The following is a 57494-nucleotide window of genomic DNA, read 5'->3' on the forward strand; positions in this document are numbered from 1 at the left end:
GCTTAGTTCAGGTAGCCCTCGACGGTGGAGGCGGGGCGGGCTTCGGCGGTCTCGGGGTCCTCGCCGAACTCGCGCTTGGCGCGGCGCTGGCGGAGCAGGTCCCAGCACTGGTCCAGCTCGACCTCGAGGGCCTTCAGGCGGTCGCGCTCCTCGCCGTCGCCGATCTCGCCGGCCGCGCGCTTGTTGCGGAGCTCGTGCTCCTCGGCCACGAGGGCGTCGATCTTGGTGAAGATGTTGTTGTCATCGGTCATGAGGAAACGGTACGCCCGTCCGGTAGGCGGGAGCGGGAGAGCAGTTCGGTGATGGTGAGGATGGCGATTGTTTCTGCTGCCATCAGGCCGATCAGTACGACGAGTTGCAGCGCGGCCGCGGCTGCGGGGGAGGCGCCGCCGAGGACCATGCCGACGAAGGCACCGGGCAGGGAGACCAGGCCGACGGTTCGGGTCTGGTCGAGGGCGGGGAGCAGCGCGTCGCCGGCGACCGGGCCGACGACGAGTTTGAAGGCCTCGCGGGGGAGCAGTCCGATCGACAGACCGGCCTCGAACTCGCCGAATCGGGTGCCGTACTCGCTCAGCACCCGGCGTCCCGCGAGCGTGGTGGCGGTCATGGCTCCGCCGACGATGATGCCGCCCATCGGCAGGATCGTGGCCGGGTTCCGCGGGACGACGCCGGGCAGGATGAGGATCAGCAGGACGCTGAACGCACCCGCCCCGATCGCGGCACCGCAGTACAGCCACTGATGGCGGATCTCCGCGGTTTGGTGCAACCGCCGCATGCTCGTGAACGTCGCGACACCGAACATCAGCAGCACGAAGGCGATCGCCCCGAGCGTGTGCTGCAGTGCGAACCCGACGACCAGTCCAACCGCCGCCAACTGCACAACCGCCCGCAGCGCCGCGGTGACAACCCCCTTGTCGTGCCGCAGCCCGGCGTACCGGGATCCCGCCACAGCGATCGCGATCAGCAGCGGCAGCACGATCAACGCAGCGGGCCCGAGCCCGGTGTCGAACGACATCCGCCCATTTCAGCACGCGGCGTACAGAAGAACTGGTAGTACGCGGCTCCCGAGCGCGTCGCCAGGCGTGCACCGGGCGGAACGGCGGCATGTCTGGTGCACCACTAACAGTCCTTGTGTACGCCTACTCGGTCTTGAAGTCCGCCTCGTCGTAGGAATGCTCGGTGCTTTCGCCGGCGGAGACCTTCGCGGCCTCGTCGGTGCGGAGTTCGACGCGGCGGATCTTGCCGGAGATCGTCTTCGGCAGCTCGGCGAACTCGATCCGCCGGATCCGCTTGTACGGCGCCAAGTGGTCGCGGCAGAACTGCAGAATCTCAGCGGCGAGTTCGCGGGACGGTTCGTGGCCGGCGGCCAGTACGACGTACGCCTTCGGAACGGCGAGTCGGACCGGATCCGGTGACGGCACCACGGCGGCCTCGGCGACGGCGGGGTGCTCGATCAGCACCGACTCCAGTTCGAAGGGCGAGATGCGGTAGTCGCTCGCCTTGAAGACGTCGTCCGAGCGGCCGACGTACGTGATGTAGCCGTCCTCGTCCCGGCTCGCGACGTCGCCGGTGTGGTAGAAACCGCCGCGGGTCGCCTCGGCGGTCAGCTCCTCGGCATCGCGGTAGCCGCGCATCAGCGGGACCGGCGGGGGAGCGAGCTCGATGCAGATCTCGCCGTCGTCACCGATCTCGTCGGTACTCGGGTCGATCAGCGCGATCGCGTACCCGGGCAGCGGCCGGCCCATCGAGCCGAGTTTGACCGGCTGACCAGGCGGGTTGCCGATCTGCGCGGTTGTCTCGGTCTGCCCGTAGCCGTCGCGGATCGTGATGCCCCACGCGTTGCGGACCTGGTCGATCACCTCGGGGTTGAGCGGCTCCCCGGCCGAGATGCACTCGCGGATCGCGACCTCGACCGCGGACAGATCCGCCTGAATCAGCATCCGCCAGACCGTCGGCGGTGCGCAGAACGTCGTCACGCCGTACGTCTGGAGGACCCGCAGCATCTTCTCCGCGTCGAAGCGGGAGTAGTTGTAGAGGAAGACGGTCGCGCCGGCGTTCCAGGGGGCGAAGACATTGCTCCACGAGTGCTTGGCCCAGCCGGGCGAGGAGACGTTCAGGTGGACGTCGCCGGGCTGGAGGCCGATCCAGTACATGGTCGACAGGTGGCCGACCGGGTAGCTGACCTGCGTGTGCTCGACCAGCTTCGGCTGACTCGTCGTACCGGACGTGAAGTACAGCAGCAACGAGTCGTCAGCCGCGGTGTCCACGTCCGGCACGGGACCGTCGTACTGCGCGAAGTCGTCGTAGTGCAGCCACCCCTCGACCGGCTCACCGACCGCCACCCGCAGACAATCGTCCGCGATCCCGTCGTACCGGCCGGTCTCGTCGCTCGCGGTCACCACCGCACGAACGTTGCCGCGGGCAATCCGGTCGGCCAGGTCGGCGTCTGTGAGCAGGGTCGTTGCCGGGATCATCACCGCGCCGGCCCGGATACAGCCGAGCATCGTCTCCCACAGCGGTACGACGTTGCCGAGCACGATCAGCACCCTGTCTCCCGGCTTCAGCCCGGCCTCGGTGAGCCAGCCGGCGATCTTGCGTGAACGCTCGCCCAGCTCGGCGTACGTGCGCGAGTTGACCTCGCCGTCCTCCTCGACGATCGTCAGCGCCGCGACCTCGCCCTGCTCGACCGCCAGCGCGTCGAACCAGTCCCGCGCCCAGTTGAACCGCTCGAACACCGGCCACTTGAAGTCCCGGTACGCCGTCCTGTAGTCCTCCCGGTGCGCGACCAGGAAGTCCCGCGCCGCCCGGAACTCCCGCGTCACATCCGCCGTGCTCTGCTCGGTGCTGTCGGCTTCGCTCATGCCCGCATGATTGCCCACCCACTACCGATCGGTAAACGTCCGCCGGGTGTGTCAGATCGCGAGTACGGCGCCGGTCACCACGAGCGGCGTCAGGATCAGGCCGCGCCAGAGGAAGGACCACCAGGTGATGGTGACGCTGGCGGCTTTGCAGCGGGCTCGCCACAGGAGGGTCGCCAGAGAGCCCCAGAGGGTGAGGAGGCAGCCGGTGTTGACGCCGATCAGGAGAGCGGTCATCCGGTGCGGGTCGGAGGCGGCGACCGGTTCTATCGCGAGGTAGGCGGGCAGGTTGTCGAAGAGGTTCGCGCCGAGGGCTGCGGTGGCGCTCAGGCGCAGGTCGGAGGTGGTTCCGGCGACCTGCTTGAGGAGGCCCTCCAGGCCGTGGTCGGTGAGGAACGCGACGATGGCGAAGAGGACAACGACCCCGACGACCAGTTTGGCCGGGATGAGCGACCAGCGGAGTTCGCTGCGGCGGCGGATCGCGAACAGAACGACCAGCATGAGCGCTCCGATACTCGCCGGCCAGGCGACCTCGATACCCGAGACGAAGGCGGGCCCGAGCAGTACGCAGACCGCGGTCGCGCTCCAGAACAGCACCTTGTCCTCGACCGCGGGAGTCGCCGGTACGTCGTACGTCCGGCCGAGGTCGCGATGGAACAACACCGCCAGCACGACGACCGTGATCACGATCGCGGCGATCGCCGGCCGCCAACTGACGCTCAGGTACGGCGTGTCCAGCTGGCGGAAATGGTGCAGCGCGAGCAGGTTGGTGAGATTCGACACCGGCAGCAGGAGGGACGCCGTACCTGCCAGCCAGACGGTCGTGAACGCGAACAGCTTCGGCGGGATGTCGAGCTGGCGAGCCATCGCGAGGACGACCGGGGTGAGTAGCACCGCGCAGGTGTCCAGCGAGAGCACAATCGTCAGCCCGGTGGCGAGAACGACCACGAGCAACCAGAGCCGCCAGACCCGGCCGCGCGCCAGGTGGGCGGCCTCCCGGGCAGCCACGTCGAAGACCTTGGCCTTGTCGGCCAGCTCGGCGATCACGGTCACTGCGATCAGAAACACCAGTACCGGTGCGATCCGCGCGACCAAATTCCCCGTCTCCTATCGGTTGCGTTGAGTACGCTGGCGGGGTGACCTCGCCGGATGACACGTCTGCTGGACAGCTTGCACAGTATGCCGTGCAGGCCCCGGCCGATTACCCGGTGGACTTCGAGGCCGATGTGGTGCTGCGGGACGGCGCCACCGCCCGCCTGCGCCCGATCACCCCGAGCGACGCCGACCTGCTGGTCCAGTTCTACGCACGGGTGTCGGAGCAGTCGAAGTACTACCGCTTCTTCGCGCCGTACCCGCAACTTTCGGACCGCGATGTGGCGCGCTTCACCCAGGTCGACTACCACGACCGGCTCGCGCTGATCGTGACCGTGGGCAACGAGATGATCGGCGTCGGCCGGTACGAACGGACAGGCCGCCGTACGGCGGAAGTCGCGTTCCTGATCGAGGACGCGCATCAGGGCCGGGGCCTCGGGCAACTGCTGCTCGAGCACCTGGCCCAGGCTGCCCGGGAGAACGGGATCGCCCACTTCGTCGCCGAGGTGCTGCCGGACAACCGCAAGATGATCACCGTCTTCACTGAGGCCGGGTACAAGGTCGCGCGTGAGTTCGAGGACGGCGTGATCATGGTCGAGTTCGACATCGCGCCGACCGATACGTCGTTCGGGGTGATGCAGGCGCGTGAGCAGCGTTCGGAGGCGCTGTCGATCGCGCGGCTGCTGACGCCGTCGAGCGTCGCGGTCATCGGTGCATCGCGGCGCGATGGCACGATCGGGAACGCGCTGCTGCGGAACCTGCGCGACAGTGGATTCTCGGGTCGCATGTACGCCGTCAACGCGGACACCTCGGCGGCCGAGATCGAGGGAGTTCCGGCGTACCCGACCATTCGCGATGTGCCGGACACGGTCGACCTCGTGATCGTCGCGGTCAAGGCCGAGATGGTGTCGGACGTCGTGTTGGACTGTGCCGCCAAGGGCGTGCGGGGTCTGGTCGTGGTGTCGAGTGGGTTCGCCGAGATCGGTGATGAGGGCCGTCGGCGGCAACGACAGTTGGTCGGGCTGGCCCGCTCGTACGGGATGCGGGTGATCGGGCCGAACGCGCTCGGGCTGATCAACACTGCGGCTGGGGTTTCGCTGAACGCGACGTTGTCGCCGGTGATGCCGAGCCGTGGGCGGGTCGCGTTCTTCTGCCAGTCGGGTGCGCTCGGTGTGCCGATCCTGGCCGATATGGCCGCGCGTGGGGTGGGGTTGTCGTCCTTTGTCTCCGCGGGGAACCGGGCCGATGTCTCGGGCAACGACTTGATGCAGTTCTGGTACTCCGACGAGGCGACCGAGGTCGTGCTGCTGTACTTGGAGTCGCTGGGCAACCCGCGCAAGTTCAGCCGGGTCGCACGGCGGCTCGCGGGGCGGAAGCCGGTGATCGCGCTGAAGTCGGGCCGCGCCACGCAAGGTGTGCCGGTCGGTCAGCTGGTCCGGCGAAGCAAGTTGCCGGCCGCAACGATCGACTCGATGTTCCGGCAGAGCGGTCTGATCGGGGTCGACACGACCGGCGAGCTGTTCGATGTCGCGCAGTTGCTCGCCCACCAGCCGCTGCCGAAGGGCCGCCGGGTCTCGATCGTCAGCAACTCCGACGCGCTAACCCTGCTGGCCCTGGACACGATGGCGGGCGTCGGGCTCAAGGTCGCCGGCGATCCGCGCAACCTCAGCCCCGACGCGTCCGCCGCCGACTTCGGTACCGCGCTGGCCGAGGTGTTCGCCGACGATCGGGTGCACTCGGTCGTGGTCATCTACACCCCGCCGGTGCAATCCAGCGGCGCCGAGGTGGCCGCCGTACTGGCTGCTGCCGCGGCTGGCTCGGACAAGCCGGTCGTCTCGACGTTCCTCGCGTCGCGGAGCGTGCCGAAGGAGTTGCAGGTTCCGGATGATGAGGGTGGTGCGGCGCGTGGGTCGATCCCGTCGTTCCTGAACCCGCAGTACGCCGTGGGTGCGCTGGCCAAGGCGACCCAGTACGCCGAATGGCGCCGGCGGTCGGACAGCGGCGTACCGGAGTTGCCGGACGTGGATACCGCCGGCGCCGAGGCCTTCGTCACGGAGTATCTGCAGCGGCACCCTCAGGGCGCGGACCTCGACGACTCGGACCGCCAGATGCTGCTGAGCTTCTATGGCATCTCCGTCCTGCCCGCGTTCCCAGTGCTGAGCGCGGACGAGGCGGTCGCCCGGGCCGAGGATCTCGGCTTCGAGGTGATCCTGAAGGCGACCGCCGAGCAGTGGCGGATGCGGCCCGACCTCGCCGACATCTGGCGACACATCCACGACGAGGACGACATGCGTGCGGCCTGGGCCGAGATGACCACGACCTTCGGGGTCGCGGCGGATCCGGCGCGTGCCCAGTTCGTCGTACAGAAGATGGCACCGCCCGGCGTACCGGTGGTGATCTCGGCCGAGGAGGACGTCTCCTTCGGCCCGGTCGTCACCTTCGGCCTCTCCGGCGTCGCCACTGACCTACTGGGCGACCGCTCCTACCGCATGCCGCCGCTCACGACCCGCGACGCCGCCGAGATGGTCCGCGAAGTCCGCGCCGCGCCGTTGCTTTACGGCTACCGAGGCACCGACCCCGCCGACATAGCCGCCATCGAAAACCTCCTCCACCGAGTCTCCCGCCTCACCCTCGACCTGGAAGAGGTCGTCAAGCTAGACCTCCGCTCAGTCCTGGTAGCCATCCAAGGCGCCACCGTCCTGGACGCCGCCATCCGCATCGCCCCGAACGAAAAACCCCGCCAGGACACCGCCGTACGACGCCTCACCTGACCCGGCTTGATCGGCGCACGGTAGCTAAGGACACGTAGTAGTGGGTCTACCGCAACCTCGCGGCGCGCGGCTGAGCGTGGGGACCGCTCGGCGGGAGGACTACTACGTGTCGTTAGCGACAGACCGGGGGTCAGGGAGTGCGGCGGTAGATGCTGTTGGTTCGGGTGAGGAGGCGGGCGTCTACCAGTTCGCGGCGGAGGGCTGCGTGGTCGGGGTGCCAGTGGTTGAGTAGCTCGTTGACCTCGGGCTCGGGATAGGAGCGGCCCGGTTCGAACGATTTCACCACGTGCTCGAGGACGACGCGGAGTTTGTCCGGGTACGTCGGGAAGTGGGTCAGCCGGCCGTCGCGGATGAAGGCCTTGAGTACGGAGTCGCGTTCGGGGTCGGCGTCGAGGGGTGTCCGGGTAGGGCGCTCGGCGCGGACTGCGTTCTTGAACGCGTCCTGGTCGGCCTGTAGCGAGGGGGACGCCGTGACGAGGCCGGCCTTGATCAGCTTCTGCAGGGCTTTGCCGACCGCGGCTCCGGAGAGGCCGGTCGAGCCGGCTACCTGGTCGGGGGTGGTGGCACCGAGGACGACGGCGGAGTAGGTGCGCAACCGGGACGGTTCGGCCAGCAGACCACAGAGCTGATCGGTGTTCATACCTACCAAGCTAATGTCGGTGGCAACCAGATTTTCTGCCTGAGGAGCGCGCATGCAGCCGGGTCCGTACAACGCGATCACCGACGTACCCGGGCTCCTGGTCGGACAGGTCGAGCGCGTCGACGCTCCCTACCTGACCGGTACGACGGTCGTCTACGTACCGGCCACTGCCGTCGCCGGTGTGGACGTGCGCGGCGGTGCACCCGGCACCCGCGAGACCGACCTGCTCGACCCGGTGAACTCGAACCCAGGCGTGAACGCGGTCGTCCTGACCGGCGGCAGCGCCTACGGCCTCGACGCGGCCGGGGGAGTGATGCGCTGGCTCGAAGAGCGTGGTGAAGGAATCCGGGTCGGCCAAGGCGAGAAGGACGTCGTCCCGATCGTGCCGTCGGCGGTGATCTTCGACCTCGGCCGTGGCGGTGGCTTCCAGGCGCGCCCGGACGCGTCGTGGGGGACCGACGCGATCTCTCGAGCCTCCGACGGACCGGTTGCCCTAGGCAATCATGGTGCCGGGGCCGGTGCGCGGGCCCGGTCGCTGAAGGGCGGCGTCGGCTCGGCGAGCGTCCGGCTGGACGACGGGACCACCGTCGGTGCACTGGTGATCGTCAACGCGGCCGGTTCGGCGGTCGATGCGGACGGCGTGCTGCACGGCGCGCGCTACGGGCTTGGTGACGAGTTCGCCCACCTCAAGACCCCGACCGAGCCGCCGCCACCCGCAGCTCCGGGCCGCAACCTGATCCCGGGGCCGGCCATGAACACCGTGATCGCCGTCGTCGCGACCGACGTACCGCTGGACAAGGCCGCCACCAAACGGATGGCGATGATCGCGCACGACGGACTGGCCCGGGGCATCGACCCGATCCACACCCTCGTCGACGGCGACAGCATCTTCGCGCTGTCCACGCTAGGAGACGACGGCCCACGGCTGAGCGTCACCGACCCGACCGCACTCGCGCAACTCGAGGCGGTCTACGCGGGAGCGGCCCGCACACTGACCCGCGCGATCGTGCACGCGATGCTCAATGCCGAGACGGTCGAGACCCCGACCGGCCCGATCCCGAGCTACCGCGACGCCTACCCGTCGGCCTTCCGAAGCTCGTAGCGCAGTCGAAACTCGTAGGCGCCAGCCTGGCCGCCCGTGCCAGAATCCGGCTCATGTCAGTGAGATACCCACGTCCGCTACGCCCCGGTGACCGCGTAGGCGTCACCTCTCCTTCGAGTGGAGTCGCGAAGGATCTGCTCGCACGCCTCGACGCAGGGATCCGCACAGTGGAGGCCCGGGGCTACAAGGTCGTCGTCGGTGACTGCATGGACGGCACCGGCCACGTGAGCGCACCGGCCGAGGATCGCGCCGCCGAGCTGATGGCGATGCTGACCGATCCCACCATCCGCGCGGTGATCCCGCCGTGGGGCGGTGAGACCGCGATCGACCTGCTCCCGCTGCTCGATTGGGACCGGCTCCGCAAAGCTGAGCCGACCTGGGTCGTCGGATATTCCGACATGTCCACGATCATGACGCCGCTGACGCTCCGCACGGGCGTGGCGACGATCCACGGCAACAATCTGATGGATACGCCGTACCGGACGCCCGAAGGCCTCCTGTCGTGGCTCGACATCGCCGCCGCGCAGCCGGGGCACCAGTTCACCCAGACGCCGCCCAACCGCTATCGATCCACCGGTTGGGACGAGTGGCAAACCCAACCTGACGTCAGCGAGTTCACGCTCGACACACCGGGCAGGTGGACGCGACTCGACGCCGACGGTGACGTGGAGGTCGAAGGACGCCTGATCGGCGGCTGCATCGAAACCCTCTGCAACCTCGCCGGTACGCCGTACCTCGACGTCTCGAATCTCGGCGACCTGATCGTGTACGTCGAAGCGGCCGGGGACGAGGCCTTCACGATCTGCCGGAATCTGCACGGGATGCGGCTGGCCGGCCTCTTCGACGACGCGAACGCGGTCCTGGTCGGCCGGACCAGAGCACCGGATGCCGCCTCGCTCACCCAGCACGAGGCGGTTCTCGACGCTCTCGGGTCCCTGAACGTCCCGATCATCGCCGACGTCGAGTGCGGCCACGTGCCGCCGTACCTGCCGATCGTCAACGGGGCCCACGGCCGCGTCGTACACACGTCGACCCGCAGTGAACTGACCCAAACGCTGACCTAGGCGTACGACTCCAGTACTACGCCGGGTCGCCGAAGGACACCGGAAGGCGATGCGAAGACCGGTCCACGGACCGACGAATCGAGGCTTGGTTCGCGGAAAGCTCGTCATCATGAGCTTCCAGAGTCCCCAACTCGCCCCGCAGGTCGTCCTCAGTGGACACGGCCTGATCAAGTACTACGGAGATGTCGTCGGACTGGCCGGCGTCGATGTCGGCGTCCGGTCCGGCGAGGCGCTGGCCGTGATGGGCCCCAGTGGCAACGGCAAGTCCACGCTGCTGCATGTGCTGGCCGGCATCCTCACTCCGGACCAGGGGGAGGTGTGGCTGGGCGGCGAGCGCGTCGACCAGTTGAACGACGCCGCCCGGACCGTACTGCGGCGCCGCCGGCTCGGGTTCGTCTTCCAGGACAACCAACTGCTGGCCGAACTGCCGGCCGACGAGAACGTTGCGCTACCCCTGATGGTTGACGGCCTTAGCCGCCGCGACGCGATCGGCCGGGCGCGGAACATGCTGGCCCAGGTCGGCCTGGCCAACGAGGCCGGCCGCCGGCCCGGTGAACTGTCCGGCGGCCAAGCGCAACGCGTCGCGATCGCCCGCGCACTCGTCGGCGAACCACAGGTGGTGTTCGCCGATGAGCCGACCGGTGCGCTCGACGCGACCACGGGCTCGCAGGTCATCGACCTGCTGATCGGCGCGGCCACCCATCGCGGTGCCGCAGTCGTCGTGGTGACCCACGACAACTCGGTCGCCGCCCGCTGCCACCGCATCATGACGATCGTCGACGGCCGCGTCCACGAAAACGTGGGGGCGACCCGATGAATCCCATGACAGATCTAGGGCTGCGTTTTGTACGGCGCCCTGGCCCGGGCGGCCGTGCCGCCAACCTGGCGGCGCTGGGGGCGACCGCGATCGTCGCGCTGCTCGTGACGTTCCTGATCGCAGGCTCGCTGGGGATCTCGCATCGCTCGGACCGGATCGGCTGGCGGGGTGCCGATTCGGCCGACGCGGCCACGGCCATCGGTGCTCTGCACACTGTCGACGGCAAGAAGGTCGACGGGAAGCCGCTGCTGCAGGTCGACCTCGCCATCCTGAAGCCGACCAACCAGCCGCCTCCGCCGGGACTCGATCATCTGCCGAAGCCGGGCGAGGTGTTCGTCTCGCCGGAGGTGGCCAAGCACTGGGCCAGCCTCAAGGGTGAGTTCGGCCTGGACAAGCCGACCGGAGTGATCACCGACAAAGGTCTGTCCTCACCTGAAGAACTCGTTCTGATCCACGGCGTGGACAAGATCGACAGCAAGTACCCGGACTACGTCGCCAGCTGGCAGACCACCGCGATGGACGGCCGGTTGGGCGGTCTGCTGATCGCAGTGGCGTTCGGCATCATCCTGGTGCTGTTCCCGCTCCTCAGCCTGGTCGGCCAGGCAGCCGGGGTCGCAGCGAAGCGCCGCGAGCACAGACTGGCCGCTCTGCGACTCGCTGGCTCCACCCGCTCCCAGGTGCTCTGGCTGAGCGCTGTCGAACAGGCAGTACTGGGTCTGGCGGGCGCAGTGGTCGGTCTGGTCGGGTACGTCGTTCTGACGCCACTGATCGCGCAGATCCCGCTAGGTGGCGGCCGCTGGTTCGTTTCCGACATCGCACCGCCGTGGTGGGCCGTGCTGATCGTGCTGACCGCCGTACCGGTGTTGTCGGTGCTCAGCGCACTGATCGGGCTCGGCCGGGTCAGCATCACCCCGCTGGGCGTCGTACGGGGTCAGACACGCAAGTCGACCACTGCGCTGCGGCTGCTGCCACTGCTCGTGGGACCGATCGCACTGGCCAGCCTGGGTATGGGGGCTGCGATCGTGCCGCTGCTCATCGCGATCGGGTTCGCAGCACTCGCCGTACGGATCCTTGGGCCGTTCGCGGTTCAGATCATCGGCAAGATGATGGCCAACCTGGCCAACGGGCCCATCGCGTTGCTGGCCGGTCGCCGGCTCGCGGACGACCCGAAGGCCGCATTCCGGCCGGTCGCCGCGCTGGTACTGAGCGGATTCGTCACCGGGTTCATCTCGGTCTTCATGCCGGGCGGGGACGACGACCCGATCTGGCAGGACATGCGGATCGGCGTCGCGCTGCTGATGGGGCTGGTGTTCCTGACCGCGGCCGCCTCCACGGCTGCCGGAGCAGTCGGTACGGCGCTCGACCAGGCCGGACCGGCCAAGGCGCTGCGCCGATCCGGCGTACCGCTCAGCGTGATCGAACGGTCGGCGCGTCTCGCCGCGCTGGTTCCGGTGGTCGGAGTCGGTCTGCCGGTGGTCGGGTTCGGTGCGTTGTGTGCGCTGGCACTGAGCGGCGGGCAGATCGCCACGGAGGGAAATTCCGGCATCCTGCTGCTGATCGGGCAGGTCGTGGTCGGGCTCGTCCTGGTCGCCGCGGCCGGGATGGCGGGCGCACCGGTCCTGCGGAAGGCAAGTGCGAACTGATCGCGCTTGGCCGAAGGCCAACAGTGTCATTGTCCACAAGGCGCAGCGTCATTGTCCACAAGGCGGAATCGCCGCGGGCGCGGGTCGTGCAAGGATGAGGGTATGCGTGACCTGAATACACCGGAGCTCGTGGACGCCTCACCGGAGCTGCGCGCCGCGATCGACCACTGCGGTTACTACCCCGACGTCGTGACGGACTCGCTCGCGATTGCGATCGCGAGCGAGCCGATCCGGGCCTTCGTGCTGCAGCACGAGCCGACGTTCGACCGCGACGAGGTCCGGCGGCACATCACCATCCTGGCGCTCACCCCGACCCGGCTGATCGTCGGGCACACCGACGAGCACGCGGCCGACGATCTGATCCGGGCGCCGTACGCGTCGACCTCGACCGAGGCCATCCCGCTGTCCCGGGTGAACGCAGTGGTGGTGAACCGGGTGGTTCCGAACCCCGCGGGCTACGCGTCCGGCAAGTCCGACCCGGCGGTGGCCGGCGGTGGCGAGGTCGTGCTGACGATCGGCTGGGGCATGGTGAACCGGATCGACCTCGAGCCCGCCGTCTGCGCCGACCCGAACTGCGAAGCCGACCACGGCTACACCGGCTCGGTCGCCGCCGACGACATCTCGCTGCGGATCAGCGCCGCCGCCGACGGCCCGGCCGGTATCCAGCAGGTGCTGGACTTCGCGCGAGCGCTGTCGTTCGCGACCACGAAGTAGTCGTCCCATGATCGCTTCGGTGAGCCCGCAGTACGGCGGGGGTGCGCTCGCCGACGTACTGCCGTCGGTGGCCGGCGCCTTGTCGGTCCCTGACTTCACGAACACCCTGCGACTGCCACTGGCCTCCCGGTACGCCGTCCTGCTGTTCGACGGCCTCGGGTGGAATAACCTGCAACGCTATGCGGAGTCCGCGCCGTACCTGTCGTCGCTGTTGGCGACCGGGCGCAGCCTGACCGCCGGGGTGCCGTCGACGACCGCGGTCAGTTTGACCAGTCTTGGGACCGGGCTGCCGCCGGGTGCGCACGGGATGATCGGCTACACGTCGATCGTCCCGGAGACGGGTGCACTGCTGAATGCACTGCAGTGGGATGCGCCGGTCGATCCGTGGAAGTGGCAGCCGCACACCACGGTCTTCGATCGGGTGGCTGCGGCCGGCGTGGTGACGCGGAATGTGAGCAAGGCGCGGTTCGAGAAGTCCGGGCTGACCCGGGCGGCGTTCCGGGGGAGTATCCATCGGGGTGCGGACACGGTCGAGGACCGGCTGGACGCGACCCGGTTCGCCAGTCGGGAGGGCCGGTCGTCGCTGACCTACGTGTACGACTCCCAGCTCGACTACACCGGTCACGGGCAGGGTTGCGACTCGTGGCAGTGGCGGAAGGAACTGGTGGCTGCGGATGCGTTCGCGTTCCAGGTCCGCGCGGCGTTGCCACGGTACGCCGTACTGGTGGTGATCGCCGATCACGGAATGATCGATGTCGCCCCGGAGAACCGGGTTGATCTCGATGCCGAGCCGGCGCTCACCGACGGGTTGCGGCTGATCGGTGGCGAGTCGCGGTTCCGGCATCTGTACTGCGTGGATGGCGCGCAGGACGACGTACTGGCGACGTACCGGGAGCGGCTCGGCGACCGGGCGCTCGTGCTCAGTCGGGACGAGGCGATCGGGCGGGGATGGTTCGGAGCTGTCGAGGATCGGGTGGCGCCGCGGCTGGGTGATGTCGTGGTGGCCGCGCTCGGACCGCTGTCACTGGTGGCGAGCCGGCGGTTCCCGCAAGAGGCTGGGCTGATCGGGCTGCACGGCTCGCTGACGGCCGACGAGATGGAGATTCCGCTCCTCGTCGACCCCGGTCACTAGAAGCTCCAGACGTTCCAGAAGAAACTCTCGCTGGCGGTCTTCGCCTCGCCGTCGCGGGCGATGACCGTCACCTTGTAGCGCCCGGCGCCCGGAGTCAGTACGCCGGTGATCCAGCCGCGCTGCGGGTCGATCTCCAGGCCCGGGGGCAGACCGTTCGCGGAGTAGCTGATCACGCCGCTGCCGCCCATGCCCTTGATGAGCAGCGGCAGGGCCGGTGCGCCGCCGAAGCCGAGCTGCTCGGCCGGCTTCGTCACCGAGATCGCACCCTTCGGCTGACCGGCAGCCGCGCCGACGGCCTCGGCTGCGTCGACCAGACCTTCACCGAAGTACGAGTTGTTGGTCGCACTGCCCTTACAACTCGCCGACATCCCGGTTGGGCAGGCGATGTCGTTGGCCTGCTGAGCAAGTTTGGCGCGCACCTGCTGCGGAGTGAGCTTCGGGTTCGCACTGCGCAGCAACGCGGCCACTCCGGCCACATGCGGCGAGGCCATCGACGTACCGCTCATTGCCTGGTAGCCGCCACCGGGGACGGTCGAGTACACGTTCTCACCCGGGGCGGCGAGGTTGATCTTGCCTTCACCGAAGTTCGAGAAGCGCGACTTGGCGCTGCTGGCGTCGACGGAGGACACCACGACGACATTCGGCAGCTCGGTCGGCAGACTCAGGCAGTCGTTGGTGACCTGGCGCGGGGCCGGGGTGGTGTCGTTCGGGCTGGAGTCGTCGGAACCCTTGCTGGCCAGGTCGTAGGTCTCGTTACCGGCTGCGGCGATGTTCACGACGCCCTTGGAGTCGGCGTACGCGACCGAGCGCTTGACCGCCTCCGAGATCGCGTCCTGGTCCTGGTTCGACGGGCACAGGAACATCCACGGGTCGACGTAGTAGCTGTTGTTGGTGACCGAGACGCCCTTGTCGGCGGCGAACATGAACGAGCAGACCGTGTTCTCCGGGAAGAACAGGTCGCTACCGCTCTCAGCAACCCGGATGGACGAGACCTTCACACCAGGTGCCACCCCGATCATGCCGGTCCCGTTCTTGGCGGCGGCGATCGTGCCGGCCACGTGAGTGCCGTGATCGGCGATCGGTCGCCAGGCGCCGGGCCGGGTGTCAGCCTTGCCGTAGGCACAGGACGCCGACTTGCCGGCGTCGAAGTTCGCCTTGAGATCGGAGTGCTGGTCGTCCACGCCGGTGTCCAGGACTGCGACGGTGACCGTCTTCGCGCCGAGGGTCTTGGTCCAGGCCCGGTCCGCGCCGATCTGGGTCATGTCAGCGCGGTCGATCTCGGGAGTCGTGGTGGCCGTCTCGGTCTCGGCCGGGGGGAGCGGCGGGTTCGCCACGTCTGCGGGCAGGTCGCCGGTGCGGGTCGCGCCGACCTTCTGGACGCCCTCGGTCGTGCGCACCTTCGAGGCGAAATCGACGTTGCTCGAGTGCGCGACGATCACCCCGATCGCGTCGTACGCGGCATAGACCGTGCCACCGTTCTGCGTGATCGCGGCGGCGGCCTGGACGGTCTTCGCCGGCTCGGTGATCACGAAGTACGCACGCAGCCCGGCCGTGGACCGCACCGGAACAGCGACGGCCGCCGGAGCGACGGAGGCGGTCGTGAAACAGACCGCGACGAACAGCAGCAGGGCTTTGCGCACACCCCATTCAATCCGTCCCGAGGTGCAGAACCAAGCCGGGGTCCACCAAACCCACAACGTCCGAACCTCCGGAGGGCGTGGTCGGCGTGTTTTCGGACGTTGCGACATACCCCGACGTGCGGGGCGGGCGGTTGACTTGGCAGGATGATCGCCCGTGGCTGAGCTGCTCTACTTCACCGGGACCATGGACTGCGGAAAGTCCACGCTGGCGCTGCAGATGGATCACAACCACAAGGCGCGCGGGCGCCGGGGGCGGATCTTCACCAGCCACGACCGGGCGGGTGAGTCGGTGCTGTCGTCCCGGCTCGGCCTGGTCGCCGAGGCGATCGAGGTGCGGCCCGAATTCGACTTCTGGGATCACGTGGTCAACGAGCTCACGCAGGGTGGGCGGGTCGACTACGTGGTCTGTGACGAGGCGCAGTTCTACTCCGCGCTGCAGATCGAGCAGCTCGCCCGGCTGGTCGACGAGCTGCAGATCGACGTCTTCTGCTTCGGGATCCTGACCGACTTCCGGGCAACCCTGTTCCCCGGATCCGCGCGGCTGGTCGAGCTCGCCGACCGGATGGAACTGCTCCAGGTCGAGGCGCTCTGCTGGTGCGGCGAGAGGGCCACTCACAACGCCCGTACGATCGGTGGAGAGATGGTGACCGAGGGCGAGCAGCTGGCAGTGGGCGACATCGAGAGCAACGCGGCCCAAATGGCCTACGAGGTGCTCTGCCGTCGCCACCACCGCCGTCGCCTCACCCAGGCCCGAGCCCGCGCGACCTTGTCACCCGAAGTCCTACCGTTCGGAGGAGCCCACTCGTGACCAGCCCCCTGATCACCGTCGACGAACTGCGCACCCTGAACCCCGTGCTCATCGACGCCACCTGGAACCTGGCCGGCCCGCCCGGCCGCGAGGCGTACGACGCCGGCCACATCCCCGGCGCCTACTTCGTGGACCTCGACACCGAGCTCGCCGGACCACCCGGCCCCGGCCGCCACCCGTTGCCCGACGCAACCACAGTCACCGCCCTGGTACGCCGTACTGGGGCGTCGGCGGACACCCCGGTGGTCGTGTACGACGCGGCGAACTCACTGGCGGCCGCACGTGCCTGGTGGATCCTCCGCTACTTCGGCCTCACCAACGTCCGCGTGCTGGACGGCGGCCTGGCCGCCTGGCGTGCGGCCGGGGGAGAGGTGACCACCGTCGTACCGGCCGACGGCGACAGCGACTTCACCGCAACGCCCGGCCATCTACCCTTCGTCGACGCCGAAGGTGCCGCCAAGGTCGCCGCGTCCGGTGTACTCCTCGACGCCCGGGCCCCCGAACGCTTCGCCGGCGAGGTCGAGCCGATGGACAAGGTCGCCGGCCACATCCCCGGCGCAGTCAACACCCCCATGGCCGACCTCCTCACCCCCGACGGCCACTTCAAGCCAACGGAGGACCTGGCCGCCTACTTCGCCGACCACGGAGCCACAGCCGACACCGACCTGGCCACCTACTGCGGCTCCGGCGTAACCGCCACCCACACCGCCCTGGCCCTGGAAGCAGTAGGCATCCAATCCCCCGTCTACATCGGCTCCTGGTCCGACTGGATCACCAACCCCACCCGCCCCATAGCCACCGGCCGCGACTGAGCTTCGGCGTACACAAGAACTGTTAGTACGCTGCCTTCGTGGCGTCGTTTCCGCCCGACACGCTGTGAACAAGGCCGGTTGCGGTGCCTACTACCAGTCCTTCTGTACAGCACCACGCTGAGCCAGGGCGGCCCGCACCGTGGCGATGACCCAGTCCGGGTCGTCGAGAACCTGGCGATAGGTGAAGCGAAGCACCAGCCAGCCCGCGGCGACGAGGTCGTCGTACCGTCGGCAGTCCTCCGCGAACTTGGGCGAGGAGCCGTGCCACTCGTAGCCCTCTGCCTCGATCGCGATCCGCGCTCGCCGGTGACCCAGATCGACCCGGGCCAGGCGTCCTGCTGTCGTCACCAGCACCTGCGGTTCGAAGTCGTAGATGCCGGCGGACAGCAGCAGGCTGCGCATGATCGACTCCAGGAAACTGGCTGAGCGGGCGTCCGCTGCGGCTGCGACGGCCAGCGCATTGGCCCGGCCTCGGCCGCGTACCCCGTCGGCCGCAGCCTGAAGTTCCTCCGAGCTCAAGTGGCCGGAAGCCAAGGCGGCATCTCCCACTGCGAGCGCTTCGCCGAACGGAAGGATCCGGGCGCAGTCGACGACGGTTCGCTCCAACGAGGTGAGTCCCCGCCGCAGGTCGGTCGCGGCCAGGTCGGCCCAATGGAGTACGGCCGGTGGACCGACCTTGACCTTGCGGTGCACCGGCAGCGTGACATGCGGTTTGGGCGGCGATACCAGGAGTGGCAACCGCCAAGCCTGTGCCGCGCTGGTGTGCGACAGCGCACCGGCATAGGCGAGCGCGGTGGACCGGCGGGCGCTGAGCTGCGGATGGCCGTACACACCGCGGGTCAGCCGGACGATCTCCCCGCTCTTGACCGCCCGCGCCAGGGCGCGCCGCGAGGTCATTGCCGCCAGTTCGGCGAACGTGGCACTACCACCCAACTGAGCCAGCACCTCGGCAACGGATCTCATCCCAATATCGTGCCGACTTTCCGCGAACCGCCGCAGAAGTTATCCACAGGCGTACAGACGGACTGTTCATAGGTCTACCGCAGCCGATGGGAGCAGCCGTGGACCGGGGCTGGAGCAGACTGCAGGCGCCGCGTACTGACAGTTCTTGTGTACGCCGTAAGGGTTGACTTCAGTCGGCGAGTCTTGGATGGTAGCCGGAGAAATCGATTTCCCGTCCGCCCCTTCAAGCTGGGAGTCAGTCGATGGAGCTTTCTCGGAGAACGTTTTTGAGTGCGACGGCAGGTGCTGGTGCCGCGGTCGCGTTGCCTGGCACGGCGTTGGCCGGGGTGCAGGCGGTGACGACGAACAAGGTGAAGGATCTGACCGGGCCCGGGTTGACCGATCGGTTCCGGATGGCGGGTACCGACCTGGGGATTCCGGCGCGGGCGCCGGACGGGCGGATGGTGTTCGTGTTCGGCGACACGTTCGAGGAGGCTCGGGTCGGGGGTGGCTGGTGGCGGTCGCCGGTGGCTTTGTGGTCGAACACGACGAACCTGGCCGGAGGAGTGGAGTGGTCGGGGGCCGTGGGTGGTGCGGCGGCTCAGCAGTTGTGGGACTACCCGCATGACAACCCGACGTTCTCGACCGTGCTGCCGTCGGACGTGATCACGATCGGCGGGTCGATGTACCTGCACGTGATGGTGAACAAGGGTCTCGGGAACGTGGTGTGGACCGAGATCTGGCGCAGCGACAACTCGGGCGCGAACTGGTACCACACCGGCGCGAAGTTCGATCCGAACATCGACGGCGGTCTGTTCCAGTGCATCACCTGGGGCGAGGGCAACGACGGCTACGTCTACGTGTACTCGACCGGCTTCCAGCGCAACAAGCCGATCATCCTGAAGCGGGTCCGCAGCAACCAGATCGCGAACCCGGCGGCGTACGAGCCCTGGGGTTTCCGCAACAACGCCTGGGGCTGGGGCAACCCGGCCACCCCGATCCTGAACGGCAGCTTCGGCGAACTCTGCCTGCGCCCGCTCGGCGGCAAGTGGATCCTGACCTGGTTCAACGCCGGCGACTACCGCATCGACGGCATGATCATGGACACCCCCACCTCGAACCTCTACACCGCCTACCGCCAGACCCTCATCTACGGCGGAGCCTGGGGCCAGGAGAACGACAACCACGTCGCCCAACTGTACGGCGGCTACATCATCCCCGGCTCCACCCTGAGCGACCTCCACCTCTCAGTCAGCCAATGGAACACCGACGCCGGCTGGCCCTACCGCTCCATGCAATTCCGCGTCCGAGGCTTCGGCTAAAGAACGCAGTGGTTAAAGACCGCAGTGGCTAAGACCGGCACACCCCACCCGGCTCCTGGGAGAACCGGCTCTCCCACAGGTGTGGATCGCCGGAGATGCCTTTCCACACCACACGGCCGGTGCCTAGGGCCGGCTTGCGGCTGGTACCGCCGGCGCCACAAACAACCGCTTGCGGCTGCCAGGCGCCCGGCCCGGTACGACGGGTGTACCAGAGATGGTTGTCGTTACCGATCCCTCGCCAGATCACTATTCCGTCGTCGATCTCGGGAGCAAAGCTCGTTCCCCCACCGCCGCCGATCTCGCGCGGGGTGCTCCATTCCCCTGGGACGGTGTGGAAGCTGTAGAACATCTGCGTTGTCCCGAGCTTGCGCCAGACAACGGCCGTCGATCCGTCGCGATCCCAGTCGAGGTCCCCGACACTGACGCCGTCCGAGGACAGAGTGTCGCGGGTGGGAGGAATCTTGTCCCGGCCTCCCCAGCTTCCGGAGACGGTTCCATCGCCGTACATCACGGCATCGTTCGTCACCGGTGAAGAGTCGTCGTGCCAGGCGACACTGACGCCGTACCGTCCGTCCCAATAGCGATTCGCGCTGATCGAGGGCCCAGAGACGGAGCGGTCGTCGGTGCCGGTGAGGCGGTGCGGAGCCGACCAGTCCAGCATCGGTCCCCGGCCGACCGTGATGTACACGTGGTTGTCCAGCCCGGTCCACGCCACGATCCGTACGCCGCCGTCCAGACACTCGACATCGGGAGCGAACCGCGTACGGACGGTTGTGTCGGGCAGCGTCCAGTTCCTCCCATCGATGTTGATGTAGACACGGTCCGGGTCGCTCTCGCCCTTCCAGACGGTGGTTCCGGTGCCACAGGCCCCCGGACCAGCCGATGTCAGCCCACTGATCTGCACCTGTTCGGTCCAGTACAGCGGGTCGTACGCCTGGGCTTGGGAGGCGGTGAGCAGGCTGATGGCCAGGATCGTTGCGCACGCGGCGGTCTTGATGAGTCGCATGGGGCAACGGTCGGCGGACCGCATGTCATGCGCATTACACCGGGCTGTCAGAGGTTCAGGACCAGTGTTTCCGAGGTTCCGTTGATCTCGACGAACTTGAAGCCGGCGGACCTGTAGAGGGCTGCGGCTGGGTTGTTCGGGTCGACGCTCAATGACAAGCGCCGGTACGGCGCCGCTCGCGCGGTGTCGGCGAGGGTGGTGAGCAGTGCTCGGGCGATTCCGCGTCTGCGGTACGCGGGAGCCACGCCGAGAGTCAGCTCGGGTACGTCGTCGGCGACATACCCGTAGCCGCCCGGGACGAGGCGTGCCCACGTCGCCCCGGCCGGTGTGCCGTCGATCTCTGCGATGACCCCGAAGTCATCGGCCTGGGGCCAGCCGTCGAGGTAGCGCCACACCTTGTCGTCGGCGCGGGCCTTCTCGAGGGTGAACCAGTTCTCGCCGGTCCAGTTGCAGGCCTCCAGCAGCATCGCGGCCAGGAAGTCGAGGTCGTCGGCGGTCGCCGGTCGGAGCAGCATGCGGTCATCATCGGCGACCGCTCAAACTCTGGCGAGCCTATTTCGGGCCGGGCGTTGGTGGTTCGGCATGTTTCTCCTCGGTCGGGGGCTGACGTCGGAGGCCGGTCGGTGAGATCGACACCGGCTAGGCATTGAATTAGTAACACGCTTGGTTTAACTTACTCGAAATTCGGAAACCTGAGGAGTTCCGCATGACGAGAGTGAACAGGTTGGGCGCCGGACTGGGCGTGGCGGGACTGGCGCTCGGCCTGGTGGCGTGCGCCGACGGATCGACGCCCGCGGACAGTACCGGCGCGATCGACGAGAAGGCGCCGGTCACGATCACGATCGGGGACCGCCCGACCCCGGACAAGCCGAACGACATCAAGGCGTTCGAGCAGAAGATCAAGGACTTCACGGCCAAGTACCCGAACATCACCGTGAAGTCGACCGAAACCGCCTGGCAGGCGCAGACGTTCCAGGCGCAGGTGGCCGGTGGGACGCTGCCGACGGTGATGAACATCAGCTTCACCGAGCCGGCCAACATGATCCCGAACAAGCAGCTGCCGGACATCACCGACGAGCTGAAACTGGTCGACCTGACCAAGGACCTGAACCCGAACGTGCTGAAGATCGTCCAGGACGACCAGGGGCGGATCTACGGCGTACCGATCGATGTCTTCTCGGTCGGGCTGGCCTACAACCGGGCGCTGTTCACGCAGGCCGGGCTCGACCCGGACAAGCCGCCGACGACCTGGGACGAGGTCCGCCAGTACGCCAAGCAGATCGCGGACAAGACCGGCAAGGCCGGTTACGCGCAGCTGACCACGAACAACACCGGTGGCTGGATGCTGACCACGATGACCTACAGCATGGGTGGGACGGTCCAGAGCCAGGACGGCAAGAAGAGCACGTTCAACGACGCGCCGACCAAGAAGGGGCTGCAGCTTCTCAAGGACATGCGCTGGACCGACAACTCGATGGGCAGCCGCTTCCTCTACAACCAGGAGGAGGTTCGCCAGGACTTCGCGGCCGGCAAGATCGGCATGGTCATGCAGGCGCCGGACGCCTTCGACATGAGCGTGAAGAACTTCGGCATGAAGCCGGCTGACTACGGGCACGCCGCGCTGCCCCAGGACGGCGGTCCGCACGGGACGCTGACCGGTGGTTCGCTGAAGATGATCAGCCCGAAGGCGACCAAGAACGAGATCGTCGCCGCGCTGAAGTGGATCAAGTTCGACCAGTTCGACAAGTTCACCGACGAGGCCGTCGCGGTGGCCGACGCCAAGACCACGATCGCGGACAAGGGCTTCGTCGGCCGTCCGGGGATCACGCCGCTGAGCCAGTCGACGTACGACCAGTACAACAAGTGGCGCGAGCCGTACGTAAACGTGCCGGTGAAGCAGTTCCAGGGCTACATCGACTCGACCACCTCGCTGAAGCTGCTGCCCGAGCCGGGCAACAAGGGCCAGGAGGTCTACTCGCTGCTCGACCCGGTCGTCCAGCAGGTGCTCACGAAGAAGGATGCGGATATCGACAAGCTACTGAGCGAGACCGCCTCGAAGATCGACGCACGCCTCGCGCGGTAACCCATGTTCCAGACAACCAACCAGACCCGCAGCGGTACCAGGTCCCTCCTGACCTGGTACCGCTCCGGCGGGCTCAGCGCCGTCCTGTTCGCCGTACCGCTGGTGCTGACCTTCCTGTACTTCTCCTGGGGCCCGATCCTCCGCGGCCTGGTCCTCAGCTTCCAGAAGAACAACCTGGTCGCCGCCCCGGAGTGGGTCGGGATGGCGAACTTCAGCTACGTACTGACCGACCCGCAACTCCCACAGGCCGCGCTCAACACCCTGTACTTCGCTGCGCTGGCACTGCTGTTCGGATTCCCGGTGCCGTTGTTCCTGGCCGTGTTCGTCAGCGAACTGCGGACCACCGGCTGGCTCTACAACGTGCTGTCCTACCTGCCGGCCGTCGTACCGCCGGTGGCCGCGATCCTGCTCTGGACGTTCTTCTACGACCCGAGCGCGTCCGGCGTGTTCAACTCGATCCTGGGCTGGTTCGGGATCGGCCCGTTCGCCTGGCTGAACTCGCAGAGTCTGGCGATGCCGGCGATCGTGCTCGAGGCGACCTGGGCCGGCGCGGGCGCCACGTCGATCATCTACCTGGCCGCGCTGACCGGCGTACGGACGGAGTTGTACGAGGCGGCCGAGCTCGACGGGGCCGGGATCTGGAGCCGGATCTGGCACGTCACGCTGCCGCAGATCCGCGGAATCATCTTCATCATGATGCTCCTGCAGCTGATCGGGACGTTCCAGGTCTTCACCGAACCGTTCCTGTTCACCGGCGGCGGACCGAACAACGCCACCACGACGATCCTGCTGCTGATCTACCGCTACGCGTTCGTCAACGGCGACTTCGGCGCCGCGACCGCACTCAGCGTCCTGCTCGCCGGGGTGCTCTGCCTGCTGTCGGTCGTCTACCACTTCGTCACCCGCCGCTGGAGCACGACATGACCCATGAGCGCGGAATCATCTCGACCCAGGACCGACGCCGTACGGCGGTCCGCTACGGCCTGCCCGCGATCCAGGTGCTGATCTTCATCGCGGTACTGATCGCCGGCGTCGGACCGCTGCTCTGGCTGCTGAAGTCCGGTGTCTCCACCAGCCAGGACATCCTGAGCGGCCCGATGCAGCTGTGGCCGTCGGGTATCCAGCTGAAGAACATCCCCGACGCCTGGAACCGCGTCCAGATCGGCGCGTATCTCGGCAACACGGCGTTCATCGCGATCGGCTCGATGATCTCGACCCTGTTCGTCTGTACGACGGGAGCCTTCGTCCTGAGCGTGCTCCGGCCGAAATGGGGCCCGATCGTCACGGGCGCCGTACTCGCGACGCTCTTCCTGCCCGGCGTCATCTCACTCGTCCCGCTCTACATGACGATCCTGAAGATGCCGGTGCTCGGGATCAGCCTGCAGAACACGTTCTGGGCGGTTTGGCTGCCGTCGGCGGCCGGTGCGTTCAACGTGCTGGTGATGAAGCGGTACTTCGACTCGATCCCGCGCGAACTGATCGAGGCCGCCCGGATCGACGGCGCGAGCAACCTGCGGATGTTCACCGCGCTGATCCTGCCGCTGTCCAAGCCGATCGTCGGCGTAGTCGCGCTGCTCACGGTGATCGGTTCCTGGAAGGACTACCTCTGGCCGCTGCTCGTCCTGCCGGACCCGAAACTGCAGCCGATCTCGGTCGCCCTGCCCCGGGTGGCCAAGACCACTGAGATCTCCCTGCAGATGAGCGCGTTGTTCCTGGCGGTACTGATCCCGGTCGTGCTGTTCTTGGTCTTCCAGAAACAGTTCCTGAGAGGTGTTGGCATGTCAGGCGGTATCAAGGAATGACGTCTGCTCTCAATGGCCGACGGGTGCTGGTTACAGGAGCCAGTGGCCGGATCGGTCTGGTTACCGTGCAGCGGCTCAACGAGCTCGGTGCGCTGGTGACGACCTTGTCGGCTGCCGAGCATCCCGATGTGAAGGCGGATCGGGTGCTCGTGGGTGACACGCGGTCGGAGGCCGATGTGGCCGACGCGCTCGACGGTGCCGAGTTCGTGGTGCACCTGGCCGCGTTGGCTCATCCGTCGGCCGGTACGCCGTACGACGTGTACTCGATCAATGTCGTGTCGACGTTCAACGTGCTGGCGCAGGCCGGTGCGCTCGGGATCAAGCGGGCGGTGATGGCGAGCAGCATCAACGCGACCGGGCTGATCTTCAACCAGCACGACGTGCACCCGGCGTACTACCCGCTCGACGAGCGGATCCCGGCCGACATCGCCGATCCGTACTCGCTGTCCAAGCAGAACGACGAGAACACCGCCCGGATGGCGTGGCGGCGGTGGGGGATCGACGTGGTCGCCCTGCGGTTCCCGCACACGAACTCGGCCGAGATCCTGCAGGCACAGGCCGACCACATGCGCGACGAACCGGCCAGCGGACTGCGCGAGGCGTGGAGCTACCTCGACAACCGGGACGCGGCGTACGCGATCGAGCTGGGACTCACCAGGCCGCTGACAGGTGCGCATACCTTTTTCGTCGCAGCCGGTACGACGAACGCGCCGTACCCGACCGAATCCCTGCTGGACGCCCTGGCGCCGGACGTTCCCCGGCTGCGACGGTTCATCGGACGTGAGGTGCCGATCGACCTGACCGCGGTGCGCACAGTGCTGGGCTTCCAGGCGCAGCACGAACTTGACCTCCCGAATCTGGAGATGTGAATGCCCTCGAACTTCGACCAGCCGTGGCCGGTCCGCGACGACGTGCGGATCCGGGAGGTGAAGGCGATCGTCACCGCGCCGCAGGGCATCCCGCTCGTGGTGGTGAAGGTCGACACGACCGAGCCTGGGTTGTACGGGCTCGGCTGCGCGACGTTCACCCAGCGCTGGAAGGCGGTGCAGACATTCGTCGACGAGCACCTGGCCCGGCTGGTAGTCGGCCGCTACCCCGGAGACATCGGCGACCTGACCCGGCTGGCCGGATTCAGCGGCTACTGGCGTGGTGGGCCGGTCACGAACAACGCGATCTCCGGGATTGACCAGGCGCTGTGGGACATCGCCGGCAAGCGCGCCGGGATGCCGGTGTACGAGCTGCTCGGTGGCAAGGTTCGTGCGGCCGCCGACACCTACTTGCATGCCAGCGGGCGGACGATCGAGGAGGCGCTCGACCACGCGCAGAAGCTGGTATCGCAGGGGCTGCGGCACATCCGCCTGCAGATCTCGACACCTGGCGGCGGCGGGTACGGCGCTCCCGCCGTACCGACGCTCTACCCGGACGCGCCGTACCGCAACGGCTGGTCTGCCCGCGACTACCTGCGGGCGACGCCGGAGCTGTTCGCGGAGGCGCGGCATGTGCTGCCGGACAACCTCGAGTTGCTGCATGACGTTCACTCGCGGCTGACGCCGAAGGAGGCTGTGCTGCTCGCGCGGTCGCTGGAGGAGTACGGGTTGTTCTTCCTCGAGGACGTGCTGCCGCCGGAGCATTGGGACCGGCTGCCCGAGGTGCGGGCCGCCTCGCCGGTTCCGCTCGCCGTGGGTGAGCTGACGACCTCGATGGGCGATGCCGTCCGACTCGTCCGGGACGGCGGCGTCGACTTCATCCGCTCACACGTCTCCGACATCGGCGGCCTCACACCGGCGCGCAAACTCGCCGACCTGGCCGAGCTGTGCGGCGTACGGACCGCTTGGCACGGCCCCGGCGACACCTCGCCGATCGGCGCCGCGGCGAATGTTGCCCTCGACGTGAGTTCTGTTGCCTTCGGCATCCAAGAGGGCCATCTGTACGACGACGCCGTGCACGAGGTGTTCCCGGGGACGCTCCGGATCGAGGACGGCTGGCTGACCCCGAACGACACACCGGGCTGGGGAATCGATCTCGATCTCGAGGCCGCGGCCCGTTATCCGGCGGAGTTGTCCGGACACGACGAGTGGGCGGCCGGGGTACGACGCATCGACGGTGCGCTCGAAGCGCCGTGAGCACGGTGTTCTCGCAGTACGATCACGGCTGACATGACGGGGAGGTGGACGATGGTGGCGGCGGACGACGGATTCTCAGGGGCGAACCAGTTGGACCTGGGGTCCTTCAACGAGGCTGTGATCATCGAGACGATCCGGCTGGCCGGCATCATCAGCCGGACCGAGATCTCCCGCCGGACCGGGCTGACCCAGCAGTCGATCTCGCGGATCCTGCGGATCCTGCTGCAGCAGGGGCTGCTGGTCGAGGAGGCGCAGGAGCGGGCCGAGCGGCTCGGCAAACCGCGCACGCCGGTGCGGCTGCGGTCGAACGCTGCGCACGCGGTCGGCATCCATCTGGATCCCGAGCTGCTGACCGTTGCAGTCGTCAATCTCGACGGCAAGATCGTTCGCCGGGAGACGGTTGATCTGGCCGATGACCTGCCGACCGACAAGTTGATCGATCTGACTGCGGCGACCGTGACCGCGGCGCTCAGCATCAGCCAGGTGGATCCGAAGTCCATGCTGGGCGTGGGCGTCGCCGTACCGGGTCCGATCGATGCGGATGGGTCGTTGCTGGCGCTGCCGTTGCAGCCGGCGTGGCGCGGGTTGAAGATTCGGCATCTGTTGCAGGAGAAGCTGAACCATCCGGTGCTGGTCGAGAAGGACGGTACGGCGGCCGCGATCGGCGAGCGCTGGATCGGCCGCTCGGCCCGGGCTCGCGACTTCGCGTACCTGTATCTCGGGACCGGGGTGGGGAGCGGCCTGATCCTGAACGGCTCGATCTATCGCGGTGGGACAGCCAATGCCGGGGAATTCGGGCAGGTGGCCGCGCTGCGGATGGGGGAGTGGGACGTCTCGACCGGCCCGGCGATGGTTCCCGAGTGCAACCCGACCGCTTCGCTGCCGGTGATCGCCGCGTCGTACGGGTATGTCGAGACCGACCTGGAGGCGACCGACGAGGCCAAGCGCTACAAGGCGGTCTGCCGGGCCGCGGCCGCTGGTGACGAAGCAGCTTTGCGAGCAGCCACCCGGATTGGTCAGGTGATCGGGCAGGGTGCGGTCGGGCTGGTGGATTTGCTCGACATCGACCTGGTCGTGGTCGGTGGTCCCGCTTATGCGCCGGAGATCTCGACGATTCTGCTGACCGAGATCGGTCGTGCGGTGAACCTGCATCCGGTAGCGCGGGAGATCCGTCCGGTGGTCGTCGAGGAGTCGATGCTGCAGGCCGACGCGGCCGCCGTTGGAGCGGCCTCGACGATCTTCCACGACGCGTTCACCCCGCGGGTCAGCGGCTCGAGTCAGGCTCGTAGGCTTCCGAAGTGATCAAGCCCCGCCAACTCACTCCAGACGTTGAACTGCGCCTGGCCACGCTCGATGACGCGGCCGCGCTGGCCGATGCGTACACCCGCAGCTGGGACCACCTGCAGCGTTGGGAGCCGGCCCGGCCTTCGAACTGGTTCACTGCCGAGGGTCAGCGTTCGCGGCTGGCTGCTGCGCTGGAGGGATTGGCCAGCGGTAGGTCGGTGCCGTGGCTGCTCGCTTCGGGCGATCGGATCGTCGGTGCAGTCACGCTCAGCGACATCGTGCCGGGCCCGTTCCGCAACGCGCATCTCGGCTACTGGCTCGCCGCCGACGCGGTCGGCCGTGGGCTGATGACAATGGCAGTCGAAGCCGCCGCGGAGATCGCTGACACCGAACTGAAGTTGCACCGGCTCCAAGCCAGCGTGTTCGTGCACAACGCCGCGTCGCACGCCGTACTCGAACGCACTGGCTTCACCCAGATCGGCTTCGCCCCGAACTACCTCTACATCGGCGGCCGCTGGCAAGACTCCAACCTCTTCCAGCGAATCCTCAACGACCGCGCCCCCGGCACCTAGGCCGGCGGCAGGCCGATCCCTCGGGAGACGTCTACGTCGTCGTAGCGACCTTCTAGTACGTCGAGGAACTTGACCGGGCGCTGGAGGGTCGAGGCGATGTAGACGGCCTTGACCGTCGCGAGTGCCTCGATGGCGTGCTGGACGGTGATGCCGGGCTGCTCGCCGTTCGCGATCGCCGTGAGGATGTCGTCGTACTGCGCTTTGTGGCCGCCGGGCGGACCGGCGTCGATGGATTGGTCGTCCTTGAGGTTGTCGGCGTTGAAGCGGGACAGGAGGTCGTCCTCGAGTTCGGCGCCGCCCTCGGTGCCGTGGACCGACAGCCGTGTCCGGCCGCCGGGGAAGGCCGCGGTGGTTGCGTGCAGTGTGCCGACGGCGCCGTTCTCGAAGGTGATCGTGGCGACGACTGTGTCCTCGACCTCGATCGCCTGGTGGGCGGCGCGGATCGCCTGGGCATAGATGCTGACCGGGCGGCCCATGAACCACAGCAGCAGGTCGACGGTATGCACGCCCTGATTCATCAGAGCGCCGCCGCCGTCCTGTGCCCAGGTGCCACGCCAGCCGGCGGACGCGTAGTACTCGTCGCTCCGCCACCAGGCGACCGTCGCGACGGCTGACGTCAGCTGACCGAACCGGCCGGCGTCGATCGCCTGCTTCACCTGCGCGCTGCCGGCGTCGAAGCGGTGCTGGCTGATCACCGACGCGACGACGCCGTGGTTGGCCGCACGGTCGGCGGCCGCCCCGAGCCGGCGGGCCCGGGTCAGGTCGACGTCGAGCGGCTTCTCGATCACCACGTGCTTCTTCGCGTCCAGCGCCTGCTCGGCCAGGGCAGCGTGCGTACCGCTCGGCGTACAGATCGCGACCAGCGTCACGCCGGACCCGGCGAGCGCTCCGGCGAGGTCGTCGTACACCTGCGGCTCCGGGTGCCCGGCTTCCTTCAGCCGGGTCGCCAGCGCGTGCCGGGCGTCCGCGTCGTTGTCGACGAGCGCCGTGACGGTCGCGTCCGGTCGTGCCGCGATGGTGTCCGCGTGGGCGCGGCCGATGATGCCGCATCCCACGATCGCGACCTGCTGGTCTGTGTCAGCCATCTCGCTCCTACTGGGCAGTGAAGTTCGCGGTCAGAATCTGGTCCGTGGTCACGGTGAAGCTGTACTCCGGATCGGTCGAGACGACCGCTCCGGCCACGGTCCAGTTCTGGAAAACGCTATCCGATTCCGGCGTCGCCGTCACGGTCACCTGCGCGCCCGGTTCGTACTTCCCGGGCTCGGACTCGTTCCCGGCGATCCGGACGTCACCCTTCCCGTTCGCGGTGACGCTCACACTCCGCTGCACCATGTTGATGGCCATCACGTTGCGCAAAAGCGCCGGACCTTCGAGGGTGGCGCCGTTGTAGCGGGCGATGTTGGTCACCGCGACCTCGCCCTGGGCCACCTTGACCGTGAAACCGCCGTCGCCGAGGTTGTCGGTGCCCAGGTTCATTGCGTTTACTTCACCGCTACGCACCACCAGGCCGTCGTGGAAGCCGTAGGCGAACACGTTCAGCAGCGTCACACCGGTGGTGCCGTCGACCGTGACGATCTTGGCGGTCTTGCGCATGTACTTGTCGATCACGAGCTCGAAGATCCGGCCCTCGTTCATCCAGTACGGCTGCTGGTAGCCGGTGCGGGTGACCGCGTTCCCGTTCGAGAGCACGCCCTCGATCCGGGCGTCGTGGCCGGCGCCGAGGTGGATGGCGTGGTCGAAGAACGCGCCGGCGACCTTGCGGACGAGAGTGTGGTCCCCGCGCAGGTCGATGCCGTTCCAGGTGTTCGGGAAGCCGGAGTTGATGACGTAGTTGCCACCGGCGTGACCGCGGATGGCGTACGGGTACGGGACGACGCCGTCGGCGCTGCCTGGGTTGTTCTCGGGGTAGAAGACGCGCAGCCCGCGGACTCCGGCGCTCTTGCCGAGTGTGATGAGCGGAGTGCCTTCGGCGTTGCCGCGGCCCTCGAAGGCGTGCAGGACGGTTCCGTAGCTGGCGCCGCCTTGATCCCGGTTCGGTACGGCGGACGCGCCGCGCAGCTCGACGTTCGCCGGAACGCGGAGGTGCGTGCTGATCCGGTACCAGCCCGCGGGCAGGTAGACGATGCCACCGCCGTACCGGCCGGCCTTGTCGAGCACCTTCTGTACGGCGCTGGTGGCGTCGGCGGCCGGGAGATACCCGATCCCGTGCGGTGCGTTCACGACGTACAAGCGCTGGGTGGCACCAGAGAGCGCTCTCTGGGTGTAGGTCGGGGCCGTGCCCTGCATCTGGTGAACGGTTCCCGCGAGAGCGCCGGAGAGCGCGACTCCGGTGAGCTTCACGTACCCGTGAGAGTTGTTCACGATCGCGTGCTCGCTGCCCTCGATCCGGCCGCCCGCGATCTGCCAGCCCCAGCGGCTGTCCATCTCGTCCACGAGAACGCCGATCTGAGAACGCCGGATCTCGAGCTGCAGGAAGCTCCCGGTGAACTGGGCGCGCTGACCGGTGATCACGTGGATCCCGATCTTGTAGTCAGAGAGCGCGATCTGGTGAAACTGATCCCACTCGAGATCGCCGAGCGCAAGACCGGTTCCGTTGGCCCGGGTCCACGCGTCCAGAGCGGCGCGGGCCGGCGGCCGGTAGGCGGCGGGCGCGGTAGCCCAGTAAGAGTTGCTGAAGGCAACGTTCTCCCAGGTGCCGACGTCGGCGCCGTTGTAGGCCCGCGCACCCTCGAAGAGAGCGGTTCCCCGGATGTTCCGGATCGTCGTGGACTCGTGCACCTGGCCGGAGCTCGGGGCGTTACCGCGGTCGTTCGGCATCGTGCTGATCCCGATCCCGCGGTACGAGTTCAGCATGGTGATGTCGGCGATCGTCGACATCATGTAGTTCTCATTGCCGATCCAGGCACCGCCCGGCACCTCGAACGTGTAGTTGTACGGGACCGGGTTGGCGGCGTTCTGGTGAGGGTAGTAGGTCGTGACGCCGAGGACGCCGGCACTCCCGCCGATCCGGAACAGGCTCGGCCCGTCGTCGCCGGACTTCAGATCGGCGATCACCACGGTGCCGTAGTCGCCACGGCTCTTGTCCGGGTCACGGCGGTCACCGCGCAGCGTGCAGAACGCGTGCACCTCGATCGTGTCGGTCACCTGGTACTTGCCGGCCGGCAGCCAGACCGTTCCACCACCGGCATCCTGGCAGGCGTAGATCGCGGCCTGGATCGCCTTGGTCGAATCCTTCCGGCCGCCCCGATCAGCGCCGTACGCGGTCGCATCGAAGTCCGCGACCACGCCGTCCTCGGTCGGGTTCACCGTGTTCACCAGCCGCGGGGTCGGGGTGACGACCGGCGAAACGCGGAGCTGCAGCTCACGGACGCCGTACGACTCGGCGCCGGTCATCGCGACCCGGACGTAGCGTGCGCTCGTCGTAGCGAACCGCGTCCGGCTGAACTGGTTCCCACCCGGAGACCCGGTGCGGCCGACGGTCGTGAACTGCTGGCCGTCGTTCGAAACCTGCACGCTGTAGTCGGGGGAGTAGGCCTGCGCCCACTCGACCCGGACATCGTTGACCGGTCGCGCCTCGCCCAGATCAAGCTGCAGCCACGAGTCGCCTGGCCCACTGGTCCACGCACTCTCGTGGTTGCCGTCGTTGACATTCTCAGGCGCCGTGCCACCGCTGGCGCTCGCCGTACCGGCCTTGGCGAAGTTGGTGTCCACAGCCGACGCCGTGAACGCGTCAAGCTTGGACTGCAGCGTCTGGAGCGCCTGCTTCACCTGTACGTCGGTCGCCCCCGGCGTGGTCGCGACCGTCCGCGCGTCCTCGATCGCCTGCCGCAGCGTCGCGCGGCTGCCGGCCGGGTACTGCCCGTCGCGCGTGCCCTCACGAGCAGCCTTCTCGACACGGGTCGCGGAACCAATGAGCTCAAGCAAACCCTCGGTGACGTTCAGCGTGGTCGCGACCTTGGCCACGCGCACCGCCGCGACCTTGAGGTCGACGGCACCGTCACCGTTGTGGATGCGGAAGTCGCTACCGTTCGACCGGTTCGTCAGAACGGCGTCCGGCAGCGCGAACGTGTAGGTCTTCCACGTCTTGGTGTCGCCGTACGTCACAACTTCGGAGTTCTTGAACATCTCCGGAATCGTCGTGCCAGGGGAGTCGTAGTGCATGCCGAACTGCCCGTTGCCCGCGTCGAAGTAGTCAACGCTGACGAGCACCAGATTGCGGTTGTTGTAGAGGTAGGTGTCGGCCACGTTCATGTAGAAGAAGCTCATGCCCGGCGCGGGAGCAGTCCGGTCGGTCTGCCAGTACGACCGACCATCCTGTACGCCGGTCACCAGGAACGAACCGTTGTCCCCGGCCCGCGGGCTGATGCCGGCCTGGACCGGCGAAGCACCGAGCTGAACCGACGCACCCGCCGTACTGATCCGCAGCCCGGCGACGGTGATATCCGCGCTGCCGAACAAGCGGATGTCCGCATCCCCGAGGCGGTTGGTGAAACCGATGCCGGTCAGCTCGAAGATGCCGGTCTTCCACTGGCCACTGCCGGTCAGCTGGAGATCGGTCGCATCGGCCTGCGGATCGGCGGCGGCGTCGTACTGGAGCTCGAGGCTGCCGGTCCCACGGTCGAGATACGTCACCGTCACCAGGACATCGTCGGTGCCGATCTCATCCACGTAGTCGCGGTCCACGTCGAACTCCAGGTACCCGGTCCCGGCCGCCTGGTCGGTCTGCCAGTAGCCGCGGCCCTGCTCGGTCCCGGTCCGCAACCCGGCGGGGTCGTCACCGGCCGCCGGTTTCACGCCCAGAGTCGTCGGAGCCGCGCCGAGATCGGCACCGACTCCGCTCGGATACATCGTCGCCGCCTGCGCCTGCTGCGGCACGGCAATCGCACCGGCAAGCAGGAGGGCGGGCAGGAACCGGGCAAGCAGACGTCTGGTCATGCTGGTCTCCAGGTGGCGGTCCGGAAGCGCACAGGGGCAGGCGCCGATAAGTTAAACCAAGCGTGTTACTAATTCAAGACCTCAGAATCAGGCCGGTCCCAGCCGCCTCGGCAAGGCGAGGGCCGGCGCAGCCGCCAGTGCTGTGAAGGCGATCGCCCAGGCGAAGCTGCCGGCATAGGCGCTCGCCGGGTCGTGCCCAGTGAGCTGCGTCTGCAGGATGACCGCCAGTGCGGCCGCGCCGACGGCTCCGCCGAGCTGCTGCACGATGCGGGTCATGCTGCTGGCATCAGGGATCTGCTCCGGCCGCAGGTCGCGGAATGCGCCGACCATGACCGACAGGTTCACCGCACTCAGCCCGGCGCCCCGCACGACCAGGCCGATCGCCAGCACCCAGTACGCCGCACCTGGCACAGCGAACGGGATCGTGCCGATCACGCTCAGGGCAACGCCGGCCAGAACAACCGGCCGGGGTCCGATCCGGTCGGACAACCCGCCAGCGGTTCGCGCGAGCAGACTGCCCAGTCCCTGAGGTACGAGGAGCAGGCCTGCGGCGACGACCGACGCGCCGCGCTCCTGCTGGTAGAAGAGCGGCAACAGGAACATCGCGCCGTACAAGGCGGCGCCGGTCAGGAAGAGCAGGGCTGTCGAGGCGGCGAACGAGCGAGTCCGGAACAGGCTCAGGTCGATGAGCGGGTGCCGAGGCTTGCGCACGACGTACGCGACGAGCAAGCCGGCGCCGACGATCGTTGGAACGAGTACATCGACGTGCCCGAAGCCTCCGTCGGGTCCGGTCCGGGTGAGTCCGTAGATCAGCGCCGCGACGGCTGGCGAAACCAGCAGCAGGCCGGTCAGGTCCAGCGGGCGCGCTGTCCCCGGCCCGTCGGTCGGAAGTACTCGAACGGCCAAGGCGATGGCGGCGAGGCAGATCGGGATGTTGACGTAGAAGATCCATCGCCAGCCGAGGTGGCCGACCACGAGTCCGCCCACCGCAGGTCCCAGGATCGGCCCGACCAGCGCGGGCAACGTGACGACGGCCATCAAGCGGCCGAGCTGTTCCCGGCCCGCGGCCTGCATCAGCAGGGTCTGCAGCGTCGGCAGCATCAGGCCGGCGCCGATGCCCTGCAGGACGCGGAACCCGATCAGCGCACCTGCGTTCCAGGCCAGTCCGGACAGGATCGACCCGAGCAGGAACAGCGTCAGCGCCACGATCCACAACCGTTTGGCGCCGAAGCGGGTCGACGCCCACGCGGTCACCGGGATCACCACGGCAAGAGCGAGGAGGTACGCCGTACTCACCCATTGGATCGTGGCGACGCCGGCCCGGAGTTCGGTGCCGAGGGTGTGGATGGCGACGTTCACGATGGTGCTGTCGAGCAGCGGGGCCAGTGCGCCGAGAACCAGTACGGCGGCGAGTTTGAGGACCGCTTGGTCCAGGCGATCGGTGGTTCTGGTGGTCATGATTCCTCCGGATAAGAGACGTGGCGTCTCTTTGTTCTTCACGGTAGGCTGCGTGAATAAGAGACGCAAGGTCTCTTGTGGGGAGTGCTCATGGACCAGACGCAGCGACGCCGAGGCGCCGCACTGGAGAGCGCGTTGCTGGACGCGGCGTGGGACGAGCTGCTCGAGTCGGGCTACGCGCGGCTAACGATGGAGGCGGTCGCGGCGCGGGCGCAGACGGGCAAACAGGTCCTGTACCGGCGCTGGCCGAACCGGGCGGAGCTGGTGGTGGCGGCCATGCGGCACCGGACCGGTTCGATCGTTCAGGACGTGCCGGACACCGGCAGCCTGCGTGGCGACGTACTGGCAGTGCTGCAGCGGATGGCGGATCGCTTCGCCGCACTCGGGCCCGACTTGATCCATGGCTTGCTGTCGGAGGCTCCCGATGTGAGCCCGGAGATCACGAGCCGGATGAGCGGCGTGATGTTGGCCATCGTGCTGCGAGCTGCGGAACGCGGCGAGATTCCGTCGGCCGCGCTACCACTCTCGGTGTTGCTGGCCCCGACCAACCTGCTGCGTCACCAGATGCTCTTGACCCGGGAGGCGCTGGAGCCGGCGACGCTCACCACGCTGGTGGACGACGTCTTCCTGCCGCTGGCTGGTGCAGGCGCTCAGGCCACGCCGACGAGCTGACGTTCGGAGACGGCCGGCATCGATTCGTCGAGCAACTGGAAGAAGTAGCCGGCAGCGTCAGCGAGGGACAGTAGCCCGGCCTCGTACGACGTCCAGCCGAACTGGAGTTCGCCGTCGATGACGCGCTCGTCGGTGGCGACGGCGTACCGGCTGAGGGTTACTCGGGCTGGGCCGGTTTGGGGGTGGTGGTCGCCGCAGCCGCACTCGGCGGCGATGGTGATCGTGGTGAGGGCTTCGGCGGGGTAGTGCTGGAGTTGCAGGGTGGTGCCGCGGGCGGTGAAGCGGGCGATCGTGGCGTCAGGCAGCTGGACGAGCAGCTCGACCGGCACGGCGTGGGAGCCGGGCAGCAGGCGAAGGCCGCGGGACGCGAGGAGATCGGCGAAGGCCGGGAGATTCATGGGTGCAGGATCCTGTGGGTGCTGGTGTCGGCGGGCGGGCCTGGGAAAGGGCAGGGCCTCGTGCGCCGGAGACGGCGCGCGTCAGCGACAACAACAGCAACAACACAGCAGGTTCTGCATGCGGACGATCATGGCAGAGCCTGCGCCCGGCGACAACACCGTCCGCGATCTGGGACAACTGTCCGTAGAAACAACGAACCCCGCCTCCGGCAGGAGGCGGGGTTCGTCGGTGATCGGGGTCAGTCGGCCTTCTTGCCGAACATGATCTCGTCCCAGCTCGGCACGCTGGCGCGCTTCGAACCGCGCCGGGCGGGCTTCTTCTTGGGCTCCTCCGCAGGGGCAGCCTCGGCGGCCGGCTCCTCGGGAAGCTGCTCCTGAGCGGCAGGCTGGCTCGGCGCAGGCTGGCTCGGTGCAGGCTCCTCAGCCGGGCGCGCAGGGGCAGTCGGCTGGGGACGAAGCTCGGTCGGTCGTGATTCCACCGGCCGCTGCTCGGCAGGGCGAGGGGTGGCATCCATGGGGCGACGCTCGACCGGGCGCGGAGGCGCCGAGGGAGTCGCCGCGGCAGGACGCTCGTACGGCGGTTGGGCCGGCGGCTGCTCGTTGCGGGGCGGCTGCGGTTCGGCGGGACGCTCGGGAGCGTTGCGCGACTCCGGGAACGGCGGCGCATCCCGTCGCTCGGTGAACGGGTTCGATGGCGGTGCCGCGCGCTCCTCCGGGGGAGCGAATGCCGCGGACTCGGCCGGCGGCTGCGCCGGACGCTCGACCGCGCGAACCGTCGGGTGCAACGCCGGCGGCTGCTCGATCGGTACGTCGATCAGCGTCGGCTCTTCATCCGGATTCGGCACCGAGTGCACCCGCCGCGGACCACGCTCGGCATCGCGAGAAACCGGCTGGTTTCCGGGCTGGTTGCGGCGCGGAAGACTGATCGTGTCCTCGAAGCCGGCCTCGTACGAATCGGCGCCATGATCCGGAGCCACCGACAGGTCGATGTCCGCGACAGCGGTCAACCGTCGCTCGCCCACAACCGGCTGCACCGGCGGCGGCAGCACCTGCGCCTGCTCACCGACCAGCCAGCGCGCCTCGTCGTCGTCCGGAACGGCGTAGCGCCCCGGAGCGTCGTACGCGAAGAGCGCGATTTTCTCTTCCTTCTGCTCGGAATCAGGATCCGAGAGGTCTTCGGCCTCGACGAAGTACGAGACCCGGACCTGCCAGCGGCCGTCGTCGCGCCGCCAGGCGTCCCAGTCGGCGGTGGTCGGATCGACGTGCCGGGTCCGCAGCCGCTCGGTCACCCACGCACCGAGATTGCGGGTCGGCGCGTCGGCTCCACCGCGGCGCCGTACTGAGGCACGCTGGGCCAGGTTCGCGATGTGGTCCCGCTCGGCCAGGACCGGCCCGGCGAAGGCCATCACGCGTTCCATCGGCATCTGGGCGACCGCGGCAACCGCCTCGGGACTCTCCCCGGCACGGATCCGAGCCTGGATGTCTCGTGGGCGCAGCGCGCTCTCCATTTGAATCTCCAGCTGGCCGAGTCGGGCACGGTCGCCGCGCAGGGCCGCACGCAACCGGTCGTCGACCGGGACGGCGAACTCCTCACCCGTCTCGGGCATTGCCAGGATCAGCTGTGTGCCGTCCTGGCTCAGTCCGACGAGCCTCGCCTCGCGCATTGCCTTTGTTCTCCTGTGCGGTTCTCGACAGTCTCTCCCGGGACGGGGGCCTGACCAAAGACCGGCACGCCGTACCAGTCGGTCATTGTGGAGATTACGTCACGAAATCACCTTCACGCTGCTCACCAGGGCCCTTTAAGTCACATCAGTCACAGTAGTCACAACCGCTGGTGACTGCGACGACACAAGACCCTGGTGAACATTACAAATCAGATCCCGTACGCCGCGCGCACGGCCAGCGCACGCTGCACATCGTCCGCGCGGTCACCGACCGAACGCCGGATTCCCGCCGCCACGGAGTCGTCCGCCACCAGATCCGCGGACCGGGCGACGATCTCCTCCTCGATCTCGAACCGCGGGAAGCTGCGGCTCGCCGAGGAGGCCGCGACCCAACCGGAGCGCAGCTTCTCGGCACCGGGGATCTCCGCGAAGTAGCGCTCGACGTACGGCGCTGTGAGCTCGCGCTGGGCCGGATGCCAGAAGCCTTCGCAGGCCGCGTCGAGTTCGTAGTTCGACAGGTCGGCGTCGGTCATGATCAGCGACCATGCCTTCTCCTTGGCGGCCGCCGTCGGCAGCGCCGCGCGGCAGCGGACCGCGTGCTCGTGGCCTTCGGAGGACGTGTCGCGCACGAGCTCCGCGTCGATCTCGGGATCGCCGATCGCGCCGAGCCGGGCCAGCTGCAGCAGGACGAGCCAGCGCAGGTCCGCGTCCATCGTGACGCCGTCCGGCACACCGGCGCCGGTCAGCCAGCCCTGGAGCCGCTCGACGTCCGTGCTGTGCTTCGCGTACGCCCGGACGACCGCGAGCTGGAGGCTGGAGCCGGCCGGCAGCTCGGACAGCCGGTCGGCCAGGACCTTCTCGATCCGGGCGCGGTTCTCGTCGTACGGCAGGTAGCCGCCGAGGATGTGGGTGCGGGCCCAGTCGCTCATCGTGCCGATGCCGATGTCGCTGGCCTCGCCGGCCAGCATCCCGAGCAGAATGTCGAAAGCCAGCCGAGGGTCGAGCTCGCCGTCGGCGGCCGAGTCGCGCACGCTGTTCAGGACGACGGCGCGGGTGACGCCGTCGGTGATCTTCGGCAGCACGGCCGTGAGGTTCGCCAGGCTGTCGGCGTCGAGGCGGATCTTGGCCCAGGTGTCGTCACCGGTGTCCGGAATGACCACGAGCGTCGAAGCATCCAGCGGTACGTCGACCTCGTCCGCGTCGACCACGACGTCGACGATGGTGGCGTTGCCGTCCGCGTCGTACCCACCGACCGTCAGCTTGTGCGGCCGCTGCGCCGGGAACTGCGCGGGCGCCGTACGGCGAAGTTTGAGGCCGTCGGGCGTCCGTACCGCGGTGATCGTGTCCAGGCCGGGTGTGCGCAGCCAGTTCTGGGCCCAGGTGTCGATGTCGACCGCGCCGGCCTCGGTCCACTTGGCGAGCAGGTCACCGAAGGTCGCGTTGCCGAACTCCGCGGCCCGGATGTGGGCGATGACGCCGGCCAGGAAGATGTCGTCCCCGAGGTAGTTGGCCAGCTGCTTGAGCACGGCCGCGCCCTTGGCGTACGAGATGCCGTCGAAGTCCTGGAGCGAGGCGATCGCGTCCTTGACCGGATCGGCGGCGACCGGGTGCGTCGACGTCCGCTGATCGGCCTGCAGGCCCCACCACTTGCGGATGTAGGCGAAGTCGATCCAGTTGTCCTGGTAGTCGGTGGCCGTGGTCGAGACCCGGTGCGCCATGTACTCGGCGAACGACTCGTTCAGCCACAGGTCGTTCCACCACTTCATCGTGACGGTGTCGCCGAACCACTGGTGGGCCATCTCGTGCACGATCGTCCGGGCCCGGTTGCTGCGCTCCTGGTCGGTCGCGGCCGAGCGGAACACCATCGGGTCGCGGAACGTCACGCAGCCCGGGTTCTCCATCGCGCCGGCGTTGAACTCCGGGACGAACGCCTGGTGGTACTCACCGAACGGGTACCGGTAGCCGAACATCCGGTGGTACTCGTCGAAGGCCTGCTTGGTGACCCGGAAGATGTCCGCGGCCTCGCGCTCCAGCGCGTCCTTCAGCGACTGCCGCGCGACCACGCTCAGCGGGATCCCGTCGTGCTCGTCGGTGATCTGGTGGTACGGCCCGGCCACGATCGTGACGAAGTACGTCGACAGTGGCATCGTCTCGGCCAGCTCCCAGCGGCCGGGGGAGACCTGCGTCGCCGCACCGTTGCCCAGCACCAGCCACTCGGTCGGCGCGGTCACCTTGACCTTGTACGGCGCCTTGAGGTCGGGCTGGTCGAAACACGCGAAAACCCGCGGTGCCGCGTCCAGGAACGACATCCCGTAGGTGTAGACGAGACCGTCGGCGGCGTCGACCGCGCGGTGGATGCCCTCACCGTCGTGGGTGTAGGCCATCGTGGCCACCACGACGAGCTCGTTCTCGGCCTGCAGCCCGGTCAGCTCGAGCCGTCCGTCGTTGAGCCCGGCCACGTCGACCGGCTCCCCGTTCAGCGTCACCGACAGCAGTTCGTCGGGTTTCACATCGACCCAGCTGCTGGGCTCGGTCGCAGCGAACCGGACGATGGTGGTGGATCCGAACGTTCGCTCGCCCTGGGTGAGGTCGAGATCGACGTCGTACGACTGGACGGAAAGTGCGGCGGCCCGGGTACGGGCGCCGTCGACGGAGAGACTCGGCATGGCGCCACTCTATGCTCTGACTATGAGCACGATGGAGTACCGGCAACTGGGTGACTCGGGCCTCACCGTGAGTGTGGTGGGCCTGGGCTGCAACAACTTCGGACGCAGGCTGGACGCGAGCCGAACCGATGCGGTCGTGAACGCCGCGATCGACTCCGGGATCACGTTGTTCGACACCGCCGACATCTACCGCGGCGAGCACGGCTTCAGCGAGGAGCTGCTCGGCAAGGCGCTCGGCTCGCGTCGTGACCAGGTGGTGCTGGCGACCAAGTTCGGCGGCGACATGCACGGCGAGAACGGCCCTGACTGGGGTGTGCGCGGTTCGCGCCGCTACATCCGGCGCGCGGTCGAGTCGAGCCTGCGGCGGCTGGGGACCGACTGGATCGATCTGTACCAGCTGCACTTCCCGGACCCGGTCACGCCGATCGAGGAGACCCTCGCCGCGCTCAGCGAGCTCGTTGCCGAAGGCAAGGTTCGCTATCTCGGCAGCTCGCAGTTCGCCGGCTGGCAGGTGGTGGACGCCGACTGGGCGGCCCGGACCGGCGGCCACGAACACTTCATCAGCGCCCAGAACCAGTACTCACTGCTCGAACGCGATATCGAGGACGAGCTCGTGCCCGCCTGCGAGCACCTCGGCATCGGCATCCTGCCGTTCTTCCCGCTCGCCTCCGGTCTGCTCACCGGCAAGTACAAGCGGGGCGAGGCCGCTCCTGAGGGTGCCCGCCTGGCCACGCAGCCGGAGCGGCTGGCCAAGGCCGACTTCGACGTGATCGAGGCGCTCGAAACCTTCGCGGCCGAGCGTGACCTGACCATGATCGACGTCGCGATCGGCGGTCTCTCCGCGCAGCCTGCGGTTGCCTCGGTGATCGCCGGCGCCTCGACGCCGGAGCAGATCACACAGAACGTCGCAGCCGGCACCTGGAACCCGACGCTCGAGGACCTCGCCGTACTGGACAACCTGACGTGACCCTGATCCTCCTGCCCCCGTCCGAGGGCAAAACCGGCCGGACCCGCGGCCGCGCCGTCGACTTCGGCACACTCTCGTTCCCCGAACTCAACCCGGTCCGCGAGCAGGTCCTCGAGACCCTGGCCAAGGTGTCCGCCTCCGAGGACGCGTACGGCGTGCTGGGCGTCGGCGCATCCCTCCAGGCCGAGGTCGATCGCAACACCCGCTGGCGCACCGAGCCCGCCGTACCGGTCTCTGAGCTCTATTCCGGAGTCCTGTACGACGCTCTCGGCTACTCCACGCTGTCCGCCGGCACGAAGCGCCGCGCGGCCAACCGCCTGCTCGTCGTATCCGCCGCCTGGGGCGCACTGCGCCCGGCCGACCGCGTACCGCCGTACCGGCTCTCCATGGGTACGACGCTCCCCGGCCACGGACCGCTTGCCGGTGTCTGGCGTGAGCCCCTGGCCGCGGCACTCGCCGAGGCGGACGGTGTGATCGTGGACTGCCGCTCGTCAACGTACGTCGCAGCCTGGCGGCCGAGCGGTGACCGGGCGGCCAAGTGGGTCTCGGTCAACGTGGTGCGCGAGCGCGACGGCGTCCGCACGGTGGTCTCGCACATGGCCAAACACACCCGCGGCCTGGTCGCCCGGCACATCCTCGAGTCCGGCAAGGACCCCGGCACCCCAAAGGCCCTGCACAAACTGGTCAGCGCCCGCTGGACCGCCGAGCTCGAGCCTGCAGCGTCTGGCTGGACCCTGACTGTGGTCGAGCGCGACTGACCACCCTCGGTAGCGGTCCGGCTGCGGGCTACCATCTCTCCCGGTAGGCGGATTCTGGGGGAGACGATGACTGGGGAAGTTCCGAACCCGTACAAGCATGCGGTGGGCAGGGCTCTGCCGACCTTGCGCTCACAGGCACACGCTGCGGCAATCGCGCTCGAAGCGGCTAAGAAGGCCTTCGCGGCGGGAGCGTGGACCGGAGGAGCGTCGGGTGCGTTCAGCGCCGATCTCCAGGGCCGGGACAGAGCCGTGAAGGCAGCCGCGACAGCATGCGTCACCGAGCTCGAGACCATCTACCGAGGCGAGCCGGAGCAGGTCGCGCCGACCGCCTGGCAGGTCCGTTGGCGCAACCAGGGGCGCGTCGAGTGACGATCGCAAGTATCGACCTGGTCATCCTGAACGACCTGATCCGGCGGATGACAGACGCTGCAGGTGCGTTGATGAGTTCAGCCGGCCAGATCAAGCGCACCAGCACCGGCGTTCTCGGCGGGGCGTCGCAGACGGCCACCATCAACCAAGCGGCCGGGTGGGTGAACGACCAACTCCCAGGCCTCCGCCGCAGGCTGGCGCTGGCTCAGCAGATCGAGAACCAAGCCATCACCTTCGGCCAGCGAGCCGCAGGCCAGCGAGGCATCGTCAAGATCGACGAGTCGCTCCTGTCAACTCTCCCGCCGGACCAGGCCCGTGCCCTGGGCGCCGACGCCGCCAAGCAGGTCAACGGAGCGCACAGCACGCTCAGTCCCGAATTGATCGCCGTACTGGCCAAGAACCAGAACGACCCGTACTTCGCGCTGGGTTTCGCCGGCAACGCGGACCTCAAGCAGGTCTCCTGGGCTCTCCGCCTAGCCTCTCGCGAACGCGAGCGAATCATTGCCGAGTCAGGACCGAAGTCCGCAGAGCTCGAGCAGTGGAAGGTCCAGTACACCTCGCTGGTAACGGGCCTGGGCACGACCCTCGGCACCGCAACCCGCGACCTCGAGGGTGTCGGCCTGCCACCCGGCTTCGCCGAGAAGTACGCGGACGCGATCACCGAGGGCAAGACCCGAAGTTCTACCCCTTCCGACGTCGCCTACGGCCAAGGCCAGTCCCTTTCGATGCTCCTGCCCTACGGCCGCTTCTCCACGAAGTTCCTGGACACCGTCAGCACCAAGGTCTACGACTACGAGTACGCCCACAAGGAAGACCCGGTCTGGGAACCACGCAGCTACTGGGAGCCCTACCACTCCTTCGCCGGCGCCTACCAGCCCGACGGCAAAGCCATGCCGGACCCGATGGCAAACATCCTGGAAGCCCTCTCCCACAACCCCCAGTCCGCCCAAAACTTCTTCGACGTCGCCAACTCCCATGCCGCTCCCACCACCGTCGAGATCAACGGCCAGCAAGTCGTCGTCAACAATCGCCTGAAGTACCTCCTCCAGGACCGCACCTGGCACTACGACAACGGCGACGGCCTGGGCAACGCCCTCCAAACAGCCACCACCACCTGGCGAGACCGCACCGACAACGGCCGAACCTCCGCCACCATCGCAAGCCAAACCTTCGCCCTGATGGGCCAGCAGGTCGGCCAGGGCAAAGACGGCGGCTGGTTCATGGGCCTGAACGAGAAGCAGGGCTGGGAACCTGGCATGTCCATGCGAGACAGCCTTGCCCACATGTTCGCCAGTTATGCTCCCGATCTCATTCGTGTCGCTGGTGTACCGACTCTGGAGAGCGACGACCTCACCAAGGGCTGGATACAGAAAAGCGACAAGTACGCCCCGGATGAGGGACAGTTCTTCCCAAGTGACGGCCCACTCGGTGCGACCATGGATGCGAATTCACTAAAGAACTTGCTGAAACTCATCGGTGCGGACGAAGGCAACGTAATGATCGTATCCGTCGGAGTGTTGGCGGCTGGTCAGTTGCTCTTCGGTCAAGGTCTCGCAGCCGGCCTCGCCAAGGACCCGGGCAATGCAGTCAAGTTGCTGACGGGACATGAGAACTCACCGGCGGCTGATGCCGTCGCAGGCCAGCTCGCAAACACTCTGAGCGAGGTGATGAATGATGCATATCTCGGAGACAGCGCGGATCAAGCCTTCCAGAAGCGCAAGGCGGAGGCTGTCTCGCGTGCGCTCGGCCTCGCACTCAAACTGCCGATCATTCCCGCACCCAAGGGACCCTGGACGGGCCTGTTACTCGACAACGCCAAGTCGGCAGTGCTCGACGCAATCGCCAAGGGTCCCAAACAGGATGCCGACGAGGTCTGGAACGCGGCAGCCGCCTCAGGTCAAACGCGTCTGAGGGACTTGGCGATGACCAGTCTCTTGGATGCCGGCTATTTCGCGCGAGAGGTCTACGCCGGTGCGAACACGCCGCAGGCACCAGACAAGTTCGTCCCGCCGCCGAATGCTGCGTTCAAGCTGGGGCCGGATGGGCATCCGGTCGAGCCGCTCGCGTTCGACTTCACAAGCCGCGCCTATACGAACTGGGCCGTGCGTGCACAGCAAGCCCCGATGAAGTGGATCAATTTATCGGTGATCCTTCCGTACCGCCTGAAATTCCCGGCTCTCTGAAGGTGTAGGCATTCATGACACTTGGGACACGTCACGTCTGGATCCGAAGTTTTGTTGTGACAACGGTGCTGCTGGTCACCGCGGGCTGTACCGATTCGTCCAAGGGCGAGGACCAGCGGCCGTTGCCGACGACTGCGGCGTCAGGGGAGCTCGCGTGCGGATTCGTGTCACAGGAGAGTGTTGCGGTTGCGCTGGGCACCACCGATTTCACGGCGACGGGGTCGAAGGTCGACGCTGGGACCAATCCGGATGGGTCGAGTCTGGCGCAGGCAATCTGCGACTTTTACGCAGATACTGTGAAAGGAGACAGGGCGCTCATCGTCGCGGTTCAGCCGCTTGGGCTTGCCGCGAAAGCAGACGCCATCGTTCCTCGCGTTCTTGCTGCAGGCGGCGCTCAGTTTGTCTTTCCAGCGTCCGATGGGGAGGGCTTCGCCACCTCCGACCAGGTTGTCTACAGCGGGGCCGGCGTCTCGCATCTGATTCGTGGTGACTGGCACTACACGGTGGCCATCCAGAAGGCAGTCGAGGGCAGGAACGCGGTCGATGACGCGGTTGCGTTGACTCGGCAGGTAGTGGCGACGTTGAACCTGCCGAAGGTGGGGACTAAGCCACGACCGACGGTGACGCCCGCCAAGTGAGGATGGTTCGCGGTTTCGCGGCTGCATCGGTGGCGCTGATCGGTGTGGCGGCATGTTCGGCGATGGCGGAGGATCGGCGGCCGTTGCCGTTGCCGACGACCTCCGTGTCCGGCGATCTCGCCTGCAGGTTTGTCTCCAAGGAGAGCCTGTCGATCGCTCTGGGGACAGCCGAGTACGACGCACAGGGAGACAGACGGGACGCCCACAGGAAGAATCCTGACGGGTCGACCCTGGCGGCGGCGACCTGTGAGGTGTCCACTGCATCGACGAAGGGCAAGCGCGCCATCTCTATATCTGTCCAGCCGCTTGGCCTCATCGGAGAGGATGACGCGCAAGTGGCGGAGGTTCTGGCGTCTGGACGTGCGGACTATGTCTTTCCGGCTGCTGAAGGGATGGGTTTTGCAGCGTCCGACGCGACCCTTCATCTCGGCGCGGGGACCTGTGACCTGATTGTTGGAGACTGGCACTACGGCGTGACCATTCACGACGCGGTGGAAGGCCGGAAGGCGGTCGATGACGCGGTTGCGCTGACTCGGCAGGTGGTGGCGACGTTGAATCTGCCGAAGGTGGGGACTAAGCCTCGGCCTACGGCGTCGCCTGCTAAGTGACTGGGGTTCACGCGGGTTTCATCACCAGGTGGTTTCCGGGATGAGCGGGTCGGGGAAGGCTTGAGGGCAGCAACGTCAGGGGGGATCCGCCCTTCGGAAGGCCTGACTGATGCGACGTTTCACCGCCCTACTGATCTCCGTCCTAGCGGTCTGGGTGCTCACCTCGAGCCCAGCCTTCGCCTATCCGCCGACCCCGCCGAGTGCCAGTACGGCGACCACCCAGCTGAACGGCCTGACGGTGAAGGCCGAGGGGTCGAGTACCGGGTACTCGCGGGACAAGTTCCCGCACTGGCACACCGTGTCGGGTACCTGCGACACCCGCGACGAAGTCCTCAAACGCGACGGCACCAACGTCACCGTGGACAGCCAGTGCGAACCGACCGGTGGTCGTTGGTACAGCGTGTACGACGCCGTCTGGGTCACCGACGACTCGACCATCGACATCGACCACATCGTCGCGCTCTCCGAGGCCTGGAAGTCCGGAGCGAGCGGGTGGACGACCGCGAAGCGCGAGCAGTTCGCCAACGACCTGACCATCGCGCAATTGATCGCGGTCACGGCGTCGAGCAACCGCTCCAAGGGTGACAAGGACCCGGCCGCCTGGAAGCCGCCGAACGCCTCGGTGCATTGCGTCTACGCCCGCGAGTGGATCTGGGTGAAGCACACCTACGGCTTGTCGCTGCAGGCCGCCGAGAAGACCGCGCTGCAGGGCATGCTCGCCACCTGCTGACTACTGGGTCTGACTACTGGGCACGCCAGATCGTGCGCTGGACGAGCAAGGTGAGTACCCCGGCCGCCGTCATACCGGCCAGGTTGATGCCGAGCTGCGCGGCCGCGCCGCCGATGTGATGGGGTGCCCACAACGCGACGGACAGCGCCAGGTCACCGGCAGCCGGCACGGTCGTCACGGAGATGAAGACGCCGACCAAGGCGTTCGACCGGCCGGCTGTCTGTGACAGCACCCCGGCACAGCCGGCGAGTACGGCGACCACGGCCGACCACTTGTCCGGTCGCCAGATGAATCCGGTCAGCGGCCGGGCCGCGGTGATCGACTCGGTGTCGACCCACCCCACCGCGCGGGCCAACAGGGCAGCGATCGCGGTGAGCACGATCGCGATCGCAAAGCCCTGGACGAGCAGTACGGCGGCCCTCCAGGTCAGACCGCGGCTGCGCAGGGCCAGGCCGACCGCGAGTGCCGCCACGACTCCGAACTCGGGGCCGACGACCATCGCCCCGACCACCAGGATCGACGAGTCGGTCACGACGGCCACCGCGGCGATCATCGTGGCCAGCGTGAGGAAGGTGTAGTAGCTCCACGAGCCACTGGCCTCGCTGTACGCCTTGTCGACGACCGCGTCCCAGATCACGGCGTCATCAGGTGCACCGGGTGCCGCCTTCTCGGTCGCGCGGGCGTTGCGCGACGGCGCCGACTCGACAACGGCGACCGCGACCGAGCCTTCGTCGTACAGTCCCTGATCTTTCAGGAAGTCGAGGATGTCCGAGGTCGCCTCGCGGGTGACATCGCACTCGATGACGTCACCGGCCGGTCGCTGAGCGGCGCCGGGCAGGCAGACCACGCTCGTGACCCGTGGATCGTCGACGAGCGTGTCCCGGACGCGGGTGCTGCGGTCCGGTGGGACGATGAGACGAAGGTGCATCACGGGCCATATGTTCGCAGGCGAAGCCGGTCACCTTCCGGCCACACCCCGCAGCGTGAGCCGTGGCGATTGCACCCTTGGATATGGTCCACTGACGCACCGAATCCAGGGAGGCACAATGAGCGACACCTCAGGCGCGGTCGCAGCGCCTGCGACGGGTGACCGGCCCGAACTGAAACGGGTCATGGGGCCCGGGCTGTTGCTGCTGTTCGTGGTCGGCGACATCCTCGGCACCGGCGTCTACGCGCTGACCGGGAAGGTGGCCGGTCAAGTCGGCGGCGCGGTCTGGCTGCCCTTCCTGTGCGCGTTCGTGGTGGCGCTGCTGACCGCGACCGCCTACCTCGAGCTCGTCACCAAGTACCCGAAGGCGGGTGGCGCCGCGGTCTACACGCACAAGGCGTTCGGGATCCACATCCTGACCTTCCTGCTCACCTTCGCGGTGATGTGCTCCGGTCTGACCTCGGCCTCCAGTGCATCGAAGGCGTTCGCGGCGAACTTCTTCACCGCGGTCGGGCTCGACAAGGAACGCGGCTCGGTGCTGATGATCACCTCGCTCGCGTTCATGACGCTGATCGCGCTGGTGAACCTGCGTGGCGTCGGCGAGAGTGTGAAGGCGAACGTCGTCCTGACCGTGATCGAGCTGAGCGGTCTGCTGATCGTGATCGGCGTCGGCGCCTGGGCCCTGATCGGCGGTGAGGGCGACACCTCGCGGCTGACCGAGTTCAACGTGCCGGCGGGGGAGTCACCGTTCAGTGCGGTGACCGCGGCGACCGCGCTGGCCTTCTTCGCGATGGTCGGTTTCGAGGACTCGGTCAACATGGCCGAGGAGACCAAGGACCCGGTCCGGATCTTCCCGAAGATCATGCTGATCGGCCTGAGCGTCACCGGTGTCATCTACGTGGCCGTCGCGATCTCCGCGATCGCGCTGGTGCCGCCGGCCGAGCTGACGAAGGGCGATGCTCCGCTGCTCAAGGTGATCGAGGCCGGCGCTCCGGGCTTCCCGCTCGAGATCTTCGCCTGGATCACCATGTTCGCGGTCGCCAACTCGGCGCTGATCAACATGCTGATGGCCAGCCGCCTGCTGTACGGCATGTCGCACGAGAAGGTGCTGCCGGGTCCGCTCGGCCGCATCCTGCCCAAGCGCCGGACGCCGTACATCGCGATCATTTTCACCACCGCACTCGCTTTCGTCCTGATCGGGTACGCCGACCTGACGGCGCTCGGCGGTACGACGGCGTTCCTGCTGCTGTGCGTGTTCGCGATCGTGAATGTCGCCGTACTGGTGCTGCGCCGGGACCGGGTCGAGCACAAGCACTTCCACGCACCGACCGTGCTGCCGGTGCTCGGAGCCGTCCTGTGCGTCTACCTGGCCAGCCCGCTGTCCGGGCGGGCGACGAAGGACTACAAGATCGCGGGCTGGCTGATGCTGCTCGGCCTCGGTCTGTGGGTGCTGACCTGGCTGCTGAACAAGTACGTGTTCAAGCGGAAGGCCGACTTCGATCCGTCGCACCTCGACCCGAGTGGTCCGGTGAACTGACCGGCAGATAGGCGGCCACCACGACCGTCGCGAGGGCCGTGAGCCCGGTGGCGACCGCGATCCAGCCGAGGAAGCGATACCCGGCCCCTGCGTTGATCGCGATCCCACCGAGCCACGGCCCGAGCGTGATGCCGATGTTGAACGAGGAGAAGTTCGTCGCGGTCGCCAGCGTGGGTGCGTTGCCGGCCAGGCTGAAGACGCGGGCGTTGAGCGCCGGGTTCACGGCGAATCCGAAGCCACCGAGCAGGAAGATCGTCGCGACCGCCACGATCGGGCTGCCGGCGGTGAGCGCGAGGACGGCTGACAGGATGACCAGCCCACTGATTCCGGTGAAGAGCGTGTGGAACGGCATCGCGTCCGCGGTCCGGCCGCCGAGCGCGATCCCGATGAACGAACCGAGCCCGTAGAGCGCGAGCACTCCCGGTACGGCGCCTGGTGGCAGGCCGGTGGTCTGGATGAGCAGCGGTGCCAGGTAGCTGAACACGACGAGGATCGACGCCGTGACCAGTGCCGTCGTGGCGAACGCAAGCCACAACCGCGGGCTCCGGAGGGCTCTGAGCTCCTCCCGCAACCGGGGCGCGGCTGCGGGATCTGGCCGGCCCGCTGGGATGGTTCGTACGACGCCGACCATTGCGAGCAGGCACAGTCCGGCGACCGTCCAGAAGGCTGCGCGCCAACCTAGGTGCTGGCCGAGGACGGTGCCGATCGGGAGACCGACGATGGTGGCGATGGTCAGACCGCCGGTGACGATGCTCATCGCGCGCGCCCGGCGGTTGGTGGGCACGAGCGCCACGACTGTGACGGCAGCGACTGACCAGAACCCGGCGTACACGAAGGCGCCGATGATGCGGGTAGCGAGCAGGACGGCGTAGTTCGGAGTCAGGGCGCCCGCGACGTGGGTCAGTGCGAAGATGCCGAGGAACAGCAACAGCGCCGTACGGCGGGACCACTTGAGCGTGAGCACGGCAAGGATCGGGGCACCGAGCAGCATGCCGAGCGCGAACGCCGAGATCAGCAGGCCGGCGGCCGGAATGGATACTCCGAGGTCCGTGGACAGCTCGGGCAGCAGTCCGGCCAGCATCAGCTCGGACGTTCCCTGCGCGAAGATGCTCAACCCGAGCACGTAGACAGCGACCGGCATCGCGTTTCCCCCAGCCCCACTCGACAGCCACCTTGAGTATCCCAGAGATCACGCTGCGCTGTCGCCGCGCCCGCCGCGTCCTGAGACTTGGTGCAGTACGGCATCGTTGGTGGCATGAGCTTTCAGACACCCGCGAAGCGCACCGGGCGGGCGGTGGACACATCCCGGATCGGGAGTGGGCTGAAGCTGCTGGCCGCGCTGATCGGGCTGATGTGGCTCAGCGAGATCATCGACACGGCCTTGAGCGGCCGGCTCGATCAGTACGGGATCATCGCCCGCGACCCGGAGGGGCTCGTCGGCATCGTCACGTCGCCGTTCCTGCACCTCGGGTTCGGGCACCTGATCTCGAACACGCTGCCCCTCGTCACCCTCGGCGCGCTGATCGCCCTCAGCGGCGCCGCCCGACTGGCCGCGGTCACAGCGGTCGTCGCGGTGATCGGCGGCTTCGGCACCTGGCTGATCTCCCCACCGAACACGATCACCATCGGCGCCAGCGGCGTCGTCTTCGGCTACGCCGCCTACCTGGTCGCCCGCGGCATCTTCAACCGCCGCCTCACCCAGGTCCTCGTCGGCATCGTGGTGATCGTCGTCTGGGGCAGCGCTCTGCTCGGCGGCCTCCTGCCCCAGGACGGCATCTCCTGGCAAGGCCACCTCTTCGGCGCCATCGCCGGCATCCTCGCCGCCTGGCTCCTAGCCGACGACAAACCCAAAGTCAGATAGCCCCACCGCCGTCCCTCGGCGCCCCCTACCCGAGATCGCCGGCGCGGGAGTCACCTTGAGCATCCACCAACCATCCGACACCCGGCGCAACGGTTGAACCGTGCTCAAGGTCGCCCGGCCGCTCGCCTTGGGCACGCGTCAACCACCTTCCGGCCGCGTACATGGTTGAACCGTGCTCAACGTCGTACTGGCTCGGCACGCCGGCTCGGGAGGTTCGTGTTAGGGGAGGGTTGCGGGGTCGGTGTTGGCTCCGCAGACGAGGACGACTACGCGTTCGCCGTCGGCTGGTTGGTAGACGGCTGAGTCGAGGGCGGCGAAGGCGGTGGCGGCGCCGTGTTCTACGGCGAGGTGGTAGTCGTGCCAGAGCTTGCTGCGCGCCGCGATGATCGCTTCCTCCTCGACCAGCAGCGAGCCGATGCCTTCCTTCTGTGCGACCGCGAACGCGATATCCCCGAGCCGCCGCGCACCGAGCGAATCAGCCGCGACTCCACCCACCGGTCCGTCGACCGGCTGACCGGCCTCCAGCGCGCGATGCAGGGCAGGCGCCAGAACCGGTTCGACTCCGATCACCTTGGCCCGGTCGCCGATCGCCGTCGCGATCCCGGCGACGAGACCACCACCGCCGACCGCGACCAGGACGGTGTCGAAGGCCTCAACCTGCTCCAGCAGCTCGAGCCCGACCGTGCCCTGACCGGCGACGATCTCCGGCTGGTCGAAAGCATGCACCAGCAGCGCGTCGGTCTCGTCGCGCGAAATCACGGCCGCCGCGTAAGCCTCGGCGTACTCATTCCCGACCTGCACCACATCCGCACCGAGCGTGCGCAGCTTGGCGACCTTGGGCGCGGGTGCGTTGACGGGGACGAAGATCCGCGCCGGTACGCCGAGTTCGCGCGCCGCGTACGCCGAGGCCAGCCCCGCGTTCCCGCCTGAGGCCGCGACCACACCCTGCCCGGTGAGTTCGCCGTTCTCCTTCGCGAGCAGAAGGCGGTTGAACGCACCCCGCGGCTTGAACGAACCGGTGTGCTGCAGCAGTTCGAGCTTGAACACGATCCCGGGTGACACCTCGATCACCGGAGTCCGCCGTACCCGTCCGGTGATCCGCTCTGCCGCTGCCCGCACGTCCTGGACATTTACCGTCATGCGTCAACCCTGCCACGATGCTGGCATGGGTGCGTATGAGGAGAGTTACCGGCGGAGCCTGGACGATCCGGAAGCGTTCTGGTTGGAGGCTGCCCAGGCCATCACCTGGACGACCCCACCGACCCGCGCGCTGGATGACTCGGCTGCACCGCTGTACCGATGGTTTCCTGACGCGGCCCTCAATACGTCGTACAACTGTCTGGACCGGCACGTCGAAGCCGGGCACGGCGACCGCGTTGCGCTGATCCACGACTCACCGGTGACCGACAGCTCAAGATCCTTCACGTACGCCGAACTGCGCGACGAGGTGGCCCGATTCGCCGGAGCGCTCGCGGGGCTCGGCGTCGGCCACGGAGACCGGGTGATCATCTACATGCCGATGGTCCCGGAGGCGGTCATCGCGATGCTCGCGTGCGCCCGGCTGGGCGCGATCCATTCGGTCGTGTTCGGCGGCTTCGCCCCGAAGGAGCTCGCGGCTCGGATCGATGACGCGACGCCGCGGGTGATCGTGTCCGCCTCCTGCGGGATCGAGCCGACGCGTGTGGTCGAGTACAAGCCGATCATCGATGAGGCCCTGACACTGAGCATGCATCAACCCGAGCACACGATCGTGCTGCAGCGGTCCGCCGCACAGGCAGCTCTCGGCGAGCGCGATCTCGACTGGGCCACGCTCGAAGCCGCACCTGCCGACCCGGTCCCGGTCGCGGCGACCGACCCGCTCTACATCCTCTACACGTCCGGAACGACCGGGAAGCCGAAGGGCGTCGTCCGCGACAACGGCGGCCACGCGGTCGCTTTGGCCTGGTCGATGCGAGCGATCTACGACATCGGCCCAGGTGACGTGTGGTGGACAGCTTCCGATGTCGGCTGGGTGGTTGGCCACTCCTACATCGTCTACGCACCGCTGCTGGTAGGCGCGACGACTGTGCTCTACGAAGGCAAGCCCGTCGGTACGCCGGATGCGGGCGCGTTCTGGCGGGTGATCGCGGAGCACGGAGCCAGCGCTCTCTTCACCGCACCGACCGCGATCCGCGCGATCAAGAAGGTCGACCCCGAAGCCAAGCTGGCTGCCGGCTACGACCTGAGCCGCCTGCGCACACTGTTCCTGGCCGGGGAACGCCTCGACCCCGAGACCTACCGCTGGGCGCACGAGCACCTCGGCGTCCCGGTCGTCGACCACTGGTGGCAGACCGAAACCGGTTGGCCGATCGCCGCGAATCCCCGCGGCCTCGAACCGCTCGCCACCAAACCTGGCTCAGCCACCGTCCCGGTCCCCGGATGGGATGTGCAGATCCTGGACGGTGCCGGCGATCAGCAGCCGGCGGGGGAGGAGGGTTCGATCGCGATCAAGCTGCCCCTGCCGCCCGGCGCCCTGCCGACCCTGTGGGGCGACGATCAGCGTTATGTCGACAATTACCTGACCCGGTACGACGGCTACTACCTCACCGGCGATTCCGGCTACCTCGACGAGGACGGCTACGTCTTCGTGATGGGCCGCACCGACGACGTCATCAACGTCGCCGGCCACCGCCTCTCCACCGGAGCCATGGAAGCCGTCTTGGCCGCCCACCCAGCGGTCGCCGAATGTGCAGTCATCGGAGTCCGCGACGCCCTGAAAGGCCAGCTCCCGCGCGGCCTCGTCGTCCTCAAAGCCGGCGCCGACATCGACCCCGGCAGATTGCAGGCCGAGCTCGTCGCCGCAGTCCGCCGTGAGATCGGCCCGGTCGCCGCCTTCCGCGACGTCTCCGTCGTCGACGGTCTCCCCAAGACCCGCTCCGGCAAGATCCTCCGCAAAACCATGCGCGGTATCGCCGACGGCCGCGACGAACCGATCCCCTCCACCATCGAGGACCCCACCGTCCTCGAAACCCTCCGCCCCATCCTGCGCCACAGCCCGAACAACAATCCGAACGACAGGATGTAGGCGTCTACGTAGATGCTGTCCCACGCCTGAGCCGGCGCGCAGTCGCTCCGATTCGGCGGAGACCTCCTGTCCTTACGGTTGTCCCTCAGCCAGGAAGGACAGCGCCAGCGGGCCGGCGACGGGGTGGTACTCGTGGAAGTAGGCGTGGCGGGCGCCGCGGATGATCTCGGTGCGGGAGTTGGGGATCCGGTCGGCGAGGACCTGGGCGTTGGCGACCGGGCTGAAAACGTCCTCGGAGCCGTGCAGAATCAGGGTCGGCGCGGTGATGTCCGGCAGGCGGTCCCAGGACTCGTGCTTGTTGCTCGCGACCAGGTGCCGGGCCTTCGCGTACGGCGGCATGTCGCGATCGCCGAGCACCGGATACGGACCGGGGTTCGTGGCCCGCCACTGAGGTGTGTACATGAGGTCGACGAGCACCCGCCCACCGCGCACCGGATCGGCGAGCGCCCGGCGGAGTTCCTGACTGCGCTCAAACCCGTGCGCCGGACCAGGCGACGTACAGCCGAGAATCAGCCGGTCGAGCCGGTCCGCGTGGTTGATCGCGATCCACTGCGCGACCCGCCCGCCCATCGACGTCCCGTAGACATGCGCGCTCGGCAGACCGAGTGCGTCGAGGACCGCGATCACGTCTTCGGCGAAGCCCGGGGTGCTGTAGACCTCGTCCGGCTTGTCGCTGATCCCGGTACCGCGCCAGTCCAGTGTGATCGTCCGGTACGCCGCCTCGTAGTCGGCGCGGACCGGGTCCCACCAGGTGTGATTGTTGGACTGACCGGCCAGCAGGACCAGTGGTTGCCCCGCGCCACTGACCTGGTAACCGATCCGGACACCATCAAGTGCTGTTGCATACGGCACCCGCCCAGTCTGCCCGACGCGAGCTAGGCTCTGAACATGCGAGTCGTGATTGCGGGTGGACACGGGCAGATCGCTCTCCGGCTGACCAAGCTGCTGAGTGGTGACGGGCACGAGGTGGTCGGGCTGGTTCGCAACCCCGATCACGAGGCGGATATCGCCGCGGCCGGCGGACGGGCCGCCGTACTGGATCTGGAGCGGGCCGGGACCGATGCAGTCGCCGACGTACTGGCGAAGGCCGATGTGGCGATCTTCGCCGCCGGCGCCGGGCCGGGCAGCGGGAACGACCGCAAGGACACCGTGGATCGTGGAGCTGCCGCATTGTTCGCGGAGGCGTCCGAGCAGGCCGGGGTACGGCGGCACATCCAGGTCGGCTCGATGGGTGCGGACCGGGCCGACACGCTGACCGGCGACGAGACGTTCACGGTCTACCTGCGCGCGAAGAAGGCGGCCGAGGACGATCTGCGCGGCCGCGATCTGGACTGGACCATCCTGCGGCCGGGGCACCTGACCAACGACGCCGGGACCGGGCGGATCCTGATCGCCGACCGGACCGGCGACGGCAGCATCAGCCGGGACGACGTGGCGCTGACACTGGCCGGACTGTGTACGACGCCGGCCTCGATCGGCCGGATCCTGGAACTCGTGGCCGGGGAGACTCCGGTCGCCGAGGCACTCGCGAACCTCTGACGTTGCCGCGGGCAACAGATTGTGATGGCTATGGGCGACTCTCTGCGTCAGGTCGGCTTCGAGCGCCTGGCGAACAGCAGCTACCGGGTGACCAACGACCGCGGTGGCAGCATCACCGTCGGTTCGGGCGGCGAGGACACCGACTTCACGCCGGTCGAGCTGCTGCTGGCCGCGATCGGGACGTGTTCGGCGATCGACGTCGACGTCGTGGTCAGCCGGCGGGCGGAGCCGACCGAGTTCAGCGCGGTGGTCCGTGGTGACAAGATCCGCGACGCCGAGCAGGGCAACCGGATGGAGAACCTGGCGGTCGAGTTCACGATCCGGTTCCCCGAGGGCGAGGACGGCGACAAGGCCCGCGAGGCGCTGCCGCGCGCGGTGAAGATGTCACACGACCGGCTCTGCACGGTCAGCCGCACCGTCGAGCTCGGTACGCCGGTCACGTCCGAAGCGGTCTGAGGAATTCACTCACCGGACGCAGCCTGGTCTTGAGGACCTGCTGCGTCCGCGTGCTGTCCAGCCGGATGTGCGAGATCGCACCCGGCAACGCCGGCAGGGCCTCCGGATCGAGACCGTCCCGGACAGCGATCAGCCGTCCGAGCTCCAGCCGGCTGACGGCCTCTGGACCGCCTAGGTGTACGACGCCGGTGCGGTCGGACGGCGTGAGCTCGAGCAATGCGGTCGCGAGGTCGGTGACGTGCACTGGGCAGCGGATGTTCTCGGCGAACAACGCGCCTGACGCGCCACCAACGAGCGCGTGCGCCAGCCGTTCCGACTCCGACATGCCCTCGGATCCGACGATCAACGACGTACGGGCAATCACGGCGTTCGGGTGGATCGCCCGGATCGCGGTCTCGGCAGCCGCCTTCGCAGCGCCGTACGGCGTAGTTGGGCACGGCGCGGCGTCTTCGTCGTACGGGTCGGGTCCACTGCCGAAGACGGCGTCGGTCGAGACGAAGACGAGCCTGATGTCGCGAGCGGCGAGCGCGAGGTTGGCGGGGCCGTTCGCGGTGGTGACCCAGTCGCTCTGCTTGAAGGCTGCGTGGATGATCGCGTCCGGCCGGACTCGCTGGATGACCGCATCGACCTCGGCCTGATCGCGTACGTCGAGGCGCACGCCGCCGTCGACCGGTGTCGAGTGATAGGTGGGGACCACGTCGTGCTCGGCCAGGCGCACCACTTCACGTCCGAGCAGCCCGGCCGCGCCGGTGACCAGTAGCCTCATCCGATCAGCCTATGGCGCGACAACCGCCAGCCGGCGGTCCGCGTAGCGCGGCGTACCTCGGCGACTGAGCGGACCTTCCGTGGCGACCACCACGTCTGCGCGGGCTTGTGCAGCATCCACCCGTCGCCGATGGTGATCGCGGCATGCTGCACGCGCGCCTCGTTGCGCCAGACGAAGACAGTGCCTGGTACGTCGTCTCGGCCGCCAGGCGCGGTGTGCTCGGCGAGCCACTCCTCGAAGGGCTCGCACATCATCCAGACCGTGTCCGCGCCCTCGACTCCGGCGGCGGCCATGACGGTACCGAAGCAGTTCGGTCCGCTGCCGTCGGCGAACGTGCCGGCCAGCTCGCGTGCGCGGGGGAGCGCGGCGGGCCAATTCGTCACCTCGGCATGCCTGCTCGGGCTAAGCAGGTCTTCGCTGATGAACGTCTGCAGGATCTTTTCCGCATGCTCGGCGAGCAGGGATTTCCACCAGACGAAGCGGTGTCCGTCGGCCTGCGCCTTGAGCTCAGGACCGAGCAGTCCCTGCCACTTGCGAACCGTCGGGACCGAACTACGGCCGTGCCGCACCTGGGCGCGGACGAGCTGAGCACGGATCGGCTTGTCGAGCACGGCGAACTGCTGCTCGGTCAGCCACGCGATCACGCTCGCGGTCGAGTCGACGGCGTACGTCCGGAAAGTGTCGCGCTCCTCGCCGCGGGGCTCGCGGCCATCGTTCTCGAACCCCCAGGCCTGCGCCTGTTGCGGGGTGAGGAAGAACGGCTGCGTGTCAGGGGCGAGCCAGCCGACCCACTTGTCGAGCAGGGCCGGCGGGACGTCGATACCGAGAGCTCTCACGCGGTCACCCTGACACAGAAGGTGCCTGAGGGCCCGGCCTTTTCCGGCCGGGCCCGTCAGGTCACTTCGAGCCGAGACAGAGCGTGTAGCGGGTGTAGCGCTCCTTCTTCGTGTACGACGCTTCGAAGCCGGGGAACTGCTCACACCGGCTGTCGTCGGTGGTGTTGTCGAGCTTGCCGACGACGCGGTACTGCGCCTCCGAGCTGCTGCAGTCGACGACCTTCACGTCCGGGT

Annotated in this window: 52 protein-coding genes (1 of these 52 running past the window's edge); 30 read left to right on the top strand and 22 right to left on the bottom strand. The window is 67.9% G+C overall.

What is annotated here, in order from left to right; translation table 11 throughout:
* Positions 1 to 2 precede the first annotated feature (2 nt).
* The 4 genes from E1261_RS06875 to E1261_RS06890 all read right to left on the bottom strand — a co-directional run bounded on the left by E1261_RS06875 (position 3) and on the right by E1261_RS06890 (position 3953).
* A complete protein-coding gene (locus E1261_RS06875) occupies positions 3 to 251 on the bottom strand; it encodes a DUF2630 family protein (protein WP_132403621.1) in 249 nt (82 codons plus the stop codon).
* Positions 248 to 1015 carry an ABC transporter permease gene (locus E1261_RS06880; protein ID WP_132403623.1) on the bottom strand — a complete coding sequence of 256 codons (768 nt, stop codon included), beginning with the start codon at positions 1013 to 1015 and terminating at the stop codon, positions 248 to 250. The genes E1261_RS06875 and E1261_RS06880 overlap by 4 nt, the downstream gene beginning before the upstream one ends.
* A gap of 124 nt (positions 1016 to 1139) precedes the next feature.
* Positions 1140 to 2861 carry an AMP-binding protein gene (locus E1261_RS06885; protein WP_132403626.1) on the bottom strand — a complete coding sequence of 574 codons (1722 nt, stop codon included), beginning with the start codon at positions 2859 to 2861 and terminating at the stop codon, positions 1140 to 1142.
* A gap of 51 nt (positions 2862 to 2912) precedes the next feature.
* Positions 2913 to 3953 (bottom strand): ArsB/NhaD family transporter, encoded by a 1041-nt coding sequence (locus E1261_RS06890; RefSeq protein ID WP_132403629.1) that lies wholly within the window; start codon positions 3951 to 3953, stop codon positions 2913 to 2915.
* 41 nt (positions 3954 to 3994) lie between these two features.
* Between E1261_RS06890 and E1261_RS06895 the strand changes: the two genes are divergently transcribed.
* A complete protein-coding gene (locus E1261_RS06895; RefSeq protein ID WP_132403632.1) occupies positions 3995 to 6721 on the top strand; it encodes a bifunctional acetate--CoA ligase family protein/GNAT family N-acetyltransferase in 2727 nt (908 codons plus the stop codon).
* Positions 6722 to 6851: 130 nt separating this feature from the next.
* Here the strand turns inward: E1261_RS06895 and E1261_RS06900 are convergent, their stop codons facing one another.
* On the bottom strand, positions 6852 to 7361 hold the full coding sequence (locus tag E1261_RS06900) for a DUF2087 domain-containing protein (protein ID WP_132403635.1): 510 nt from the start codon (positions 7359 to 7361) through the stop codon (positions 6852 to 6854).
* A gap of 52 nt (positions 7362 to 7413) precedes the next feature.
* On the opposite strand from E1261_RS06900, the gene E1261_RS06905 reads away from it, so the two are divergent.
* From E1261_RS06905 to E1261_RS06930, 6 genes are all read left to right on the top strand, one after another.
* Positions 7414 to 8463, top strand: coding sequence for a P1 family peptidase (locus E1261_RS06905; protein ID WP_132403638.1), 1050 nt, complete (start codon positions 7414 to 7416; stop codon positions 8461 to 8463).
* Between the two features lie 53 nt (positions 8464 to 8516).
* Positions 8517 to 9527 carry a S66 family peptidase gene (locus E1261_RS06910; protein WP_132403641.1) on the top strand — a complete coding sequence of 337 codons (1011 nt, stop codon included), beginning with the start codon at positions 8517 to 8519 and terminating at the stop codon, positions 9525 to 9527.
* A gap of 109 nt (positions 9528 to 9636) precedes the next feature.
* Positions 9637 to 10344, top strand: a complete 708-nt coding sequence (locus E1261_RS06915) for an ABC transporter ATP-binding protein (RefSeq protein WP_132403644.1) — start codon at positions 9637 to 9639, stop codon at positions 10342 to 10344.
* A 5-nt stretch (positions 10345 to 10349) separates the two neighbouring features.
* Positions 10350 to 11987: an FtsX-like permease family protein gene (locus E1261_RS06920; protein WP_238176051.1), complete on the top strand. Its 1638-nt coding sequence runs from the start codon at positions 10350 to 10352 to the stop codon at positions 11985 to 11987.
* A gap of 102 nt (positions 11988 to 12089) precedes the next feature.
* On the top strand, positions 12090 to 12701 hold the full coding sequence (locus E1261_RS06925; RefSeq protein WP_132403650.1) for a DUF5998 family protein: 612 nt from the start codon (positions 12090 to 12092) through the stop codon (positions 12699 to 12701).
* A 7-nt stretch (positions 12702 to 12708) separates the two neighbouring features.
* A complete protein-coding gene (locus E1261_RS06930) occupies positions 12709 to 13833 on the top strand; it encodes an alkaline phosphatase family protein (protein ID WP_132403653.1) in 1125 nt (374 codons plus the stop codon).
* On the opposite strand, the gene E1261_RS06935 is transcribed toward E1261_RS06930, so the two are convergent.
* A complete protein-coding gene (locus tag E1261_RS06935) occupies positions 13830 to 15473 on the bottom strand; it encodes a S8 family peptidase (RefSeq protein WP_238176052.1) in 1644 nt (547 codons plus the stop codon). The genes E1261_RS06930 and E1261_RS06935 overlap by 4 nt on opposite strands.
* 154 nt (positions 15474 to 15627) lie before the next feature.
* Here E1261_RS06935 and E1261_RS06940 point away from each other — a divergent pair, with 154 nt between their 5' ends.
* Together E1261_RS06940 and E1261_RS06945 are read left to right on the top strand one after the other, a co-directional pair.
* Entirely contained in the window at positions 15628 to 16281 is a 654-nt protein-coding gene (locus E1261_RS06940; protein WP_132403659.1) for a thymidine kinase, read from the top strand.
* Positions 16278 to 17093: a sulfurtransferase gene (locus tag E1261_RS06945; RefSeq protein ID WP_132403662.1), complete on the top strand. Its 816-nt coding sequence runs from the start codon at positions 16278 to 16280 to the stop codon at positions 17091 to 17093. Before E1261_RS06940 ends, E1261_RS06945 begins: the two co-directional genes overlap by 4 nt.
* A gap of 90 nt (positions 17094 to 17183) precedes the next feature.
* Here E1261_RS06945 and E1261_RS06950 read toward each other — a convergent pair whose 3' ends face one another.
* Positions 17184 to 18056 (bottom strand): type IV toxin-antitoxin system AbiEi family antitoxin domain-containing protein, encoded by an 873-nt coding sequence (locus E1261_RS06950; RefSeq protein ID WP_132403665.1) that lies wholly within the window; start codon positions 18054 to 18056, stop codon positions 17184 to 17186.
* Positions 18057 to 18298: 242 nt separating this feature from the next.
* Here E1261_RS06950 and E1261_RS06955 point away from each other — a divergent pair, with 242 nt between their 5' ends.
* On the top strand, positions 18299 to 19357 hold the full coding sequence (locus E1261_RS06955) for a DUF4185 domain-containing protein (protein ID WP_132403668.1): 1059 nt from the start codon (positions 18299 to 18301) through the stop codon (positions 19355 to 19357).
* A 28-nt stretch (positions 19358 to 19385) separates the two neighbouring features.
* On the opposite strand, the gene E1261_RS06960 is transcribed toward E1261_RS06955, so the two are convergent.
* A complete protein-coding gene (locus E1261_RS06960; protein WP_132403671.1) occupies positions 19386 to 20363 on the bottom strand; it encodes a hypothetical protein in 978 nt (325 codons plus the stop codon).
* Positions 20364 to 20410: 47 nt separating this feature from the next.
* A complete protein-coding gene (locus E1261_RS06965; RefSeq protein ID WP_132403674.1) occupies positions 20411 to 20878 on the bottom strand; it encodes a GNAT family N-acetyltransferase in 468 nt (155 codons plus the stop codon).
* A gap of 191 nt (positions 20879 to 21069) precedes the next feature.
* On the opposite strand from E1261_RS06965, the gene E1261_RS06970 reads away from it, so the two are divergent.
* The 7 genes from E1261_RS06970 to E1261_RS07000 are packed head-to-tail and all read left to right on the top strand — an operon-like array spanning position 21070 to position 28227.
* Positions 21070 to 22446, top strand: coding sequence for an ABC transporter substrate-binding protein (locus tag E1261_RS06970; protein ID WP_132403677.1), 1377 nt, complete (start codon positions 21070 to 21072; stop codon positions 22444 to 22446).
* Between the two features lie 3 nt (positions 22447 to 22449).
* Positions 22450 to 23370 (top strand): carbohydrate ABC transporter permease, encoded by a 921-nt coding sequence (locus E1261_RS06975; RefSeq protein WP_132403680.1) that lies wholly within the window; start codon positions 22450 to 22452, stop codon positions 23368 to 23370.
* Positions 23367 to 24248, top strand: a complete 882-nt coding sequence (locus tag E1261_RS06980; protein WP_132403683.1) for a carbohydrate ABC transporter permease — start codon at positions 23367 to 23369, stop codon at positions 24246 to 24248. Before E1261_RS06975 ends, E1261_RS06980 begins: the two co-directional genes overlap by 4 nt.
* Before the next feature lie 23 nt (positions 24249 to 24271).
* Positions 24272 to 25117, top strand: coding sequence for an NAD-dependent epimerase/dehydratase family protein (locus tag E1261_RS06985; RefSeq protein WP_238176054.1), 846 nt, complete (start codon positions 24272 to 24274; stop codon positions 25115 to 25117).
* A complete protein-coding gene (locus E1261_RS06990) occupies positions 25118 to 26371 on the top strand; it encodes an enolase C-terminal domain-like protein (protein WP_132403689.1) in 1254 nt (417 codons plus the stop codon).
* 33 nt (positions 26372 to 26404) lie between these two features.
* The gene (locus E1261_RS06995; RefSeq protein WP_132403692.1) at positions 26405 to 27673 is read left to right on the top strand and encodes an ROK family transcriptional regulator; all 1269 of its coding nucleotides are present in this window, start codon (positions 26405 to 26407) and stop codon (positions 27671 to 27673) included.
* On the top strand, positions 27670 to 28227 hold the full coding sequence (locus tag E1261_RS07000) for a GNAT family N-acetyltransferase (protein ID WP_238176055.1): 558 nt from the start codon (positions 27670 to 27672) through the stop codon (positions 28225 to 28227). The genes E1261_RS06995 and E1261_RS07000 overlap by 4 nt, the downstream gene beginning before the upstream one ends.
* Here the strand turns inward: E1261_RS07000 and E1261_RS07005 are convergent.
* The 3 genes from E1261_RS07005 to E1261_RS07015 all read right to left on the bottom strand — a co-directional run bounded on the left by E1261_RS07005 (position 28224) and on the right by E1261_RS07015 (position 34620).
* Positions 28224 to 29312 carry a Gfo/Idh/MocA family protein gene (locus E1261_RS07005; RefSeq protein ID WP_132403695.1) on the bottom strand — a complete coding sequence of 363 codons (1089 nt, stop codon included), beginning with the start codon at positions 29310 to 29312 and terminating at the stop codon, positions 28224 to 28226. The two genes, E1261_RS07000 and E1261_RS07005, sit on opposite strands and share 4 nt — an antisense overlap.
* A 7-nt stretch (positions 29313 to 29319) precedes the next feature.
* Positions 29320 to 33162 (bottom strand): discoidin domain-containing protein, encoded by a 3843-nt coding sequence (locus tag E1261_RS07010; RefSeq protein ID WP_132403698.1) that lies wholly within the window; start codon positions 33160 to 33162, stop codon positions 29320 to 29322.
* 87 nt (positions 33163 to 33249) lie between these two features.
* Positions 33250 to 34620: a DHA2 family efflux MFS transporter permease subunit gene (locus E1261_RS07015; protein WP_132403701.1), complete on the bottom strand. Its 1371-nt coding sequence runs from the start codon at positions 34618 to 34620 to the stop codon at positions 33250 to 33252.
* Between the two features lie 90 nt (positions 34621 to 34710).
* On the opposite strand from E1261_RS07015, the gene E1261_RS07020 reads away from it, so the two are divergent.
* The gene (locus E1261_RS07020; RefSeq protein WP_132403704.1) at positions 34711 to 35292 is read left to right on the top strand and encodes a TetR/AcrR family transcriptional regulator; all 582 of its coding nucleotides are present in this window, start codon (positions 34711 to 34713) and stop codon (positions 35290 to 35292) included.
* Here E1261_RS07020 and E1261_RS07025 read toward each other — a convergent pair.
* The 3 genes from E1261_RS07025 to pepN form a co-directional block, all read right to left on the bottom strand.
* Positions 35271 to 35690, bottom strand: a complete 420-nt coding sequence (locus tag E1261_RS07025) for a hypothetical protein (RefSeq protein WP_132403707.1) — start codon at positions 35688 to 35690, stop codon at positions 35271 to 35273. The two genes, E1261_RS07020 and E1261_RS07025, sit on opposite strands and share 22 nt — an antisense overlap.
* A 239-nt stretch (positions 35691 to 35929) precedes the next feature.
* Positions 35930 to 37354, bottom strand: a complete 1425-nt coding sequence (gene sepH / locus E1261_RS07030; RefSeq protein ID WP_132403710.1) for a septation protein SepH — start codon at positions 37352 to 37354, stop codon at positions 35930 to 35932.
* A 209-nt stretch (positions 37355 to 37563) separates the two neighbouring features.
* Positions 37564 to 40020, bottom strand: coding sequence for an aminopeptidase N (gene pepN, locus E1261_RS07035; RefSeq protein ID WP_132403713.1), 2457 nt, complete (start codon positions 40018 to 40020; stop codon positions 37564 to 37566).
* 22 nt (positions 40021 to 40042) lie between these two features.
* Here pepN and E1261_RS07040 point away from each other — a divergent pair, with 22 nt between their 5' ends.
* The 7 genes from E1261_RS07040 (at position 40043) to E1261_RS07070 (ending at position 46273) form a co-directional block, all read left to right on the top strand.
* Positions 40043 to 40987 (top strand): aldo/keto reductase, encoded by a 945-nt coding sequence (locus tag E1261_RS07040; RefSeq protein WP_202874393.1) that lies wholly within the window; start codon positions 40043 to 40045, stop codon positions 40985 to 40987.
* Entirely contained in the window at positions 40984 to 41745 is a 762-nt protein-coding gene (locus E1261_RS07045) for a YaaA family protein (protein ID WP_132403716.1), read from the top strand. The genes E1261_RS07040 and E1261_RS07045 overlap by 4 nt, the downstream gene beginning before the upstream one ends.
* A gap of 66 nt (positions 41746 to 41811) precedes the next feature.
* Positions 41812 to 42114, top strand: coding sequence for a hypothetical protein (locus E1261_RS07050; RefSeq protein WP_132403719.1), 303 nt, complete (start codon positions 41812 to 41814; stop codon positions 42112 to 42114).
* Positions 42111 to 44297, top strand: coding sequence for a hypothetical protein (locus E1261_RS07055; RefSeq protein ID WP_132403722.1), 2187 nt, complete (start codon positions 42111 to 42113; stop codon positions 44295 to 44297). The genes E1261_RS07050 and E1261_RS07055 overlap by 4 nt, the downstream gene beginning before the upstream one ends.
* Before the next feature lie 56 nt (positions 44298 to 44353).
* Positions 44354 to 44935 carry a hypothetical protein gene (locus tag E1261_RS07060; RefSeq protein ID WP_132403725.1) on the top strand — a complete coding sequence of 194 codons (582 nt, stop codon included), beginning with the start codon at positions 44354 to 44356 and terminating at the stop codon, positions 44933 to 44935.
* A complete protein-coding gene (locus tag E1261_RS07065; protein ID WP_238176056.1) occupies positions 44932 to 45543 on the top strand; it encodes a hypothetical protein in 612 nt (203 codons plus the stop codon). Before E1261_RS07060 ends, E1261_RS07065 begins: the two co-directional genes overlap by 4 nt.
* Positions 45544 to 45652: 109 nt before the next feature.
* Entirely contained in the window at positions 45653 to 46273 is a 621-nt protein-coding gene (locus tag E1261_RS07070) for an HNH endonuclease family protein (RefSeq protein WP_132403731.1), read from the top strand.
* Positions 46274 to 46286: 13 nt separating this feature from the next.
* On the opposite strand, the gene E1261_RS07075 is transcribed toward E1261_RS07070, so the two are convergent.
* Positions 46287 to 47201, bottom strand: coding sequence for a DUF389 domain-containing protein (locus E1261_RS07075; protein WP_132403795.1), 915 nt, complete (start codon positions 47199 to 47201; stop codon positions 46287 to 46289).
* Positions 47202 to 47319: 118 nt separating this feature from the next.
* Here E1261_RS07075 and E1261_RS07080 point away from each other — a divergent pair, with 118 nt between their 5' ends.
* Complete coding sequence (locus E1261_RS07080) at positions 47320 to 48738, top strand: APC family permease (RefSeq protein WP_132403734.1); 1419 nt, start codon at positions 47320 to 47322, stop codon at positions 48736 to 48738.
* Here E1261_RS07080 and E1261_RS07085 read toward each other — a convergent pair.
* Positions 48680 to 49879, bottom strand: coding sequence for a Cmx/CmrA family chloramphenicol efflux MFS transporter (locus E1261_RS07085; protein WP_132403737.1), 1200 nt, complete (start codon positions 49877 to 49879; stop codon positions 48680 to 48682). The genes E1261_RS07080 and E1261_RS07085 overlap by 59 nt on opposite strands.
* 114 nt (positions 49880 to 49993) lie before the next feature.
* Here E1261_RS07085 and E1261_RS07090 point away from each other — a divergent pair, with 114 nt between their 5' ends.
* The gene (locus tag E1261_RS07090; protein WP_132403740.1) at positions 49994 to 50599 is read left to right on the top strand and encodes a rhomboid family intramembrane serine protease; all 606 of its coding nucleotides are present in this window, start codon (positions 49994 to 49996) and stop codon (positions 50597 to 50599) included.
* 219 nt (positions 50600 to 50818) lie between these two features.
* Here the strand turns inward: E1261_RS07090 and E1261_RS07095 are convergent, their stop codons facing one another.
* Entirely contained in the window at positions 50819 to 51739 is a 921-nt protein-coding gene (locus tag E1261_RS07095) for a threonine/serine dehydratase (RefSeq protein WP_132403743.1), read from the bottom strand.
* Positions 51740 to 51764: 25 nt separating this feature from the next.
* On the opposite strand from E1261_RS07095, the gene E1261_RS07100 reads away from it, so the two are divergent.
* The gene (locus E1261_RS07100; RefSeq protein WP_132403746.1) at positions 51765 to 53663 is read left to right on the top strand and encodes a propionyl-CoA synthetase; all 1899 of its coding nucleotides are present in this window, start codon (positions 51765 to 51767) and stop codon (positions 53661 to 53663) included.
* Between the two features lie 72 nt (positions 53664 to 53735).
* Here the strand turns inward: E1261_RS07100 and E1261_RS07105 are convergent, their stop codons facing one another.
* Complete coding sequence (locus tag E1261_RS07105) at positions 53736 to 54515, bottom strand: alpha/beta fold hydrolase (protein WP_132403749.1); 780 nt, start codon at positions 54513 to 54515, stop codon at positions 53736 to 53738.
* A 36-nt stretch (positions 54516 to 54551) separates the two neighbouring features.
* Here E1261_RS07105 and E1261_RS07110 point away from each other — a divergent pair, with 36 nt between their 5' ends.
* Both E1261_RS07110 and E1261_RS07115 read left to right on the top strand, forming a co-directional pair.
* Entirely contained in the window at positions 54552 to 55202 is a 651-nt protein-coding gene (locus tag E1261_RS07110) for an SDR family oxidoreductase (protein WP_132403752.1), read from the top strand.
* A 30-nt stretch (positions 55203 to 55232) separates the two neighbouring features.
* Positions 55233 to 55658: an OsmC family protein gene (locus tag E1261_RS07115; protein WP_132403755.1), complete on the top strand. Its 426-nt coding sequence runs from the start codon at positions 55233 to 55235 to the stop codon at positions 55656 to 55658.
* Here the strand turns inward: E1261_RS07115 and E1261_RS07120 are convergent.
* The 3 genes from E1261_RS07120 to E1261_RS07130 all read right to left on the bottom strand — a co-directional run.
* Positions 55639 to 56424: an SDR family oxidoreductase gene (locus tag E1261_RS07120; protein ID WP_132403758.1), complete on the bottom strand. Its 786-nt coding sequence runs from the start codon at positions 56422 to 56424 to the stop codon at positions 55639 to 55641. The two genes, E1261_RS07115 and E1261_RS07120, sit on opposite strands and share 20 nt — an antisense overlap.
* Positions 56421 to 57260 carry a C40 family peptidase gene (locus tag E1261_RS07125; protein WP_132403762.1) on the bottom strand — a complete coding sequence of 280 codons (840 nt, stop codon included), beginning with the start codon at positions 57258 to 57260 and terminating at the stop codon, positions 56421 to 56423. The genes E1261_RS07120 and E1261_RS07125 overlap by 4 nt, the downstream gene beginning before the upstream one ends.
* Positions 57261 to 57321: 61 nt before the next feature.
* On the bottom strand, positions 57322 to 57494 hold the 3' end of the coding sequence (locus tag E1261_RS07130) for an LppU/SCO3897 family protein (protein WP_132403765.1). 706 nt of this gene lie beyond the right edge of the window; the window shows 173 of its 879 coding nt (coding positions 707–879); its start codon lies beyond the right edge, outside the window; its stop codon occupies positions 57322 to 57324.

The organism is Kribbella albertanoniae, assembly GCF_004348455.1.
Lineage (GTDB): Bacteria > Actinomycetota > Actinomycetes > Propionibacteriales > Kribbellaceae > Kribbella > Kribbella albertanoniae.

Bases quoted from the DNA above. Each gene is read 5' to 3' on its own strand.
- E1261_RS06875 (WP_132403621.1), bottom strand. From the start codon at position 251: ATGACCGATGACAACAACATCTTCACCAAGATCGACGCCCTCGTGGCC.
- E1261_RS06880 (WP_132403623.1), bottom strand. From the start codon at position 1,015: ATGTCGTTCGACACCGGGCTCGGGCCCGCTGCGTTGATCGTGCTGCCG.
- E1261_RS06885 (WP_132403626.1), bottom strand. From the start codon at position 2,861: ATGAGCGAAGCCGACAGCACCGAGCAGAGCACGGCGGATGTGACGCGG.
- E1261_RS06900 (WP_132403635.1), bottom strand. From the start codon at position 7,361: ATGAACACCGATCAGCTCTGTGGTCTGCTGGCCGAACCGTCCCGGTTG.
- E1261_RS06905 (WP_132403638.1), top strand. From the start codon at position 7,414: ATGCAGCCGGGTCCGTACAACGCGATCACCGACGTACCCGGGCTCCTG.
- E1261_RS06910 (WP_132403641.1), top strand. From the start codon at position 8,517: ATGTCAGTGAGATACCCACGTCCGCTACGCCCCGGTGACCGCGTAGGC.
- E1261_RS06915 (WP_132403644.1), top strand. From the start codon at position 9,637: ATGAGCTTCCAGAGTCCCCAACTCGCCCCGCAGGTCGTCCTCAGTGGA.
- E1261_RS06920 (WP_238176051.1), top strand. From the start codon at position 10,350: ATGACAGATCTAGGGCTGCGTTTTGTACGGCGCCCTGGCCCGGGCGGC.
- E1261_RS06925 (WP_132403650.1), top strand. From the start codon at position 12,090: ATGCGTGACCTGAATACACCGGAGCTCGTGGACGCCTCACCGGAGCTG.
- E1261_RS06930 (WP_132403653.1), top strand. From the start codon at position 12,709: ATGATCGCTTCGGTGAGCCCGCAGTACGGCGGGGGTGCGCTCGCCGAC.
- E1261_RS06950 (WP_132403665.1), bottom strand. From the start codon at position 18,056: ATGAGATCCGTTGCCGAGGTGCTGGCTCAGTTGGGTGGTAGTGCCACG.
- E1261_RS06955 (WP_132403668.1), top strand. From the start codon at position 18,299: ATGGAGCTTTCTCGGAGAACGTTTTTGAGTGCGACGGCAGGTGCTGGT.
- E1261_RS06960 (WP_132403671.1), bottom strand. From the start codon at position 20,363: ATGCGACTCATCAAGACCGCCGCGTGCGCAACGATCCTGGCCATCAGC.
- E1261_RS06965 (WP_132403674.1), bottom strand. From the start codon at position 20,878: ATGCTGCTCCGACCGGCGACCGCCGACGACCTCGACTTCCTGGCCGCG.
- E1261_RS06970 (WP_132403677.1), top strand. From the start codon at position 21,070: ATGACGAGAGTGAACAGGTTGGGCGCCGGACTGGGCGTGGCGGGACTG.
- E1261_RS06975 (WP_132403680.1), top strand. From the start codon at position 22,450: ATGTTCCAGACAACCAACCAGACCCGCAGCGGTACCAGGTCCCTCCTG.
- E1261_RS06980 (WP_132403683.1), top strand. From the start codon at position 23,367: ATGACCCATGAGCGCGGAATCATCTCGACCCAGGACCGACGCCGTACG.
- E1261_RS06990 (WP_132403689.1), top strand. From the start codon at position 25,118: ATGCCCTCGAACTTCGACCAGCCGTGGCCGGTCCGCGACGACGTGCGG.
- E1261_RS06995 (WP_132403692.1), top strand. From the start codon at position 26,405: ATGACGGGGAGGTGGACGATGGTGGCGGCGGACGACGGATTCTCAGGG.
- E1261_RS07005 (WP_132403695.1), bottom strand. From the start codon at position 29,312: ATGGCTGACACAGACCAGCAGGTCGCGATCGTGGGATGCGGCATCATC.
- E1261_RS07010 (WP_132403698.1), bottom strand. From the start codon at position 33,162: ATGACCAGACGTCTGCTTGCCCGGTTCCTGCCCGCCCTCCTGCTTGCC.
- E1261_RS07015 (WP_132403701.1), bottom strand. From the start codon at position 34,620: ATGACCACCAGAACCACCGATCGCCTGGACCAAGCGGTCCTCAAACTC.
- E1261_RS07020 (WP_132403704.1), top strand. From the start codon at position 34,711: ATGGACCAGACGCAGCGACGCCGAGGCGCCGCACTGGAGAGCGCGTTG.
- E1261_RS07025 (WP_132403707.1), bottom strand. From the start codon at position 35,690: ATGAATCTCCCGGCCTTCGCCGATCTCCTCGCGTCCCGCGGCCTTCGC.
- sepH (WP_132403710.1), bottom strand. From the start codon at position 37,354: ATGCGCGAGGCGAGGCTCGTCGGACTGAGCCAGGACGGCACACAGCTG.
- pepN (WP_132403713.1), bottom strand. From the start codon at position 40,020: ATGCCGAGTCTCTCCGTCGACGGCGCCCGTACCCGGGCCGCCGCACTT.
- E1261_RS07040 (WP_202874393.1), top strand. From the start codon at position 40,043: ATGAGCACGATGGAGTACCGGCAACTGGGTGACTCGGGCCTCACCGTG.
- E1261_RS07050 (WP_132403719.1), top strand. From the start codon at position 41,812: ATGACTGGGGAAGTTCCGAACCCGTACAAGCATGCGGTGGGCAGGGCT.
- E1261_RS07070 (WP_132403731.1), top strand. From the start codon at position 45,653: ATGCGACGTTTCACCGCCCTACTGATCTCCGTCCTAGCGGTCTGGGTG.
- E1261_RS07075 (WP_132403795.1), bottom strand. From the start codon at position 47,201: ATGCACCTTCGTCTCATCGTCCCACCGGACCGCAGCACCCGCGTCCGG.
- E1261_RS07080 (WP_132403734.1), top strand. From the start codon at position 47,320: ATGAGCGACACCTCAGGCGCGGTCGCAGCGCCTGCGACGGGTGACCGG.
- E1261_RS07085 (WP_132403737.1), bottom strand. From the start codon at position 49,879: ATGCCGGTCGCTGTCTACGTGCTCGGGTTGAGCATCTTCGCGCAGGGA.
- E1261_RS07090 (WP_132403740.1), top strand. From the start codon at position 49,994: ATGAGCTTTCAGACACCCGCGAAGCGCACCGGGCGGGCGGTGGACACA.
- E1261_RS07095 (WP_132403743.1), bottom strand. From the start codon at position 51,739: ATGACGGTAAATGTCCAGGACGTGCGGGCAGCGGCAGAGCGGATCACC.
- E1261_RS07100 (WP_132403746.1), top strand. From the start codon at position 51,765: ATGGGTGCGTATGAGGAGAGTTACCGGCGGAGCCTGGACGATCCGGAA.
- E1261_RS07110 (WP_132403752.1), top strand. From the start codon at position 54,552: ATGCGAGTCGTGATTGCGGGTGGACACGGGCAGATCGCTCTCCGGCTG.
- E1261_RS07115 (WP_132403755.1), top strand. From the start codon at position 55,233: ATGGGCGACTCTCTGCGTCAGGTCGGCTTCGAGCGCCTGGCGAACAGC.
- E1261_RS07120 (WP_132403758.1), bottom strand. From the start codon at position 56,424: ATGAGGCTACTGGTCACCGGCGCGGCCGGGCTGCTCGGACGTGAAGTG.